Origin of the sequence: Staphylococcus equorum (genome assembly GCF_029531845.1) — a bacterium.
Lineage (GTDB): Bacteria > Bacillota > Bacilli > Staphylococcales > Staphylococcaceae > Staphylococcus > Staphylococcus equorum_C.
This window is the reverse complement of record NZ_JAMBPV010000009.1, coordinates 1-57,671: the sequence shown is the minus strand read 5'-3', so window position 1 is coordinate 57,671 and position 57,671 is coordinate 1. Positions and strand designations below refer to the sequence as shown.

Genomic DNA, 57,671 nt, shown 5'->3' with positions numbered 1-57,671 from the left:
TCAGAAAAATCTAAAGCGGAAACTTTTTTGAAGAAGCTTAATATTGATTACAGCAATGTAAAGAAAATTGATATAGACCGTTTTGTAACTTACGAAATGGATAACTTATTTGAAGAAGGCGAAGAAGTACTTATTGATCCTACTGGTAGTTCAGATGGAGAATTGATTAATATCGTAGACATTACAAATGAATTAATGTCTGATTTAGACAATATTCGTTTGAAAGAATTTGTAAAAGATGTTTCTAAAGAGGATGCAGTATTTGGCTTATCTAATCAAAACGAAAAACATTTCATTTTGATTAGTGATGATGAACATCAAAGACCACACATCATGCCTGTTTGGAGTATTAAAAGTAGGGCTAAAAAAGTAAGAGACGAAGACTTTGAAGAATGTGAAATTATAGAAATCGAAGGTGAAGTATTCGCTGAATGGTTAGATAATTTACGAGATGATGATAAAGCTGTAGCAATAGACTTGAAATCTGGTGTCGTAGGCACAGTTGTATCTGCTCAAAAAGTGATTGATCAACTTACATTTTAATTATTTCTAAATGCGTTTCAATGCGCTAGTATTTTGTTTTTTATATTATTTGAATAATGGTTAATTATGATGCGTTGTTTTGAAAGTATGGATAGGGATTGAAAACATAAATATTTTAACTTACTAGTAAAAAGCAGTTTTCTACTGAAAAACGTAGAAAACTGCTTTTTTCATGTTTATCTTTATAAATGAATTGCACCTAATGCACCAGAGAATGCACCATGTTCAATATAATAAGGTTTAAACCCACGAAGTACTGTGTAATCTGTAACAACTTTTTTCAAGAGGTCGTTGTTGTGAAAAGATGAGCCAATATAAGCCACATTTTCAGTATTATTTTCTCTAGCAACAGTTATAGACATTGTGGTAATCACTTCCCCGACAACACCTATAACTGAGGCTAATTTATCAGCATCTGTAAAATCAGCGTCCAAATTATGTAGGACATGGCCAAAATTCGCTGCTGTAAGGTCACCTGAGATGGGTGGTTCACTATCTTTATAAATGTGTTTAACTTTCAAGTCAATAATCTCTCTATTTCCATTTTGAGCTGTATCAGTTAATTGTTTATAATCTTTAATGCCAGTTAATAAATATCCAAGACCTTGAATCATTCCGCCACCGGCGCCAACGCCGCCTACACGTTGTTGATGATTACCGTCTGAAAAGTGTAATGAAGTGCCAGTACCGACGTTAGTGAAGATGTAATCATCTAAGAAATGCTCTTGTTCTACTAAAAGTATTTCTAAACCTTTTGCAGCCGCATCAAATTCAACAAAAATACGCGAAGAACAGGTCAAGTGTTCTTGTATTACTGCAGCTTGTCCGCCGGTTAAACTAATGCTTTCACAATCTTGCTGATTTAACCATGAGATAACATCATCAATTTCAGTGGTTGATTTTGTTTTGTATACACGTTCCCCGTTATTGTCTTGAACTATCTTAATTAGAGTTCCACCAGCATCAATGCCAATCTTCATTTCTATTTCCCCCCAAATAAATTTACATTATAACTAATATTATAATAAAATAGGGGAAAATCAAATATGAAATTAAAAGGAGGGCTCTTTTACGTTGCAATTAAGTCCGTTTATTAAAGTAGAAGACATTGATGAAGCTGTAAATTTTTATGAAAATGCATTTGGCGGAGAAGAAAAAATATTAAACGAAACGAATGGTCGACGACTGCATGTAGAATTGCACGTAAACAAAACGGTGATTTTACACATATCTAGTACTTACGGAAAAGCATGGCGTAATGATAATACTAATATTATTTTGACATTTGATGATTTAAAAGCACAACAACAAGTGTATGAAGCTTTGAGTAAATCAGGTGACCCACATATGCCGCTTGAAAAAACATTTTTCAATGCTATGCACGGTCAAGTTAAAGACCAATTTGGTGTGAATTGGCTCATGAATTGCTTTTTAAACTAAACTGTTTAATATAGGTTATAATTAGTTAGAAAGTGGTATTAATAAATAATTACTAAGTTTTAAATAGGGGATTAGATATGTTTATTAAAAAACAATTTGAAGGAATTACAGTTCAAGTGTATGAAGATAAATATAAAGATGCACTTTATAATTTTAAATTGAATGAGCGCCAACAAATTTATTCATCTTTGCCAAGTGATGTATTAGAAGATGCATTGCATGATAAAGACCGAATTGCAAACATTGCCTTGAATAAAGAAGGGGAAGTTGTAGGCTTTTTCGTTTTACATCAATATTATCAACATGAAGGTTATGACACACCAAAGCAAGTGATTTATGTTAGATCCTTATCTGTTAACCAAAATTTTCAAGGTTATGGTTATGGCACTAAAATGATGATGTATCTGCCGCAATACGTACAATCTTTATTTCCAGATTTCAACCACTTGTATTTAGTAGTTGATGCAGAAAATGAGAGTGCTTGGAATGTTTATGAACGTGCTGGTTTCATGCATACTGCAACTAAAGAAGAAGGACCACTAGGTAAAGAAAGATTATATTATTTAGATTTAGATTCAAACCATGTATCGTCATTGAAGTTAAAGCCAAATACAGAAGATGTGCCTTTCAACATTCATATTATTGATTTATACAAAGATGGCAACAAAGTAGGGTTTATAGCAGTGGAAAAACATGAGCAACGTATGAATATTTCTTCAGTAGAAGTTAATAAATCAGAAAGACATCATGGCATTGCAGAAAGTGCTTTGAGACAACTTTCAACATACATTAGAAAATATTTTGAAGATGTCAGTCTATTGACAATTACGTTATATGGTGAGAATAATGAATTAAAGCCGTTATGTATCAATAGTAATTTTGTTGAAATTGAGTCTGCGGATGATTTTAAAGTATTTGAAAAACATATAAATTATTAATAGAGATTGCGAAATCACGAATTGTCATTTATAATTTACATTTGTTATTATTACTTAAGATGAACTTAGTACGGATTTGGATAAATGCCTTTGAAAGGAAGAATAAATAATGAGAATTCAAGATTATACAAAAGAAATGGTTGATGAGAAATCATTTATCGATATGGCCTATACGCTATTGAATGAAAAAAATAGTACTATGAATTTATACGATATCATCGATGAATTTAAAGCACTTGGACATTATGAAGACCATGAAGTAGAAAATAGAATTGTACAATTCTATACAGACTTAAATACTGATGGTCGTTTTTTAAACGTTGGAGAAAATATTTGGGGATTACGTGATTGGTATTCAGTAGACGATATTGAAGAAAAAATTGCGCCAACGATTCAGAAATTCGATATTTTGGATGATGATGCAGAAGAAGATAAAAATTTGAAATTACTTGGTGAAGATGAAGCAGATGACGATGATGACATCCCAGCTGTAACTGATGATCAAGAAACTTTGAATGATCCTGAAGATCCAAAAGAAGACGAAGTTGAAGAAGAAGGCATTGTTATTGATGAAGAAGATGAAGACTTCGATGAAGAAGATGATGAAGAAGACACCGAAGAAGAAACTAAAAAATAATTATTAGAGATTTAATTGACTTTTCTCGTGAAAATGATAAAATTTTATTCGGGCTCCTTTAATTAGGACGACGTGTATAAATATTATACGCTCCCCCTTACAACGATGTGAGAGGGAGCGATTTTTTTATTTAAATGACTATAATAATTTTTATAAATTCTTTGAAATTTGGTAGTTGCATAGAGCAACAATTTATACATATGAAAATAATAAATGATAATTATAATATGTAAAACACGCTATTACACAAAAAAATTAAGTATTTGAGTTTAAAAATTCGATGTCAATATCGGTATTGATTGAAAAAAACTGTTTTAATAACTAGGAGGCAGAACATGACAAAATTTATTTTTGTAACTGGTGGAGTTGTTTCTTCATTAGGAAAAGGTATCACAGCAGCATCTTTAGGAAGACTATTAAAAGATAGAGGCTTAAAAGTAACAATCCAAAAATTCGATCCATATTTAAACGTAGATCCTGGTACGATGAGTCCATACCAACATGGTGAAGTTTTTGTTACTGATGATGGTGCAGAGACAGACTTGGACTTAGGACACTATGAACGATTTATTGATATTAACTTGAATAAATATTCTAATGTTACAGCTGGTAAAGTATATTCTCATGTATTGAAGAAAGAACGTCGTGGTGATTATTTAGGAGGAACAGTACAAGTTATCCCTCATATCACAAATGAAATTAAAGAACGTTTACTTTTAGCAGGAGAAAGCACAAATGCTGATGTCGTTATCACTGAAATTGGTGGAACAACAGGTGATATAGAATCATTACCATTTATCGAAGCAATTAGACAAATTCGCAGTGACTTAGGTCGCGAAAATGTAATGTATGTACACTGTACATTATTACCTTATATTAAAGCTGCAGGGGAAATGAAAACTAAACCTACTCAACATAGTGTAAAAGAATTACGCGGTTTAGGTATTCAGCCTGATTTGATTGTGGTTCGTACAGAATATGAATTAACACAAGATTTAAAAGATAAAATCGCTTTATTCTGCGATATCGACAAAGCAAGTGTAATAGAGTGTCGCGATGCAGAATCACTATATGAAATTCCTTTACAGTTAAGTAAACAAGATATGGAAAACATCGTGATTGATCGTCTAGAACTTAATCCTAAATACGAAACACAGCTAGATGAATGGCAATATTTACTAAATACAGTAAATAATTTAGATGGTAAAGTGACAATCGGCTTAGTGGGTAAATATGTAAGTCTTCAAGATGCTTATTTATCAGTCGTTGAATCATTAAAACATGCAGGTTATCCATTTAAAAAAGATATTGAAGTAAGATGGATTGATTCTAGTGAAGTTACAGACGATAATGTATCAGAAATATTATCAGATGTGGATGGCATTTTAGTACCAGGTGGATTTGGTTTCCGTGCAAGTGAAGGAAAAATTTCTGCAATCAAATATGCACGTGAAAATAACGTGCCGTACTTTGGTATCTGTCTAGGTATGCAATTAGCGACAGTTGAATTTGCTAGAAATGTACTTGGCCTTGAAGGTGCACACTCAGCAGAGTTAGATCCAAACACGCCTTATCCAATCATTGATTTACTACCTGAACAAAAAGATATTGAAGATTTGGGTGGGACGTTACGTTTAGGACTTTATCCTTGTCATATTAAAGAGGGCACATTAGCGCATACAATTTACAATGAAACCGATATTGAAGAGAGACACCGTCATCGTTATGAATTTAACAATGAATATAGAGAACAATTAGAAGCAAACGGTATGGTATTCTCAGGTACAAGCCCTGATGGCCGTTTAATTGAAATGGTAGAAATTCCTGAAAACGAGTTTTTCGTAGCTTGCCAATTCCATCCTGAATTTTTATCAAGACCTAACCGTCCACAACCAATTTTCAAAGCATTTATTGAAGCTGCTTTAAAAAATAAACAAGCTAAATAAAAAATAAAAATGACGCATGTTAGCTAAGTAATTAAAGGTTATAGCTAGCAATGCGTCTTTTCTATATTATTTAAGTGTTAAATAGCATTGTGCACTATTAATAATTGAAGCTTTTATAAATGTTTCAAAATGAAAATTGATAGATAGTCTATGTTATTTATTTTAAACGATTTCAGAATTATATTTTTATAATTACTGTAAAAAAAGGTTTATACTATAACAAATTTACAATAATCAGGAGAAAAACAGCTATTTTAAAGATTTTAAAAAGAAAAAAACAATTAAAAGCGCTTACAATTGTTTAGAAGAATGCAAAAGGTTTCTAATTTTGATATAATTAGATTGTAAAAATATGTGCTTAAAGCACCAAGGAGGAACTTTCATGCCTTTAGTTTCAATGAAAGAAATGTTAATAGACGCAAAAGAAAATGGTTACGCAGTTGGTCAATACAACTTAAATAACTTAGAATTTACACAAGCTATCTTAGAAGCTTCACAAGAAGAGAATGCTCCAGTTATTTTAGGTGTATCTGAAGGTGCTGCTCGCTATATGGGTGGTTTCTACACTGTAGTTAAAATGGTTGAAGGGTTAATGCACGACAAAGAAATCACTGTCCCTGTAGCAATCCACTTAGACCACGGTTCAAGCTTTGAAAAATGTAAAGAAGCGATTGATGCTGGATTTACATCAGTAATGATCGATGCTTCTCATGGTTCATTTGAAGACAACGTTGAAATCACTTCAAAAGTGGTTGAATATGCACATGAACATGGCGTATCAGTTGAAGCTGAATTAGGTACTGTAGGCGGACAAGAAGACGATATTATCGCTGAAGGTGTTATCTATGCAGATCCTAAAGAGTGTCAAGAACTTGTTGAAAGAACAGGCATTGATACATTAGCACCAGCATTAGGTTCAGTACACGGACCATATAAAGGTGAACCTAAATTAGGATTTAAAGAAATGGAAGAAATTGGTGCTTCTACAGGATTACCATTAGTATTACATGGCGGTACTGGTATCCCAACTAAAGATATCCAAAAAGCTATTCCTTTCGGCACAGCAAAAATTAACGTTAACACAGAAAACCAAATAACTTCTGCTAAAGCAGTTCGTGACGCATTAGACAAAGATCAAGAAGTGTATGATCCTCGTAAATATTTAGGACCAGCACGTGAAGCAATCAAAGCAACAGTTATTGGTAAAATTAAAGAGTTTGGTACATCTAACCGAGCAAAATAATTTAAACTAAATTATGAAAAGTCAGCGGGACTGAAATCTAATTTTTTTATGAGATTTCGTTGTTTCGTTGACTTACTTTGGCGAAGATGACTAGCGTTGAAATAGGCTTAATATAAGCGCATTTTTAATTCAGTCAGCTATTGCTAATTTAACAAATGAGGCTGAGACATGTATTTATGTCCTAGCTTCATTTTTTTATGTTATAATTGCTATCGTTTGGTAAAGAGGTTATTGTTAAATCCAAACTTTTTACATAAATCTCAAACAAAATATATATAATTATGATTTAAAACATAAAATAATGGGAATTAAAAACTATAGTAAATAATTTATATGTAACATGCATCACTTAATTTTAATTAAAAAAAGTTTTAGTAGACCGATGTACTTTGCAAACTGGAAAAAAGTAATTTATAATGCAAATAATATAATGTAACGGAAATAATGATTGTAAGGCAAAGGAGAACAAGCGAATGGCTCAAGAAGTGATAAAAATTAGAGGTGGACAAACACTTAAAGGTGAAGTGGATATCCACGGTGCTAAAAACAGTGCAGTAGCAATTATACCTGCAGCAATCTTAGCTGAAGATAAAGTAACAATTGAAGGTCTTCCAGAAATTTCTGATGTAGAAACGTTGGTTAGTTTATTAGGGGATTTAAATATTAAAACAGAATTAGATGGTATGACATTAAAGATAGATCCTACTGACATTGAAAATGCACCATTACCTAATAATAAAGTCGAGTCTTTACGTGCCTCTTATTATATGATGGGTGCAATGTTAGGTAGATTTAAAAAATGTGTCATTGGTTTGCCTGGAGGTTGTCCATTAGGACCAAGACCAATTGATCAACATATCAAAGGTTTTAAAGCTTTAGGTGCGAAGATTGACGAATCTAGCGAGACTTCTATGAAAATTGAAGCTGACAAATTAACTGGGGCAAATATATTTTTAGATATTGTGAGTGTTGGTGCTACAATTAATATTATGCTTGCAGCTGTTCGAGCTGAAGGCCATACTGTCATTGAAAACGCAGCTAAAGAACCAGAAGTTGTAGACGTAGCAACATATTTAATTGGTCTAGGAGCTGATATTAAAGGCGCAGGTACAAGCACCATTAAGATTAATGGTGTAGACCATCTTCACGGTTCCCATCATCAGGTTATTCCAGATAGAATAGAAGCGGGTACATATATGTGTATAGCTGCAGCCTGTGGCGAAGAAATTCAAATTAATAATATTATTCCTACACATGTTGAACCATTAACTGTAAAGTTAAAAGAATTAGGTGTTGATATTCAAGTAGGCGATGATAGCGCTAAAATTAAACGTAGTACGCCTTATTCAAGCGTTGACATTAAGACTTTAGTTTATCCTGGATTTGCTACAGACTTACAACAGCCTATTACGCCGCTATTATTTATGGCAGATGGTGTATCATTTGTGACTGAAACAATATATCCAGCGCGTTTTAGACACGTTGATGAATTAAAAAATATGGGTGCCAATATCAATGCAGATGATGGTACAGCAACTATTAAACCATCTAAATTAACAGGAGCAGAAGTGTATGCAAGTGACTTGCGTGCAGGCGCATGTCTTATTGTTGCTGGTTTATTAGCAGAAGGTGTTACTACTATTTACAACGTGAAACATATTTATCGTGGCTACACAAACATTGTGAATACTTTAGAATCATTAGGTGCAGATATTTGGACTGAAGAAATTTAGAAAATGTGGTATACTTAATATACTAGGTACTTGAAATATATTTTAGTAACTCAGATTATAGAATAAAAACGATATGAGGTGATGACCATGGAGGTTTGCCCTTATCTTGAAGAGACCTTTAAAATAGTAGGTAGAAGTTGGAATGGCCTTATTATTAATTATTTGTCTAGGTGTCCAGAAAAATCTGCTCATTTTTCGGATATGAAACGTGATTTGAAAACAATCACACCACGTGCACTTAGTATAAAATTAACAGACTTAAGTGAATGGGGTCTTGTAGAGAAAAAAATAGTATCTACGAGCCCGATGAACATATTATACCAACTTACAGATAAAGGTGATGCACTAGCGGCAGCATTAGTACCAATGGAAAAGTGGGCGCAAGATTTTATTGAACTTGAAAATCAATAATATCAAAGTCTATGCACGAAGATTTAAAATATTATAATTAAGCAAAATAAAAGAAGAAGTCTATGACATGTCATAGACTTCTTCTTTTTTAGCTCCTAGAAATTTTGAACATCGATTATGCAGCTGCTAAATTGTGAAGTACAAGTATTTTTCAAGTCTAATCATTAATACAAAATGATTAGAAAACGCTTAATAACAACGTTTGTCGTCATATAGTGTGAGCATTAATGTTTAAAAATATAGAATCTCGGTTAAAATATAATTATCAACACAAATTAGGGAGTGAATTATTGATGAGAAATTTCACTAAACAATATATTAACGGAGAATGGATTGAAAGCACTAGTGGAGAAACATTAGAAGTTATTAATCCAGCAACAGAAGAAGTAGCAGGTACAATTGCGAAAGGTAATAAAGAAGATGTTGATAAAGCAGTAGACGCTGCAGAAAATGTGTATCTTGAATTTAGACACAGCTCAATAGAAGAAAGAAGAACATTATTAGATAAAATAGTACAAGAATATAAAAATAGAAAAGATGACCTTGTAGAGGCAATTACAGACGAATTAGGTGCGCCTTTATCAGTATCAGAAAAAGTACATTATCAAATGGGACTAGATCACTTTGAAGCAGCACGTGATGCATTGGATAATTTTGAATTTGAAGAACGTCGTGGCGATGATTTAGTTGTAAAAGAAGCAATCGGTGTTTCTGGCTTAATCACACCATGGAACTTCCCAACGAACCAAACTTCATTGAAATTATCTGCCGCTTTTGCAGCAGGTAGCCCAGTCGTATTAAAACCATCAGAAGAGACACCATTCGCAGCAATTATTTTGGCAGAGATTTTTGATAAAGTAGGCGTGCCAAAAGGTGTGTTTAACTTAGTAAATGGTGATGGACAAGGTGTAGGTAATCCATTGAGTGAACATCCAAAAGTAAGAATGATGTCATTCACTGGCTCTGGTCCAACTGGTTCAAGCATTATGAAAAAAGCAGCTGAAGACTTCAAAAAAGTATCGCTTGAATTAGGTGGTAAATCACCATATATTATTTTAGATGATTCAGATATCGATGGCGCAGCAAGTGCAGCAACTGGCAAAGTTGTTAGCAACACTGGTCAAGTTTGTACAGCAGGTACAAGAACATTAGTACCAGCAAGTATAAAAGAAGAATTCTTAACAGCTGTAAAAGAAAAATTCAGCCAAGTTAAAGTCGGCGACCCACGTGAAGAGGGCACTCAAGTTGGCCCAATCATAAGTAAAAAACAATTTGACCAAGTACAATCTTATATCGATAAAGGTATTGAAGAAGGCGCAGAATTATTCTATGGTGGACCTGGTAAACCTGAAGGCGTAGAAAAAGGTTACTTTGCACGTCCAACAATATTTAATAATGTTGATAATAGTATGACAATTGCGCAAGAAGAAATTTTTGGTCCGGTAATGTCAATTATCACTTACAATGACTTAGACGAAGCAATTAAAATTGCCAACGATACTAAATATGGTTTAGCTGGCTATGTATATGGTAATGATAAAGACACATTGCACAAGGTAGCACGTTCAATTGAAGCTGGTACAGTGGAAATAAATGAAGCTGGTCGCAAATCAGACTTACCATTCGGTGGTTATAAACAATCTGGTATTGGACGCGAATGGGGCGATTATGGTATCGAAGAATTCCTAGAAGTTAAGTCTATTGCTGGCTATTATAAATAATAAAATTTAGCAGTAATTAAATATTTTAAAGGAAGCAAGGCAGTTTAACTGTCTTGCTTTTATAATTTATAAAAACTGAAATACATTTTGTAATTAAATAAGAAATTTGCTATAGTTATAAAAGTAAGTAGCGTAGTACACTGCGTTATTTAAAAACTTATTTATGAAATGGGTGCAAGATAATGCCTGATAAAGTACGAACATCACCTCAGTATGAATCGTTCCACGAATTATACAAAAATTACACTACAAAAGATCTCACTCAAAAAGCAAAATCTCTTAAACTAACAAATTATAGTAAACTTAATAAAAAAGAACTTGTTCTTGCAATTATGGAAGCGCAAATGGAAAAAGATGGTAACTATTATATGGAGGGTGTGTTAGACGACATCCAACAAGATGGTTATGGCTTCCTTAGAACAGTCAATTATTCTAAAGGTGAAAAAGATATTTATATCTCTGCCAGTCAAATACGTCGATTTGAAATTAAGCGCGGCGATAAAGTTACTGGTAAAGTAAGAAAACCAAAGGATAACGAAAAATATTATGGTTTGCTACAAGTTGATTTTGTAAATGATGAGAATGCAGAAGAAGTCAAAAAAAGACCTCACTTTCAAGCGTTAACACCATTATATCCTGAAGAGCGAATCGTATTAGAAACAACGAAACAAAACATTTCGACTCGAATTATGGATTTAATTACGCCAATTGGTTTGGGCCAACGTGGACTTATTGTTGCACCGCCAAAAGCCGGTAAAACGTCTTTATTAAAAGAGATTGCTAACGCTATCGCTATCAACAAACCAGATGCAGAATTATTTGTATTATTAGTCGGAGAGCGCCCAGAAGAAGTAACAGATATTGAACGCTCTGTTGAATCTGCTGAAGTTGTGCATTCTACATTTGATGAGCCACCACAACACCATGTTAAAGTTGCAGAGCTTTTATTGGAACGTGCCAAAAGACTTGTTGAAGTTGGTAAAGATGTCATTATATTAATGGATTCAATTACAAGATTAGCCCGTGCATACAACCTTGTTGTTCCACCAAGTGGACGCACATTGTCTGGTGGTTTAGATCCAGCGTCATTACACAAACCAAAAGCATTTTTCGGGGCCGCTAGAAATATTGAAGCAGGTGGAAGCATGACGATATTAGCTACAGCGTTAGTTGATACTGGGTCACGTATGGATGATATGATCTATGAAGAATTTAAAGGTACAGGTAACATGGAATTACATCTGGACCGTAAATTAGCAGAACGTCGCGTATTTCCAGCTATTGATATTGGTCGCAGTTCAACGCGTAAAGAGGAATTACTTATTTCTCCAAAAGATTTAGAATCATTATGGCAATTACGTAATATGTTTACTGATTCAATTGATTTTACAGAAAGATTTGTACGTAAATTAAAACGTACAGAAAATAATAAAGAATTTTTTGAACAATTACAAAAGGCTGCTAAAGAAAGCACTAAAACAGGTAAACCAATTATTTAAGATAAAATTCGCGAGATGATATCACGGTAATATATGATTTAGGGTTGCGTTTTGGTTTTAAAGCAATTATAATTATCAAGTATTGGGTAAAAACTCACAAACAACTCTGTTCCAGATGGTTCAGGGCAAAGGAGCTGAAAATAATGAGAAAAAATATTCATCCTGAATACCACAATGTAATCTTTTTAGATACATCAACGGATTTTAAATTCTTAAGTGGTTCAACAAAATCTTCAAAAGAGACTATGGAATGGGAAGATGGCAACGAATACCCAGTTATTCGTTTAGAAGTTTCATCTGATTCACATCCATTCTACACAGGACGCCAAAAATTCGCTGCTGCGGATGGCCGTGTGGAACGTTTCAACAAAAAATTCGGAATCAAATCAAGCGACGAGTAATCGTTGTTATAAGGCATTCTCATTATATGAGAATGCTTTTTTGTTTTAGTTAGCGTTTTATAAATATAAGTCTCTGATTGAGAGCATTACAATTTTAATAATTTTTATACATAAAATAACTCAATATCTTGAAGAAATAACATATTTCAATTAAAAAAATATGCTATAATGAATCGATTATGTTTTGAAAAAGGTGGAACGCATAATGTATGAAACTTATCATTCCGGGTGGATTGAATGTATTACTGGAAGCATGTTTAGTGGTAAATCTGAAGAGTTAATTCGTCGATTAAGACGAGGGCTTTATGCTAAGCAAAAAGTAGTTGTATTTAAACCGGCTATAGATGACCGCTATCATAAAGATAAGATTGTTTCTCATAATGGCAATGCTATTGAAGCAATTAATATTTCAACAGCGGCTGAGATACTTAAGCACGATTTGTCAGACACAGATGTTATAGGCATCGATGAAGTGCAGTTTTTTGAAGAAGGTGTAGTTAATATTGTTGAACAATTAGCTAAAAAAGGCCATAGAGTCATTACAGCGGGATTAGATATGGATTTCCGAGGAGAACCGTTTGAACCTATTCCACACCTACTGGCAGTAAGTGAAGAAGTGACTAAACTACAAGCTGTTTGTGCTGTTTGTGGCGCATCTTCAAGCCGCACACAAAGGTTGATTGATGGTAATCCAGCAAAAATAGATGATCCAGTTATATTAGTTGGTGCAAATGAAAGTTACGAACCAAGATGCAGAGCGCATCATATTGTTGCACCAAGTAATGATATGAAGGAGGAAATGTAGTGTTTGATCAATTAGATATTGTAGAAGAAAGATATGAACAATTAAATGAATTATTAAGTGATCCAGATGTAGTAAGTGATCCAGATAACTTAAGAAAATATTCAAAAGAACAATCAGATCTACAAAAAACTGTAGACGTATATCGCAATTATAAACAAGTTAAAGAAGACATTGTTGAAATAGAAGAAATGTTGAAAGAAACAAAAGATAGTGATGAAATTGAGATGTTAAAAGAAGAACACCAATCACTTAACAATCAAGTTCCGAAACTAGAAGAGAACCTAAAATTTCTACTTATTCCTAAAGATCCTAACGACGAGAAAGACGTTATCGTGGAAATACGTGCTGCTGCTGGCGGAGATGAAGCTGCAATTTTTGCTGGTAATTTATTTAGAATGTACTCTAAATATGCTGAAGCACAACGCTATAAAACAGAAATCGTAGAAACGGCTGAAAGTGATCATGGTGGTTATAAAGAAATCAGTTTTTCAATTTCAGGATCAGGCGCCTACAGTAAGTTGAAATATGAAAATGGCGCCCATCGTGTACAACGTGTACCTGAGACCGAATCTGGTGGACGTATCCACACATCAACTGCTACTGTTGCAGTATTACCAGAAGTTGAAGATGTAGAAATTGAAGTGCGTAATGAAGATATTAAAGTAGATACTTACCGCTCAAGTGGCGCAGGTGGACAACATGTTAATACTACGGATTCAGCTGTACGTATTACCCATGTTCCGACTGGAATCATTGCAACGTCTTCAGAAAAATCGCAAATTCAAAACCGTGAAAAAGCAATGAAAGTTTTGAAAGCACGTTTATTTGATATGAAATTACAAGAAGAGCAACAAAAATATGCTGCGCAACGTAAATCAGCAGTAGGTTCTGGTGACCGTTCAGAACGTATTAGAACGTATAATTATCCTCAAAGTCGAGTGACTGACCACCGCATTGGTTTAACGATTCAGAAGTTAGATCAAGTAATGGAAGGGAAATTAGACGAAGTGATAGATGCATTAACATTAGCTGAACAAACTGATAAATTGAAAGAACTTAACAATGGTGAATTATAAATCACGACTGACTAATGCAAAAACGAAATGTATTGAACTAAACATTGAAACTACTCGAGCAGAATGGTTAATGTTAGATTTATTGCAATGGAGTAAAGCAGATTACTTGATGCATAAGGATGAAGCAATGTCGGATATACATTTGAAATTGTATGACGACGCTGAAGCGAGAATGTTAAAAGGTGAACCGATTCAGTATATTGTTGGAAGCCAATCATTTTATGGTGAGACATTCAAGGTGACTGAAGATTGTTTAATACCTAGACCTGAAACTGAGGAAGTCATGTTACACTTTTATAACGAGATTCATTCTGATGATACAATTGTTGATATTGGCACAGGTAGTGGCAATATTCCAATTACACTCAAAAAAATGAACAGTTCATTAACTGTCTATGCTACTGATTTATATGATACCGTATTAGCGGTAGCGCAAGAAAATGCGTGTAACCATCAAGTTGACATCAACTTTTTGCAAGGCGATGCATTAGAACCTTTAATAGAACAGGGAATAAAAGTGAATGGTTTAATTTCTAATCCGCCTTACATTGATGATAGTGAAGCTGAACTGATGAATGATACAGTATTGAAATATGAACCACATTCTGCATTATTTGCAGAAGATAATGGGTATAGGGTTTATGATGCAATATTAAATCAATTACCAAAAGTACTTCTTCCGAATGCAAAGGTCGTTTTTGAAATTGGTTACAAACAAGGTCAAACATTGAAACAAAAAATACAATCTAAATATCCCTCATTAGATGTTCAAATTATAAAAGATATTAATAATAACGATAGAATTATTTCTTTCGAGTGGTAATAAGAAGTTATGTACTGAACATGGTAAATCATGAGAGTGCATAACTTTTTATTTTATTCTAAAATGAATCATGAGAAGAAAGGGCGGGGCTAAATGGAAACGAAGATTTGGGATTTACGACAGTATAAAAATGAAAACAGTCAATTTCCGTATATAAATGAAATCAAGCGCATCTTCGAACAAGGTGGCTTGATCGCAATACCAACAGAAACAGTATATGGTCTTGCTGGAGACGCGAGAAATGATCAAGCAATCAAAAAGATATATGAAGCGAAGGGTAGACCTTCAGATAATCCGTTGATTGTACACATACATGACTTAAAACAAATGCAGCATTTTACACAAGGTATAACAGACGAAATTAAACTATTGATGAACCATTTTTGGCCTGGGCCAATCTCTTTTATATTACCGCTTAAAAAAGGATATTTATGTGAAAGTGTAAGTGGAGGTTTATCATCAATTGCTGTTAGAATGCCAAGTCATTCAATCGGCAGACTAATTTTACAAGTCGTAGACATACCATTAGCAGCACCGAGCGCAAATTTAAGTGGCAGACCTTCACCTACAACTTTTGAACATGTTTATTCAGATTTAAATGGCCGGATCAATGGCATGGTAAATGGTGATCAAAGTGAAGAAGGGTTAGAAAGCACTGTATTAGATTGCACACAGTTTCCATTTAGAATTGCTAGACCTGGTTCAATAACGAAACCGATGATTGAAGCGGTCTTACCTTTTAGTGTATCTACAGCAAACACCTTGGACAACGATAAACCAATCGCACCAGGAATGAAGTATAAGCATTATTCGCCAGATACCCCGTTACAAATTGTTCAAGCATTTAATGAAAAACCCTCAGAAGAAAAAGATTGGAGCCAAACAGCATTTATCGTTCCAAATGATAAGCGGGCGTTTGTGCCTGAGCAGTCTATTTTTATAGAATTATGTAAAAATGAAAATGATATTAAAGGTGCGAACCATAACCTATATAAAATATTGCATCATATTGACCAAGATGAACAAATTAAAATAGCATTTATTTATGGCTTTGAGATCACTGATCATACCATAGCGATTATGAATAGAATGATGAAAGCTGCAAGCCAAACTATTGTTAAAGGAGATCAACTATGCGAATAATTTTTGTTTGTACTGGTAATACGTGTAGGAGTCCGATGGCTGAAAGTATTGCCAAAGCAAAAATGCCTGATTACACCATTGAATCACGAGGTGTTTTTGCTCTAGATGGTCAACCTACGTCTCAAAATACAATGAGCATTATAAATGAACATCGTTTACCATTGCCGCATAATGCTAAACGTTTTACAGTAGAGGATTTAAATGCAGATTTAATATTAACAATGTCACAATCTCACAAAGAAACAATACAACAATTATATGGAGAATCAGGGAAGGTATTTACAATCACTGAATATGTTCAACGAGAAGGAGAAATTACTGATCCTTATGGCGGAACGGTATATGATTATAATAAAATATATAATGAATTAAATTTGTTGATAGATACTTTAAAAAATAAAATATTAAAGTAATAATTTTGTTAAATTAGTATGAGTGAGTAGCTAAATACGTTATAATAAAATACGTATAGCAAAATTGCTATCGTCTAATCTTGTATGTCTCATAGCATCAAGGTGTTTAAATACTTTTTTTAAATCATTATTTTAAAAGGGGTGGGAGAATGGAAGATCTAAAGCTATTGTTAAATGAGTTAAAGTCTAAAAATTTCTTTGAAGCAGATGAATTATGTGTGATTGGTTGTTCTACATCTGAAGTAATTGGTGAGCGTATAGGTAGTGTAGGCTCTATGGATGTAGCACAAGAAATATTTGAAGCATTAAAGGAAATTGAGAATGACACAAATGTTGCTTTTGTATTTCAAGGCTGTGAACATATTAATAGGGCAATAACGATTGAAAGGTCTAAGTTCGATCCCCTTACGATGGAAGAAGTGTCTGTTATACCAGATGTTCATGCAGGTGGTAGCTTAGCAACTTACGCTTACCAACATATGCAAGATCCAATGGTTGTTGAACACATAACAGTACCAAAAGGTATTGATATTGGTCAAACATTAATTGGCATGCATATTACGCATGTAGCCATTCCAGAACGTACAAGTGTTAAACAGATTGATGAGGCAGTTGTTACAATCGCTTCTTCAAGACCTAAGAAAATTGGTGGCGAAAGAGCAAAATATAACTAATACAGAACGAGGGGGATTTACCTATGTCATTTATTCAAGAGCAAGATAAAGAAATATATGAAGTGATTCAAAATGAATTTAACCGTCAAAATAACAATATCGAGCTGATTGCTTCAGAGAACTTTGTTTCAGAAGCAGTTATGGAAGCGCAAGGTTCAGTATTAACAAACAAATATGCTGAAGGCTATCCAAACAGAAGATACTATGGTGGATGTGAATACGTAGATGTGTCTGAAACATTAGCTATCGAACGTGCCAAACAACTTTTTGGTGCTGAACACGTTAACGTACAGCCGCACTCTGGGTCACAAGCAAATATGGCTGTTTATCTAGTAGCATTAGAACACGGTGATACTGTATTAGGCATGAATTTAAGCCATGGTGGTCACTTAACACATGGTTCGCCTGTTAACTTTAGTGGACAATTTTATAACTTTGTTGAGTATGGTGTAGACAAAGCAAATGAACAAATTGATTACGATGAAGTATTAAGAGTAGCTAAAGAAAATAAACCAAAATTAATCGTCGCAGGCGCATCTGCCTATTCTCGTACTATTGATTTCAAACGATTCAAAGAGATTGCAGATGAAGTAGGGGCAAAATTAATGGTAGATATGGCGCATATTGCAGGTTTAGTTGCAGTTGGTTTACATCAAAACCCTGTTGAATATGCTGATTTTGTAACTACTACAACACATAAAACATTGCGCGGCCCTCGTGGTGGAATGATCTTATGTAAAGAAGAGTACAAAAAGCAAATTGACAAAAAAATCTTCCCTGGTATTCAAGGTGGACCATTAGAACACGTTATCGCTGGGAAAGCAGTTGCTTTTGGTGAAGCGCTACAAGATGACTTCAAAACATATCAGCAACAGGTAGTTAATAACGCTAAAACATTAGCAGATACATTGACTAAAGAAGGTTATAGAGTCGTTTCAGGCGGCACAGATAATCATTTAGTATCTGTAGATGTTAAAGGTTCAGTAGGTATAACAGGTAAAGTAGCTGAAGAAACATTAGATGCTGTAGGTATCACATGTAACAAAAATACAATTCCGTTTGATCAAGAAAAACCATTTGTAACAAGTGGTGTTCGTTTAGGTACACCTGCTGCAACAACACGTGGATTTGACGAAGCTGCTTTTGAAGAAGTTGCAAAAATTATCAGTTTAGTTTTAAGAAATCCAGAAGATGAAAAAGCATTAGAAGAAGGAAAAGAAAGAGTTAAAGCATTAACTACAAAACATCCTTTATACAATTAAAATTGGAGGAAGTAAATTATGGGCAAAGTACATGTTTTTGATCACCCACTTATTCAACACAAATTAAGTTACATTCGAGACGTACATACAGGGACTAAAGAATTTAGAGAGCTAGTAGATGAAGTAGGTATGTTAATGGCATACGAAGTAACAAGAGATTTAGAGTTACAAGATGTAGAAATAGACACACCGGTAACTAAAATGGTAGCTAAAAGATTAACGGGTAAAAAATTAGCATTTGTACCAATTTTAAGAGCTGGCTTAGGTATGACACAAGGTATTTTAAATTTAGTACCAGCAGCGAGAATAGGTCATGTGGGTCTATATAGAGATCCTGAAACACTTGATGCAGTTGAATATTTTGTGAAGTTACCACAAGATATCGAAGAAAGAGAAATTGTAGTCGTAGACCCAATGTTAGCGACAGGTGCTTCAGCAATTGAAGCAATCAATTCTCTTAAAAAACGCGGTGCGAAAAACATTCGTTTTATGTGTTTAGTTGCTGCGCCTGAAGGTGTAGAAAAATTACAAGAAGCACATGAGGATGTAGATATTTTCATAGCTGCGTTAGATGAAAAATTAGATGACCATGCATATATCACACCTGGTTTAGGTGATGCTGGAGACCGTTTATTCGGAACAAAATAGTTTTACCCAGGAGTGGAGTAGAATGAAGAAGATAATGACTGTATTCGGGACACGTCCTGAAGCAGTGAAAATGGCGCCGCTCGTATTAGCATTACGAGATGATGCTGAGTTGGAACCTATAGTAGTAGTTACTGCACAGCATAGAGAAATGTTAGATTCTGTACTGGAAAGCTTTCATATCACACCAGATTACGATTTGGATATTATGAAGCAAGGCCAATCATTATCTGAAATTACTTCTCGTATTTTGACTAGACTAGAGGACGTTATTAAGGAAGAACAACCAGATATGATACTTGTGCATGGCGACACCATGACAACTTTCGCTGGAAGTTTGGCAGCATTATATAATCAAATTCCTATTGGCCATGTGGAAGCAGGCTTAAGAACTTGGGATAAATATGCTCCATTTCCTGAAGAAATGAATAGACAAATGGTAGGGGTAATGGCAGATTTGAACTTTGCCCCTACCAATAATGCTGCAGAAAATCTTATTGCGGAAAATAAACCGTCAGATACTGTAGTAGTAACCGGAAATACAGCAATTGATGCTATGAAGACTACCATACATGAACATTATCAATCTGATATTATAGACAGACATAAAGATAAACGCATTATTTTACTAACTGCTCATAGACGTGAAAATATTGGTGAGCCAATGGAGCATATTTTTAAAGCAGTAAGAGACATTGTCGATAAATATGAAGATGTAGTAGTCGTTTATCCTGTACATAAGAATCCAAAAGTAAGACAAATTGCAGATTTATACTTATCTAATCATGATCGAATTGAATTAGTCGAACCATTAGAAGTAGTTGATTTTCATAATTTTGCACATCAGTCTTATTTAATATTAACGGATTCAGGTGGCGTTCAAGAAGAAGCACCATCTTTAGGTAAGCCGGTATTAGTTTTAAGAGAAGCAACTGAAAGACCAGAAGGTGTAGAAGCAGGCACATTGAAAATTGTTGGTACAAATGCACAAATGATTTTTGATGCTACACAAGCATTATTGGAAGATAAGCAATTGTACAAATCAATGAGTGAAGCGCGCAACCCTTATGGTGATGGGAAAGCATCAAATAGAATTTGTGAAAATATAAAGTATTATTTTCGCCTAATTCCCCAAAAACCTAGTTTTTTTAAATATTAATAGCGGTGAATGTGTCTTTTTTGTGACAAGTGTGCAAAAAAATAAACTACATTTTGAATAGAATTGACACCTTTACCGCCCTATATTATTATTAAAACTGTATGATTGAAATGGTTTTCATCATTGAATGAAAAAATGAAGTGAGGCACAGTAATGAAACGTTTCAACATCATTTTTAAACAGTACATTCAATTTTATTTGTATGGTATAATTGTACTGTTATTTGTGTTTATTTTCACAAGTTCGCCATTTATTTTAGGACTTATCATAGGCATGATTGGATCACTTATTAATACTTTTACTTTCGAGTTTTATTTAGAGAAAGCGAAACAAAAAGATAACATACATATTTCAACGGGCAACGTTTGGAGATATTTGATTGTGATTCTTGCATGTTGTACTTGGTATTTTTATAAGGACTATATAAATATTATTGGTGTGGTTGTTGGTTTAATGATTTCTTATGTTTTGATGGTTTTAAAACCGTTTTTACACAAGGAATAAAATCTTAATATGAAAGAGGTGAGAAAGCATGGATCATAAAGACCCTCTAGTCAGTTGGAATGTGTTCGGTCTAAACATCGTGTTTAATCTATCATCAATTATGATGTTGGTTATTACAGCGCTTATTGTTTTTGTCATAGCTATTATTTGTACACGCAACCTCAAGAAACGTCCATCTGGTAAGCAAAACTTTATAGAGTGGGTTTTTGACTTTGTAAGAGGCGTTATCGAAAGTAATATGGCATGGTCTAAAGGTGGTCAATTCCATTTCCTTGCCGTTACATTAATATTCTTCATATTTGTCAGTAATATGATTGGATTACCTTTTCAATTAATTTCAGGTCATACACTGTGGTGGAAATCACCAACAGCTGATGCAACTGTTACTTTGACATTGTCAACTTTAGTTATCCTTTTAACACACTATTATGGTGTTAAAATGAAGGGTCCAAAAGGATACTTCCAGAACTATACTAAGCCAATATTCTTATTACCAATTAATATCTTTGAAGAATTTACTTCTACCTTAACATTAGGTCTACGACTATACGGTAATATCTTTGCAGGTGAATTACTGCTTGGTTTATTAGCAGGTTTAGTATTTAGTTTCCCAGCATGGGGATGGTTGATTGGTATCCCAGGTTTAATTGTTTGGCAAGGGTTCTCAATATTTATTGGTACAATTCAGGCTTATATTTTTGTAATGCTTTCAATGGTATACATGTCCCATAAAGTTCAGGACAGTCATTAATTTAAAAATTTTAAAAAGAAAAATTAGGAGGATTTATAAATGAATTTAATCGCAGCAGCAATCGCAATCGGTTTATCAGCACTAGGTGCAGGTATTGGTAATGGTCTTATCGTTTCAAGAACAGTAGAAGGTGTAGCACGTCAACCAGAAGCACGTGGTCAATTAATGGGTATTATGTTCATTGGTGTCGGCTTAGTTGAAGCACTACCAATCATCGGTGTAGTTATTGCTTTCATGTCACTATAATTAAACCAGTTTTATGGCGAAGTCTTGTAGGCTTTCGCCGTTCGTTTTTATCAATATGTCTTATAATTATAATGAATGAAAGGAGTGTCTATGTAAGTGACTGCTACGACAAACATGTTCGTACTTGGTGCGGCTGACACTAGTGGTGTTCAGTGGGGAACAATCCTTGTTACCCTTGTAACTTTTCTTATATTAGTAGCTTTATTGAAAAAATTCGCTTGGGGTCCATTAAAAGGTGTAATGGATCAACGTGAACATGATATTAATAAAGATATAGATGATGCTGAACAAGCTAAATTAAATGCACAGAAGTTAGAAGAACAAAACAAACAAACGCTAAAAGAAACACAAGATGAGGTTCAAAAGATTTTAGAAGATTCTAAAGTCCAAGCCCGCAAACAACATGAAGAAATTATTCATGAAGCAAACATTAGAGCAAATGGCATGATTGAAACAGCACAGAATGAAATCAACAGTGAAAAAGAACGTGCAATTGCTGATATTAATAATCAAGTTTCTGAGCTTTCAGTATTGATTGCATCAAAAGTACTTCAAAAAGAAATCTCAGGCAAAGATCAAAAAGAATTAGTTGAAAAGTACATTAAAGAGGCAGGCGATAAATAATGGCTATCTTAGCAAAAAAATATGCCAAGGCTTTATTTGATACTGCTAAAGACACAAACAATCTTGAAATGATGTACGAGGAATTTTCAACAATCAACGAAGCAGTACAACCCGAAACAAAAAAATTACAAGCGTTGGATGCAGATCCACAAAAAGATGTACAACAGCGTCGTAGTTTTGCAAAAGTAGTGTTTGGTCATGCCAATCAATACTTACAAAACATGTTAACGATTCTTGCAAGTAACCGTCATCTTTCTTACATTCATGAAATATATATAGAATTTGAAGCTTTATTTAATCAACATCACAATCAAGAATATGCTGTAGTTGAATCAGTATATGAATTGTCAGATGAAGATTTAGAACGTATTGATACGATAATTAAATCACGTACAAATTACTCTAAAATCATGATTACAAATAAAATCAATCCAGACCTTATCGGTGGTGTCCGAGTTAAAGTTGGAACGAAAGTCATGGACGCAAGTATTAAAAATGATCTTGCACAATTAGAGAAACAATTTATTAGAGTGAAATAAAAATTTAAGGAGTGACATAGATGGCCATTAAAGCTGAAGAAATCAGTGCATTACTTCGCTCACAAATAGAAAATTATGAGTCAGAAATGGCTGTTACTGATGTAGGTACAGTACTACAAATAGGTGATGGTATAGCATTGATCCACGGATTAAATGATGTTATGGCTGGTGAGCTAGTAGAATTTAATAGCGGCGTTCTAGGTTTAGCACAAAACTTAGAAGAGTCAAATGTAGGTGTCGTAATTTTAGGCCCTTACGGCAACATTAAAGAAGGGGACGAAGTAAAACGTACTGGACGTATTATGGAAGTTCCTGTTGGTGAAGAATTACTTGGCCGTGTTGTTAATCCATTAGGACAACCAATAGATGGACAAGGACCTGCTAACACAACAAAGACACGCCCAGTTGAGAAAAAAGCAACTGGTGTAATGGATCGTAAATCAGTTGATGAACCATTACAAACAGGTATTAAAGCGATTGACGCATTAGTACCAATTGGCCGTGGTCAACGTGAATTAATTATAGGTGACCGTCAAACTGGTAAAACGACAGTTGCAATTGATACGATTTTAAACCAAAAAAATCAAGATACGATTTGTATTTATGTTGCAATCGGTCAAAAAGATTCAACTGTACGTACGAACGTTGAGAAATTACGTCAAGAAGGCGCGTTGGATTATACAATTATTGTTTCTGCTTCTGCAGCTGATCCAGCACCGATGCTTTATATCGCACCATATTCTGGTGTAGCTATGGCTGAAGAATTCATGTTCGATGGTAAGGATGTATTAATAGTTTATGATGATTTAACAAAACAAGCTGCGGCTTATCGTGAATTATCATTACTATTACGTAGACCTCCAGGCCGTGAAGCTTACCCTGGTGACGTGTTCTACTTACATAGTAGATTGTTAGAAAGAGCAGCAAAATTAAACGATGAATTAGGTGGCGGTTCAATTACTGCATTACCAATTATCGAAACACAAGCTGGCGATATCGCAGCATATGTACCTACAAACGTTATTTCAATCACTGATGGACAAATTTTCTTACAATCAGATCTATTCTTCTCTGGTGTAAGACCTGCAATCAATGCTGGTCAGTCAGTATCACGTGTTGGTGGTTCTGCACAGATTAAAGCAATGAAAAAAGTTGCCGGTACTTTACGTTTAGACTTAGCGTCGTTCCGTGAATTAGAATCATTTGCTCAATTTGGTTCTGATTTAGATGAATTTACTGCACAAAAATTAGAACGTGGTAAACGTACTGTAGAAATTTTAAAACAAGATAAAAACCAACCACTACCTGTAGAGAATCAAGTATTAATTATTTATGCTCTAACTAAAGGTTATTTAGATGATATTCCAGTTGAAGACATCACTCGTTTTGAATCAGAATTAAATCAATGGGCGAAATCAAATGCCTCTGAATTATTAGACGAAATCAAAACTTCTGGTGCTTTACCTAACGAAGATGCATTTGAATCAGCTATTACTGAATTCAAAAAAAGTTTCAGTAAAACAGAAGCATAGTAGTTATAGTAAATAAAAGGTGGTGAGATAATGGGATCTCTTAAAGAGATTGATACACGTATAAAATCAACTAAAAAAATGAAACAAATTACGAAAGCAATGAACATGGTTTCAAGTTCAAAATTGCGTCGTGCTGAAAGAAATACAAATCAATTCAGACCTTATATGGAAAAAATGCAAGATGCAATTACTGCGGTTGCTGGTGCAGATAAAAATTCAAATCACCCAATGTTACAACAACGTGAAGTGAAGAAAAGTGGCTATATTGTCATCACAAGTGATCAAGGATTGGCAGGCGCGTATAATGCGAATGTATTGAAACATTTAGTTAACGATATTGAGAATAAGCATGCTAGTAAAGATGAATATTCAATTTTAGTCTTAGGACAAACTGGTGTGGATTTCCTTAAAAATAAAGGTTATGAAGTTCATGATTCACTTGTTGAAGTACCTGATCAACCTTCATTTAAAGAAATACAAGCTATCGCTAAAAAAGCGGTAGATTTATATAGCGATGAAGCAGTAGATGAGGTTAAAATCTACTATAGTCATTTCGTCAGTGTATTAGAAAATACACCTTCCATGAAAACTGTACTTCCATTGTCTCCAGAAGATTCAAGTTTAGGACATGGTCAAATGTCTTCATATGAATTTGAGCCAGACAAAGAAGCAATCTTAAGCGTTATTCTACCACAATATGTAGAGAGTTTAATATATGGAACGATTTTAGATGCGAAAGCAAGTGAGCATGCGACTCGTATGACTGCTATGAAAAATGCATCTGATAATGCGACAGAGATTATTGATGATTTATCAATTGAATATAACAGAGCTAGACAAGCAGAAATCACTCAACAAATTACTGAAATTGTTGGTGGTTCAGTTGCGCTTGAATAATTATTAAAGGAGGCAAAAAAGCATGGGATTAGGCCGTGTAACGCAAATTATGGGTCCAGTAATTGATGTTCGTTTTGAGCACAATGAAGTTCCAGAAATTAACAATGCTTTAACAGTCGACGTTGAAAGAGATGAAGGTACTGTCACGCTTACATTAGAAGTTGCATTACAACTTGGCGATAATGTAGTACGTACGATTGCAATGGATTCAACAGATGGTGTTAAACGTGGTACAGAAGTTCGAAATAGTGGCGAAAGTATCAGCGTACCAGTTGGAGATATTACGCTAGGTCGAGTATTCAATGTACTTGGCGATACGATTGATTTAGATGAAAAAATAGAAGATTCAGTTCGACGTGATCCAATTCATAGAGAAGCACCTGCTTTCGATGAATTATCTACAAAAGTTGAAATTTTAGAAACAGGTATTAAAGTAATCGACTTATTAGCACCATACATCAAAGGTGGTAAAATCGGTTTATTCGGTGGCGCCGGTGTTGGTAAAACTGTATTAATCCAAGAATTAATTAATAACATTGCTCAAGAACATGGCGGTATTTCAGTATTTGCCGGTGTTGGTGAACGTACACGTGAAGGTAATGACTTATACTTCGAAATGAGCGAGAGTGGTGTTATTAAGAAAACTGCAATGGTATTCGGTCAAATGAATGAGCCACCTGGTGCACGTATGCGTGTAGCATTATCCGGTTTAACTATGGCAGAATATTTCCGTGACGAACAAGGACAAGATGTATTACTATTCGTTGATAACATTTTCAGATTTACACAAGCTGGTTCAGAAGTATCAGCATTGTTAGGTCGTATGCCTTCAGCTGTTGGGTACCAACCAACATTAGGTACAGAAATGGGACAATTACAAGAACGTATTACATCAACAAATAAAGGTTCGGTTACTTCAATCCAAGCGGTATTCGTACCTGCCGATGACTATACTGACCCTGCGCCAGCAGCAGTATTTGCTCACTTAGATGCAACTACAAACTTAGAACGTAAATTAACTGAAATGGGTATTTATCCAGCGGTTGATCCGTTAGCATCTACTTCAAGAGCGCTTGACCCAACAATTGTTGGTCAAGATCATTATGAAATAGCACGTAACGTACAATCTACATTACAAAAATATAGAGAGTTACAAGATATCATTGCTATTTTAGGTATGGATGAATTATCGGAAGAAGATAAACAAACTGTAGAACGTGCACGTCGTATTCAGTTCTTCTTATCACAAAACTTCCACGTAGCAGAACAATTCACTGGTCAAAAAGGTTCTTACGTTCCAGTTCAAAAAACTGTAGAAGGTTTCAAAGCAATTTTAGATGGTGATTACGACCATATTCCAGAAGATGCATTCCGTCTTGTTGGTAGTATGGAAGAAGTAATTGCTAAAGCTAAAGACATGGGTGTTGAAGTTTAAAAATTAGGAGGTATGGATAATGAACACATTAAGCCTAAATATTGTCACTCCTAATGGTTCTGTTAACAACCGAGAAGATGTTAATCTTGCAGTGTTTCAAACAACTGCAGGTGAGATCGGTGTCATGTATGGACATATTCCAACAGTTGCAGCACTTGAAATTGGCTATGTCAAAATTAACTTTGATAATGGTTCAGAATATATTGCAGTGAGTGAAGGTTTTGTTGAGGTTAGACAAGATAAATTATCGGTTATTGTACAAACTGCAGAACCTGCTAACGAAATAGATGTAGCTAGAGCAGAATTAGCTAAATCTAGAGCAGAATCTCATATAAATAATGAAGAAGATAACAGTGATGTTAATAGGGCTAAGCGTGCGTTAGAACGCGCTAATAACCGTATTCGGGTCGCTAACTTACAATAAATATTATTTGAAAATGAAGTTCCTAATAAAAGGGGCTTCATTTTTTTGATTATAAAAAAGTTTGGAATTTTTACATTTTGTAATTTTATTGAAAGGGTGTCCTATAAATAAATCGCTTTAATTACTATACTAAAAAATTTATTACAATATATGCATAAAATATTTTTAACTTTATCTTTATATTTAATATGAATATCTTTTATGGTATTAGGGAATAGCAAAATATAACATTTAGTTGTATTAGGGGATTGATCGTTGTTCTTAAGTATCTTTTAGAGCCAATTTCGTGTAAAATAGTTGAATAGTATAAAGTGAGGAGCATGGCTTATGGAGTATTTAGGACAATTCTCAGTTGTACATCTTATCTTACATGTGCTTTGTATTTGTGTTGCTTATTGGGCTCTTAACTCAATAAGATTAGAACAATTTTTTAAAAAAGGATATCCAGTTCAAGTTCAAATATGTATGATATTTTTAGCAATATTGTTAGGAACAGCGGTAAGTAATTTTATTGTAGATTTACTACAATTTTCAACTCAAATAAAATATTTAGCACAATAATTCAAATACCTGTATATTTGTTTGAATTATAGATATAATAATTTAAGAGTACATAAAAAAGATGAATTTTAATGAAATATAAAAGTAGTTAAGTGGAGGATTTAAGATGGATATGATAGAGATTAATGGTGGAAATAGATTAACTGGTGAAGTGAAAGTATCAGGTGCAAAAAATGCTGTATTACCAGTATTAACTGCTTCACTATTAGCATCAAAAGGTGTTAGTAAACTTATGAATGTACCAGCACTAAGTGATGTAGAGACGATTAATAATGTGATTTCAACATTAAATGCAGAAGTTTCATACAATAAAGAAGAAGAGTCTGTTACTGTTGATGCTACAAAAGAATTAAATGAAGAAGCACCATATGAGTATGTGAGTAAAATGAGAGCAAGTATACTTGTGATGGGTCCATTATTAGCTCGTCTAGGTCATGCAAAAGTTGCATTGCCAGGTGGTTGTGCAATTGGTTCAAGACCTATCGAACAACATATCAAAGGTTTTGAAGAGTTGGGTGCCGATATCCATATGGATGGTGGTTTTATTTATGCCAGCACTGCAAACGGATTGAAAGGTACAACAATTCACTTAGATTTTCCAAGTGTAGGTGCGACTCAGAATATCATTATGGCTGCATCATTAGCTGAAGGTAAAACAGTATTAGAAAACGTAGCACGTGAACCAGAAATTGTTGATTTAGCAAACTATATCAATGAAATGGGCGGTAATGTAATAGGCGCAGGTACAGATACGATAACTATTCATGGCGTAGAAGCATTACATGGCGTGAAACATTCGATTATACCAGATAGAATTGAAGCAGGAACATTACTTATCGCAGGTGCAATTACACGTGGTGATATAATTGTAAACGGAGCTATCAAAGAACACATGACAAGTTTGGTTTATAAATTAGAGGAAATGGGTGTAAACTTAGATTATCAAGGTGACACGATACGTGTTACAGCAGATGGCCCATTAAATCCTGTAGATATTAAAACGCTGCCTCATCCAGGTTTTCCAACAGATATGCAATCACAAATGATGGCACTGTTACTTACAGCAGACGGTCATAAAGTAGTGACTGAAACAGTTTTTGAAAATAGATTTATGCATGTAGGAGAATTCAAACGCATGAATGCTAAGATAACGGTTGAAGGTAGAAGCGCAAAAATTGAAGGCAAAAGTGAACTTCAAGGTGCTCAAGTAAAAGCAACAGATTTACGTGCAGCAGCAGCACTTATTTTAGCAGGACTTGTAGCTGACGGAACAACTCAAGTTACTGAGTTAATACATTTAGATAGAGGCTATGTAGATTTACATGGTAAATTAAAATCTTTAGGTGCCGATATCAAACGTACACAAAATTAATACTTCAATGTATTAATATAGAATTCGCAACGAATGAAGATTTGGAGGAAGCAAACTATGGAGACAATTTTCGATTATAATCAAATTAAAGACATTATTCCACACAGACAGCCATTTTTATTAATTGATCGTGTGGTTGAATATGAAGAGGGCAAGCGTTGTGTTGCCATTAAACAAGTTTCTGGAAATGAGCCGTTTTTCCAAGGGCATTTTCCTGAATTTGCAGTTATGCCAGGCGTATTAATTACAGAAGCTTTAGCACAAACAGGTGCGGTAGCTATTTTAAATAGTGATGCAAATAAAGGCAAACTTGCATTATTTGCGGGTATCGATAAATGTCGTTTTAAGAAACAAGTCACACCAGGTGACACTTTACAGTTAGAAGTTGAAATAACGAAGATGCGTGGACCAATTGGAAAAGGGACTGCGAAAGCAACTGTTGATGGTCAACTTGCATGCAGTTGTGAATTAACATTTGCAATACAAGATAACGCATAAATAAAAATCGCCTTAAGGATTTGTGAATTTCACTAAATTCTTAAGGCGATTTTTTGTTCATTATTTACTTTTCGAATCTTTCATCTTTAAGTCTAGGTTTAGATTGCATCATTCGATTAAATGATTTTTTCAATTCTTCACCAGTTAAGCCTTCATCAATTAACTGTTCTAGTAAGCTTTCTGCATAAACTTGTCTCAAAGTATAGATGTGACACTCAAAAACTACAGAAATAGTGCCATCTAATTGGCTGATGTTTTTAATCGTTGCGTCAAATAACGCAGGGTCATTAGCCGGACGTGTAATGACAACACGAATATCCAAGAGATCTTCATCGTCCATATACTGTTTCATAGTTTCATAATGGAAGTCTGAAATGACGATTTCAAGCAACCAGCCAGTACCACTATTTTCTTTATTTATAATGACTCCATCTTCTAATTCATATTCAGTAACTCCGCCATTTTCTGATACGATTTGAAATCGAACGGCTTTAAATGTTTTCATCGTCCTCACATCCAATTGATTAATTTAAAATCTACTATATTTACATTTATATAGTCATTATAACGTAATTTTAAAAGAGAAAGGTGAAATTAGTAGAAATTAGTAGTAATTTACTTTTTGGTTTATGAAAAAATGACTTTTGACTCAATTTACAAATTTAATTATGATTTAAATACAAAGGAGGTGACCTATGATTAATAACATCGTCATTGTAGGACGATTAACAAAAGATCCCAAAATTTATGAAAAGGAGGGGAAGAAGTTAGCTACCTTTTGTGTAGCTGTTAATAGAAATTATAAAGATAAAGAGCAAAATACGATCTGTGATTATTTATACTGTAAAGCATTTGGTAAAATTGCTGACAATATTGAAAAGTATATCAATCAAGGATCACTTGTAGGTATTACAGGACAAATGCAATCACGTAAATTTGAAAAAGAAGGACAGACGCATTTTGTATCAGAACTTTATATCGAAACGATTAAATTTATGTCTCCACGAACTAAAAATGAAACTAACGAACTTTTTGAGTCATTCCCATTAGAGCAAGATTATGAATCATTCAACGAAATTAATATTCAAGAAAATGATATATACGAAATTGTATAAGACTCCCACTTAAAAATTATCCCACATTAAACTATTCCAATTAATATACATTAAATCCTACTATCAATTATACTTCTTTCAGGCTATTCCTCTTAATAACGCCCATTCTAGAGGAATAGCTTTACATATTATATCCATACATGTATACGGCTAAAAAATTAATGAATGTAAAACTACTGTAAATTTCGATTCTCAAAACATCTTGAAAACGCGGTTTATAGCATTTATATAATACAGAATAATCAGATTAATTTCATTTATATTACAGCGATATAGAGTTGATAATGGTGCAAAAGGTTATCATGGTAGTGTTTATATGCTTAAATATACAGAAAAATGAGTATCATCGATGTAATTAGGTTGTAAAAAAAAGACTGTTTTTTTTATTTCACTGTAACCTACAAAGATTTTTTGAATGGTATAGTTGTACTTGCAAATTAATCATAAAATAATTTAATCACCTTATAGGAGGACTTTTTAACAATGAAAAAAACAGTAATCGCATCAACTTTAGCACTAGGATTAGGCGTAACAGGAGCAGCAAATTCAGCTGACGCTTCAGAACAAGGCGTAGACAAAGCAGAATTAGCTCAATTAGCTCAATCAAACTCAGAACAATTAAATGAAGCACCTGTACAAGAAGGCGCTTATGACATAAATTTCAATTATAATGGTACAGACTATAGCTTTGAATCAGATGGTACAAACTTTAGCTGGAGCTTTGGTGGAGGATCAGCAGAAGCACCAGCACAACAAGAAGCACCAGCAGAACAAGCAGCTGAGCCAGCACAACAATCAGCACCAGCAGAACAAGCTGCAGAACCAGCTCAACAAGAAGCACCAAAAACTGAAACAACTCAACAACCACAACAAGAATCTACTTCAAAAGAATCAAGTGAAGCTTCAAGTGGTTCATCAGTAAATGTTAATTCTCATTTACAAGCAATCGCTCAACGTGAATCAGGCGGCGACCTTAAAGCTGTTAATCCATCATCAGGTGCAGCAGGTAAATATCAATTCTTACAAAGCACTTGGGATTCAGTAGTTCCAGAAGCTTACCAAGGTGTATCTCCAACAGAAGCACCTGAATCAGTACAAGATGCTGCAGCAGTTAAACTTTACAATGAAGTTGGCGCTTCACAATGGGTTACTGCATAATTTAGTCAGTAATTAAATATAAATACTATAGACACATGCCAACAAAGTCACCGACTTTGTTGGTATTTTTTTGTCCACGATTTCCACTCATACAACCACAGTTTGTGGTTACTGTGTAATCTCTATAATATTTACAACATAAACGCTTTATTTGAAGTACGTTCTTTTGCAATGGCACACTACATTTGTTATGTTTAATTAAATAATAATATATGAAAATCTACTAGGGGAGCCTTTATGGCTGAGATGATTAAGTTCAGACCCTTACGACCTGATTTGGTTAATGCCAACGTAGGAAAGTAGTTTAATTTATAATTGAATTGCTTAGCCTTTCTATTAATTAACTACATTCTTACTTGGAATGTAGTTTTTTATATTTAGGAGGACTTAACGTGTTATTTTCAGAAGAATTAAAAGTAGATGCTAAACCAATTATTGATGACATATATAATGATCCGTTTATACAAGGTATGTTACAAGGACATTTATCAAAGCATGCGACTAAATTTTATTTAAGAGCGGATGCATCTTATTTGAAAGAGTTTGCTAATATTTACGCATTACTTATTCCTAAAATGGAGCAAATGGAAGATGTGAAATTTTTAGTTGAACAGATACAATTTATTGTTGATGGAGAAGTAAAGGCACACGAAATATTGGCTGAATTTGTAAATGAACCGTACAATGAAATAGTACAAGAAAAAGTTTGGCCACCAAGTGGTGATCATTATATTAAGCATATGTATTTTAATGCTTTTGCTAAAGAAAATGCAGCATATACAATTGCTGCCATGGCGCCTTGTCCATACGTGTATCAAGTTATTGCACAACAAGCGTTACAAGACCGTACTTTGAATACCAATTCTATTTTGGCAAAATGGTTTGAATTTTACAGCACCGAAATGGATGAACTTGTGCACATTTTTGATAATTTAATGGATAAATTGACACAAAATTGTACGAAACAAGAGAAAGCAGATATAAAAGATTGTTTCTTACAAAGTACAGTTCATGAGCGTAAATTTTTTAATATGTCATTCACTGAAGAAGAATGGCCATATGGAGGGGTTAACAATGAATAAACCTAAAATTGCTTTAACTATTGCAGGTACAGATCCAACTGGCGGCGCAGGTGTCATGGCAGATTTAAAATCATTTCATGCTTGTGGCGTATATGGTATGGCTGCGATTACGAGTATCGTAGCGCAAAACACAAAAGGGGTACAACATATTCACAACTTAGAAACAAGTTGGTTGTCTGAACAATTAGAAAGTATCTTTGATGATGAGTTGCCTCATGCGTTGAAAACCGGCATGATTGCTTCAAAAGAAATGATGGAATTAATACGATATTATTTAAGGAAATATCCGGATATTCCTTATGTGATAGATCCTGTAATGTTAGCTAAAAGTGGTGACTCATTGATGGACGAAGATGCTAAAGCTGACTTACAAAACATTTTGTTACCTTATGCTACTGTTGCAACACCAAATTTGCCTGAAGCAGAAGAAATAACTGGTTTAGCGATACAAGATGAATCATCTATTTATAAAGCAGGTAACATTTTCATCAATGAGATTGGCAGTAAAGGCGTTGTAATCAAAGGTGGACATTCTGAGGATTTAGACTTCGCTAAAGATTATTTATTCACTAAAGAAAATGTATATACTTTTGAAGAACCTCGATTTGATACAAAACATACGCATGGTACAGGATGTACTTTTTCTGCAGTGATCGCTGCAGAATTAGCAAAAGGTAAAACAATATATGAAGCAGTCAAAAAAGCAAAACAGTTCATTTCTTTAAGCATTAAACACACGCCTGAAATTGGCCAAGGTAGAGGGCCGGTTAATCATTTTGCATATATGAAAGAGGTAGGATTAGATGATGAATAATTTAGAAGCACTCAGAAATAATAACCCTTTAGTTATTTGTTATACAAATGATGTTGTTAAAAATTTTACAGCAAATGGTTTATTAAGTTTAGGTGCGAGTCCTGCAATGAGTGAGGCACCAGAGGAAGCGTCGGATATGTTAACTCACGCAAATGCTTTACTTATCAATATTGGGACGCTGACTAAAGATAAAGAAGCAGACATTTTAAAAATTGCTATGACGGCGAATCAAATTGGAACACCAATCGTCTTTGACCCTGTTGCTGTAGGTGCATCACAATACCGCAAAGATTTTTGTAAGACATTTTTAAAAGAAGTGAAGGTAGCAGTTATCAAAGGTAATGCATCAGAAATTTTAGCGCTGATTGATAATGACACACAGATGAAAGGTACAGATAGCGTTATGAATCTGGATGCTGTGAATATTGCTGAAAAGGCCCGTAAACAATTTGAGACAGCCATTGTTATTACAGGTAAAGAAGATATTGTAGTACATGAAGATAATATTTTGAAACTTGCCAATGGCTCGCCTATGCTAGCAAAAGTGACAGGTGCAGGCTGTTTATTAGGTGCTGTGATAGCGAGCTTTTTAGAATCCAAGCAGCAACCACAATTAAATCAATTGGTAGAAGCAGTTTCTATATATAATATTGCTGCTGAACAAGCAGAAAAACTTTCGAATAACCGAGGACCAGGCGCATTTATGGTTGAATTAATGAATGCTTTATATCAAGTCACATATCGTGATTATTTGAATTTAAAACACAGTCAAGAGGTGCAATAATGTTTGATAAACGAACTCTAAAACTTTATTTTATTTGTGGCACACAAGATGTTCCAGAAGGCGAATCAATTATCGAGGTTGTAACTAAAGCTTTAGAAGCAGGTATAACCTTATTTCAGTTTAGAGAAAAAGGGGAGACCGCGTTAACTGGCGATGATAAAGTGAAGCTAGCAAAACAATTACTTTCGTTGTGTCATCAATACGGTGTAGCTTTTATAGTAAATGATGATGTGAGTTTAGCTAAAGATATTGATGCAGATGGAATTCATGTAGGTCAAAATGATTTAGAAGTAAATAAATTTGCACAAGAATTTAAAAATAAAATCATTGGACTGAGCGTTGGTAATGTAGAGGAGTTCCAAAATTCAGATTTGAAATATGTTGATTATATAGGCGTTGGACCAATGTTTGCTACAATATCAAAAGACGACGCGAGTTTGCCTGTTGGCCCAGAAATGATTACAAAATTAAGAAATTACGTTAATGATTTCCCAATTGTTGCGATTGGCGGTATTAATTTAGATAATGCACCATCGATAATTCATGCTGGGGCAGATGGTATATCAATTATTTCTGCTATTGCTAAAAGTAAAAATATAAGTGAATCAGTAAGACAATTTTTACAAACTGTTGAATAATGTATAAATATTTCTTTTTTTGTTTTCTACTTCCCTTTGAGTATGATAAAATAAATTCTATGTGAATAAATCATTAGAGGTGGAAAAATGAAGAAGAAAGCGCTACTCCCTTTATTATTAGGTGTAATGGTCTTTTTAGCAGGTTGTGACTATTCTAAACCTGAAAATAGAGATGGGTTTTTCTATAATACGTTCGTAAATCCAATGGACAGTCTGATACATTGGTTAGGAACTAGTTTTAATAACGACTATGGACTAGCAATTATTGTCATTGTATTAGCGATGCGTATCATATTATTACCATTCATGTTATCAAATTATAAAAACAGTCACATGATGCGTGAAAAAATGAAAGTTGCTAAACCGGATATTGATGCAATTCAAGAAAAGGTTAAGCGTTCACGTACGCAAGAAGAAAAAATGGCAGCGAACCAAGAAATGATGGAAGTTTACAAGAAATATGATATGAATCCGATGAAGAGCATGTTAGGTTGTTTACCAATCTTACTTCAAATGCCGATCATCATGGGTCTTTTCTTCGTATTGAAATATCCTTCAAGTGGTGGTTTCACTGAACACCCTGATTTCTTATGGTTTAATTTAGCTCAACCAGATATTTGGATTACGATTATTGCAGGTGTCTTATACTTCTTACAAGCTTATGTTTCAAGTAAGAGTATGCCAAACGAACAGCGTCAAATGGGTTATATGATGATGATTATTTCACCAATTATGATTGTGTGGATTTCATTAAGTTCTGCATCAGCATTAGGTCTATATTGGTCAGTCAGTGCCGCATTCTTGATTGTACAAACACAAGTAGCGAATATGCATTATTCTAAACTTGCTAAAAAAGAAGTTGCACCAATGATTGAAGCGATGGAGAAAAATAAAGCTGAAACAGCGAGCAAAGGCAAAAATACACAAGTCGTTTCTAAGAAAAATAAGAAAAAATAAATATTTTAAATTCTAAACAAATGTGTAATGAAAAGTCGTCGTAGTTATAAAATATGACGAACATAGACAAACTAGATGCTATAAAGGCATTTAGTTTGTTTTTTTATTGTATGTTTTCTTAACCCAATCTTCGTTCAGTATTTAAATCCTCTTTGAAATGAAAGAAATCTTTTTCGTTAATTGAATTATATATTTTTTATTTGTGTTTATCTTTATATAAAGTGAACCTATAAATTAGAACGACTGATTTATTTAATTATTATTTAAAATGGCAGTGATTTGGGTCGACTTCTGACTAGTTAATAAAGTACCAGCTGAAGACTACAAGATGAGGTGATGCCCGTGGAAAGCGTGCAAAAAATGCCGACAAAGTCGGAGACTTTGTCGACACTCTGAGTCGTCGTAATTATAAACTAGGCCGCTTTTTTGTATTATTTGAAATACCATTCATTAAAAAATTGAGTTACAAATAGTTCCATATATTCGTGCCTTTGTTGTGCAAGTTGTTTAGCGGTTGGTGTATGCATCAACGCTTTAAGTTTAAACAGTTTTTCATGAAAATGTTTAATAGCTGAAGCTGGGAAAGCATTGCTATCAATAGCTTCATTAGCTAAAGTACTGGTGTTTTCACCTTCTGCCCACATGGGTTCTCCAAAATGGCCAGCAAATTGGAAAGTACGAGCAATGCCAATTGCACCGATGGCATCGAGGCGATCAGCATCACGTACAATTTGCCCTTCTATTGATAATGCAATATCATTATTTTCTCCATTTTTATAACTCATATGTTCAATAATATGCAAAACAGCTTCTTGTTGTTGTACTGGTAGCAGAAGTTGAGTCAAAAATTGTTTTAATTTATGCTTTGCTTCGGCAGCATCGGTAAGTTTTGCGTCAACCGTATCATGGAATAAACTAGCAAGTTGAATGATTAATAAATCCCCAACTTGCTCTTGTTGAGCAATGAACTTTGCCATTTTGACGACACGCATTACATGAGCGATATCGTGACCAGTTGCATCGTCTTTATGAAATACTTCCATATATGTCTGCGCAGAATTGACTATATCTTGCGGATTCATCGAAACGCCTCTTTTCATAGAAATAAAGCTGTACAAGTTAGTGAGTTAATACCACAGCCTATTTTATAATAAAGAAGGTCCAAAGTAATATTAATGTTAATAGATTACTTTAGACCGAGTTTAATAATTATAAAATAGGTGATAAGAGTCTTGCAATACCTTCTTTAAATTTAACCCACAAACTTCTCTTTCCATATAGCTCTTTTGTTAATCGATAGGATACGGCTAAATCATTTTCAAAAGTGGCTTTAAGTTCTTTCGTTATGAACGTGTCATAAATAAAAGCATTAATTTCAAAGTTTAAAGTAAAACTACGGTGATCCATGTTTGTAGTACCCACACTTGCAACTTCATCATCGATAAGCAGCATTTTTGAATGTAAAAAGCCATTGTCATAATGGAAAATATTTACACCTGCATCTAAAAGTGATGCTACGTTATTATAAGTAGCCCAATATACAAACGGATGGTCAGGTTTATTAGGAATCATGATATTGACATCCACGCCCCCTAAAGCTGCAATTTTTACTGCGTCTAAGAATGATTGATCTGGGATAAAATAAGGAGATTGAATATGAATAGATTGTTTAGCAGAAGTAATCATTTTCAAGTAACCATATTTTATTTGTTCCCATTCTTCGTCGGGTCCGCTTGATGCGATTTGGATACCAATTGTACCTCCAGAATCTACATCAGGAAAATAACGTTCAGCATATTTCAAATTATCACGTGTAGATTGAACGTTCCAATCAAGCATAAAACGTAATTGAAGTGCATTGACAGCATCGCCAACGATTCGTAAATGTGTATCTCTCCAGTAACCAAATTTTTTCTTTAACCCTAAATATTCGTCACCAACGTTAAAACCGCCGATGTAACCAATATGTCCATCGATAATCACTAACTTTCGGTGATTACGATTGTTCACTCTTAAATTGATTAATGGCAATTTAGAAGGGAAAAAGGCTTCAACTTTGCCACCTTTTTTTCGAAATGACTTAAAATCTTTAAGTGATAGGCTACGTGAGCCCATGTCATCATAAAGCATTTTCACTTCTAATCCTTGTTCAAGCTTTTGCTCGAGCGCTGTTAAAATGCGTTTACCTAAGTCGTCATTTCTAAAGATATAGTATTGGATATGAATATAATCCTTTGCCTCGTTTATATCTTTAATAAGTGCATCAAACTTTTCTTTACCATCTGTAAAGATATCAATATCATTGTCTGTTGTTAAAAAGGCAGCATTATTGTATAACAACATTTGAACCATATCTTTAAACTTAACAATTTGATGATTACCTTTGGAAAATTCATCGTTTTTTAAGGCTTCTAATTGTTCATTAACAATCATTTCAATGCCGATTTTATCTTCTTCATCTAAGGTAAAGATACGGTTACGCTGAATTTGTCGCCCAAACAGTAGATAGATGATAAAGCCTAATATGGGGATGAAAACTAAGACTAACAGCCATGCCCACACGGCGCCAGCCGAACGTCGTTCCATAAAAATAATTGTGAAGCCAAAGACAAGGTTTAATATAAATGCGCCAAGAAAAATGATGTTAAGAATAACGTTTGTATTGTTAAACGTTAAAGAAAATATATCTATCATATTAAACCTCCAAAATGCATTTCAGTTATTTAAAATACTATAAAAGTCCTAATTATTGTAACATGATTATAAGGTTTTATCATTTGACTAATACCGCGTAGGGGTATATCATATAATTTAAATTACTAGGAGGCGTGTAATATATGGCTGAAATGCAAAAAGCGCATCACTCAGAACAAATTAAATCTAATTTAAAATCCAGATTAAATCGTATAGAAGGACAAGTTAGAGCGATTAATCGCATGATAGATGAAGATGTTTATTGTGATGATGTACTCACACAAATTAGAGCTACTCGATCTGCTTTAAATGGTGTTGCTACTAAATTACTAGACCATCATATGAAAAGTTGTATTATGGATAAAGTAGAAAAGGGACAACAAGAGGAAGCTATGGAAGAACTATTGGTTACGTTTCAAAAATTGATGAAAGATTAGGCAAGGTGAACGTAGTGGAAACAAAAGTCATTTATATTTCCGGTATAGAAAATGAAATACAACAAAAACATATGGAACAACGACTTATGCAATTACACGGTGTGCATCAAGTAAACATAGATATAGAAAGTAATAATGGCAAAATTTTCATTGATTTTGAAACCCCTGCAAGTTTAAATAATTTAGAAAAAGAAGTTTATGATTTAGGGTATGAAATTTTATATTAAAGTGAAACGTTAAAAACAGGACGTATTTTTACTTTTTAGTGACATTTGTTATTTTTAAAAACTTATTTTACAAAGAAAAACTATTTTTACGATGTAATTATACAATAAAATAGACTAAATATTTGATTATAATAAAAAATTTTGAATATAATGTAGTATTTTGTAATTAGATAGGGTAAGATATAGTAGAAGCAAGTAATTTAGGGGTGATGATATGAGTAAAGATAACGAAAAGATTCAAAATGTAGTTAAACTATTATCATCATTAGGGGTAAACATAAAGAAAACCAAATCAAGATTAGAAGTTATGCAGACTTTACCGACAACTGTGAAAGCCGCTAACGAATTGAAATAGTAAAGTAACCCAACTAAACGATTGGAGCAGTGTGCTCTAGTCGTTTTTTGTTATATAGAGGATTTATTTTATTAAATAATGGTATTGAAAAAGAACTGTTACAATCATTTCATTGATTGTAACAGTTCTTTTTGTTAGAAGTAGAAATTAAAACGACTTCGTACTTGATCTTGTTTTTTGAAGGTCAGGTGAATATTGCTTTGGTTGATGATAATAGATGGATAATAATACACCAATACCACACATTAAACTCCATAAGGAACTACCGCCGTAGCTTATAAATGGTAATGGAATACCAGTAATAGGTAATAATTGTATAGTCATACCGATATTTTGTAATACGTGGAATAGAATAAGTGCCGTGTAACCTATGATAAATAATTTACTAAATGGCGATTCTATTTTAGTTGCAAGTCTAACTAAGTGGAACATTAATCCTAAGAACACTAGAATTAAAACGACTGAGCCAATGAACCCAAACTCTTCTCCGATAACAGAGAAAATAAAATCAGTATGGTTTTCAGGTATATATACTTCACCTTGATTGAATCCTTTACCAAATAGTTGACCAGATCCAATAGCTTTAAGTGATTCTGTTAAATGATAGCCATCACCACTACTATAAGTATAAGGATCTAACCATGAACTAATACGACCGAGTTGGTAGGTTTTAATGCCTAAACTATTCTCTATAAGTGATGGCTTGAAAATAATAGATAAGATGATACTCGATGCTAAGACAAATGCTGCAATAAACAATGGTGCAATTATCTTCCATGTGATACCACTCACTATAATTACACCGACAATAATGGCACAAATAACGAGCGTTGTACCTAAGTCATTTTGCAATAAGATAAGCCCCATAGGAATAAGGGAAAGACCAAAAATTTTCATTAGTAATTTAAAATCTGTTTCCAATGATTTATTGAAAGTGAACTGGTTATGCTTTGAAATTAGTTTAGCTAGCGCCAATATCAGCACTATTTTCATGAATTCTGAAGGCTGTACGCTAATTGGGCCTAGTTTATACCAACTCTTTGCACCATTTATAATAGGTGTGAACGGTGTTTCTGGAATAATGATTAATACAAATAAAGCTGCACAAAGAAGAAAGTACAGTAAATATGTATATTTCATTAGTTTCTTAGGTGAAACTAACATGATTAAAAATGCTATGAATCCACCCAAGACATAATAAAGGACTTGTCTAATGCCAAAGTTGGCGCTATATTGGCCGCCACCCATAGCTGAATTGATTATCGTTACACTAATAATTGCTAACAATACAAGGAAGCCTACTAAAGTCCAGTCGACTCGCCGTATCCAATGGTTATTTTTTAATTGACGTGAAGTACTCATTTCTTACTCCTTTGAAAAGCTTAGTTTTCTGTAAATTTGTAATATATATAGATTTTACCGAACTTTAATACATATTGCTAGAAGTAGGTGCCAAATTGAAAAATTATAATAAGATAACCATATATTGATGAGTTAAAGTTATTACTTTTAATCCATTATAAAGTGCCATATACTAAATTGAAAAATAAAAAATTTTTATACTACTTAACAAATGCAAAAAAATATTAAATCGTGATATGATGTAGTTTAAGAATTGTATATGGAGGCTAAAGTATGGCTAAAGAAAATGTATGTATCGTATACGGAGGAAAAAGTGCGGAACACGATGTTTCAATATTAACAGCACAAAATGTCTTGAACGCAATCGATAAAAATCAATATCAAATAGACATCATTTACATAACAAATGAAGGTGACTGGAAAAAGAAAGAAAATATCGTAGACACTATAAATGACATAGACACTTTACGTTTAACAGATGTTGCTGCAGGTGAAATCTCTCAACTACTTAGTATTGGTAGTACAGGGAACGCCTATAGTGCAGTTTTCCCAGTATTACATGGACCGAATGGTGAAGATGGTACAATTCAAGGTTTATTTGAAGTATTAGATATACCATATGTAGGAAACGGTGTTTTAGCTGCCTCAAGCTCGATGGATAAACTTGTTATGAAGCAATTATTCGCGCATAGAGGATTACCTCAACTACCTTATGTGAGCTTTTTAAGAAGTGAATATCATAAATATGAAAGTAACATTTTGAAACTTGTACATGACAAGTTAGAATATCCAGTATTTGTAAAACCAGCAAACTTAGGTTCTAGTGTTGGTATTAGTAAATGTAATGATGAAGAAGAATTGAAAATAGGTATTGAAGAAGCTTTCCAATTTGACCGTAAATTAGTAATTGAACAAGGTATTAATGCAAGAGAAATAGAAGTAGCTGTGCTTGGCAATGACTATCCTGAAACCACAACGCCAGGTGAAGTGATTAAAGATGTAGCATTCTATGATTACAAAGCTAAGTATAAAGATGGAAAAATAAAGTTAGATATTCCTGCCGATTTAGATGAAGCAGTACAAACTACGTTAAGAAATATGGCTGTCGAAGCATTCAAAGCGACAGATTGCTCTGGCTTGCTACGAGCGGATTTCTTTGTAACAGAAGACAATCAAATTTTTATTAATGAAACAAATGCGATGCCAGGCTTTACTGCTTATAGTATGTACCCAAGACTTTGGGAAAATATGGGCGTAACATATGCAGAATTAATTGAACAATTAATTGAATTAGCGAAAGAAAAGTATGAAGATAAGAAACAAAATAAATACAAAATTGACTGAGGCGAATAAATAATGATTGAAGTAACTTTAGAACAAATCAAAGAATGGATTCCATGTGACATTGATAATGAATATTTAGATCATACGATTAAAGGTGTTTCTATTGATTCACGTGTAATTAACAATCAAAATTTATTCATCCCGTTTAAAGGTGAAAATGTAGATGGACATAAATACGTCGCACAAGCATTGAAAGATGGCGCAGGTGCAGTATTTTATCAAAGAGGTGTAACTTTAGATGAAAACATAGATGGTCCAGTTATATGGGTTGATGATACACTCAAAGCATTACAACAATTATCTAAAGCTTATTTAGAATTTGTTGGGCCCCAAGTCATTGCAGTAACCGGATCAAATGGTAAGACGACTACCAAAGACATGATTGAAAGTGTTTTAAAACCACAATTTAAAGTTAAAAAAACACAAGGCAATTATAATAACGAAATCGGACTACCATTAACGATATTAGAATTAGATCAAGATACCGAGGTTTCAATTCTAGAAATGGGAATGTCAGGATTCAATGAAATTGAGTTATTGTCAAAATTGGCTGAACCTAGTATAGCGGTAATTACTAATATTGGTGAATCACATATGCAAGATTTAGGTTCTAGAGAGGGCATTGCCGAAGCTAAAGCTGAAATTACCATAGGGTTAAGATCAAATGGCGTATTTATTTATGATGGTGATGAACCATTATTAGAACCTCACGTTACGAAAATAGAAGATGCAGAATTAGTAAGTATTGGTAAAGACAAAGACAACACACTCGTTTGTCAGATAGAAGATATTGAAAACTCAGGTATCGCATTTAATATTAACGGAGCAGAAAGATTCGAATTACCTATTTTAGGTGAACATAATATGAAGAATGCGACAATTGCTATCGCTGTTGGTAAAAGATTAGGCTTAAGCTATGACACAATATTTAATAACCTACGTAAAGTAGAACTTACAGGTATGAGAATGGAACAACATCTTACTAATGACAAAAAACTAGTGATTAATGATGCATATAACGCGAGCCCTACTAGTATGAAAGCAGCGATTGATACACTTTCAATTATGAAAGGTAGAAAAATTATTGTACTTGGAGATGTTTTAGAGTTAGGGCCAGATAGCAAGATTATGCATGAAAATGTAGGTCGATACTTAGAAGGTAAAAATATCGATGCATTATTTACTTTTGGTCAAGCTTCAAAATATATTAGTTACACCGGCAAAGCTTATGTAACACAAGCAGAACATTATGATGACAAGTCAGCTTTGATAACAACTTTACAAGATTATGTTCAATCTGATGATAAAATTTTAGTCAAAGGTTCTAGAGGAATGAAATTAGAAGAGGTTGTAGAAGCTTTAATTTAAACATTATTAAAATAGCAACTTGGTTATAATTTATGTGTAGTCTCATAATAGGTGAATCACGTAACTGGCTGTTAGATTTCTATGTAGAAATCTAACAGCCAGTTTTTTATTATTCAAAACGGGAAAACTTATATAAGACAGCAAGTATTTATGAATTTGGCACACTTAAACGTAACTGACGTAATCATAGTTTAAATGTTTCGACTGTTTCATAGATGAGACAGTTAGTTGAGTATAATGATGGGACCCATGCATTGTTAAGATTAAATAATAACTTAAATTTAAGTTAAATAAGGAGTGAATAAACTATATCTTGCAAGTAAAATATTCTGACAATTAACAGAATAAATAAATTAATAAATTTTTTTCAAAGGGTATAAAGTAAGTTTTTGAAATTAAATTAAACGCTTACAACCTATATTTTTCGGTGTTTTTGGCAATTGGAAAGATTTTAAAATAAATGAATTTAGCTTATTTAATCAAATTTGGTTTATTGCGATTATATACTTGAGGTGGTACTATTAAGAAGTTGAAGAAACTTAAGTGAACATATATGTATAGAAATACAGATAAATAAAGGAGAATTATATTGCAAAAATTTAAAGAATTAGGGCTCTCAGATAAGATGGCAGAAACCCTAGCATCAATGGGGTTCGATGACGCCACTCCTATACAAAAAGAGAGTATCCCTCTTGCCTTAGAAGGCAAAGACGTTCTTGGTCAAGCGCAAACAGGTACAGGTAAAACCGGTGCGTTTGGTATTCCACTAGTTGAAAAAGTGGCAGGCCAAGAAGGAGTACAATCATTAATCCTTGCACCAACAAGAGAATTAGCTATGCAAGTAGCTGAATCAATCAGAGAATTTGCTAAAGGTCAAAACGTACAAGTTGTTACTGTATTTGGTGGTATGCCGATCGATCGTCAAATCAAATCGCTTAAAAAAGGACCGCAAATCGTTGTAGGTACGCCAGGTCGTGTGATTGATCACCTTAACCGTCGTACATTAAAAACAAATGATATTCATACGCTTATATTAGATGAAGCGGATGAAATGATGAACATGGGCTTCATCGATGATATGAAATTCATCATGGATAAAATTCCAGCTTCACAACGTCAAACAATGCTGTTTTCAGCTACAATGCCAAAAGCTATTCAAACATTAGTTCAACAATTCATGAAAACACCAGTAATTGTTAAAACTATGAATAACGAAATGTCTAATCCACAAATCGAAGAATACTATACAATCGTAAAAGAATTAGAAAAATTCGACACATTTACGAACCTATTAGATGTACATCAACCAGAATTAGCTATTGTATTCGGACGTACAAAACGTCGTGTAGATGAATTAACAAGTGCGTTAATCTCTAAAGGTTACAAAGCTGAAGGTTTACATGGTGATATTACTCAAGCGAAACGTTTGGAAGTATTGAAAAAATTCAAAAATGATCAATTAGATATCTTAGTTGCAACAGATGTTGCAGCACGAGGACTTGATATTTCAAACGTAAGCCATGTTTATAACTTTGATATTCCTCAAGATACTGAAAGTTATACACACAGAATCGGCCGTACTGGTCGTGCTGGTAAAAAAGGTGTAGCAATCACATTTGTAAACCCAATTGAAATGGATTACATCCGTCAAATTGAACAAGCAAATAAGAGACAAATGACTGCAATGAGACCACCTCATCGTAAAGAAGTGCTTAAAGCACGTGAGAACGATATTAAAGGTAAAGTTGAAAAGTGGATGTCTAGAGAAAATGAACCAAGATTACAACGTATTGCTTCAGAATTAATTGAAGAATATAGTGATGTTGATTTAGTTGCTTCATTATTACAAGAATTGGTTGAATCAAATGACGAAGTTGATGTTCAATTAACATTTGAAAAACCATTATCTCGTGGTAAAGGTGGTCGTCAAGGTCGCGGACCAAAACGTGGCGGTCAAGGCAACAATAAACGTGGTAATAAATTTGATAACAAAAATCGTCGTTCAAAAGGCGGATTCAACAATAATAATAAGAAGAACGAAAAATCTTCTGACAGAAACAATAGCAATAAGAAATCAATGAAAGGTCGCACGTTCGCCGACCACCAAAAATAAAAAATAATTTATCATATATGAAATTTAGGTTTAATCATTCCATTCACGTGGAATGATTTTTTTTTGCATTTTTTAAGCAAAATATCATAAAAACTAAGATAAACAATAAATGTTAAGCGCAATCTATTTAAACTGTAAATAGATATGTATACGTTTTAAATGAACAATGAAATGACTATAAAAGCTATGTTATAATAAATTGAAATCTCAATTAAGGAGTGTATATATGACTAACGACCAACTATTTAACAGAAGTCCCAGACAAGCTATGAAGTACTACTACGTAATTGAGGGACTGGAATTTATTGTTAGTTTGATCGTTTCGGTTATTTTAATATTTTTATGGAGTCACTTTAATTGGTGGCATTTCATTATATATTTAATCGTTGCTTTTATAGTGTTTGATTTTGTGTATGTATTGATTAAACCTTGGGTTAAATATAAATACACATATTTTAGAATTAAGGGAAATTATATAGAGGTAAAATACGATTTTTTCTTTAAATCTAAAAAAATAGTAAAATTAGAACGCACACAGTTTATTGAAAGACAGAACAACCCAATTCTAAAAAAAATGGGACTGTCTAAAACTACATTAATTACTGCTGGTCACAAGGTTAGTTTTCCGTTGATGTTTACAGATGACGCAACGTCGTTCGAATTGCTAACACTCAACTACTTGAGAGGAGCTGATTTTGATGTATAGTCCTCAAAAGTTACATCCTATTTCTTATTTAACTGGAATTATTGAAGCGATTAAGCAAAATATCTTTTTGATTATTATTTTCCTAGTATTTAATATTCAGGATTTTGATTTTACAAGTATAACTTCATACATATTTCCAGCTATCGTTTTTGCTTTCTTTTTATTCTCCTTTGTAGCACAAGTATTAAAAGTTTATAACACGACATATTGGATTGAAAATGATCATTTTGTTTTGGCAACTGGCATCTTTACTAAAGAAAGAAAAGAACTTAATATCCGTCGTATACAAACATTAGATACATCACAAGGGATTATAAATCAAATCGTAGGGGGTGTGAAATTACAAATTAAAACACCGAGTGACGGTATTGATTTGGATACTGTTTCCAAAAAACAAAGTGAATTAATACAACGTACGATTAAAGAAAAACAGCAAGAATTAACTAGTCAAAATGAAGAACGAGATTTAACTAGAACACCTTCGCAAGAGGATAAAGAAGACATTCAAGAACAAGTATCACAACCTGTGCGCTTATATAAACTTAATTTTAAAGAATTATTGTTTATGGCGTTAACGAGTGGAGCAATAGGCGTGGCGTTTGCAGCAATTTCACCTATAATTGGTGCTTTTTCAGAAGTGATACCATGGGAATGGCTCACTGGTGAATTTGCTCGAATTTCTCAAGCGATTTTTGTGATTATGTTAATAATGATTGCGGCTATCGTTATCGCAAGTTATATACTGGGTACATTGATTGTAATTATAAAAAACTATAATTACACAGTGACACAAAATGAGAATCAATTGAATATCCGATATGGTTTATTTAATGTTAAAAGTATCACGGTGCCAACTGATAGAGTTCAAGCTGTTGTCGAAAAACAATCTTTCTTGAGAAAACTATTTGGTTTTACGTCTATACATTTTGTGATTACGAGTGATATGAATGGTAATGATAAAGACGATATTTCATTAGATGGAAATGTTATGATTTTACCTTTTATTAAACGCAAAAAAGCGTTCGAAATCATTAAATCACTTATTCCTAGTATGACGTTTGAAGATGCTGAACAAGGAATGCCATGGAGAGGTTTTCATAGGCACTTTTGGCGAGAAACGGTCGTACTATTAGTGATTGCAACTATCGTTACTTATTTCTGGACACCTTGGTCATTTCTTATCGCAACTGTTATGATTTTACTACTTATTATCCATAGTTATATAGTTATTAAATCATCTGGATTAAAAGTACAAAATGATGAACTTGTAGTACGTAATGTAACAACATTTGGGTTTAAAAATACGTATTTCAAGCACGATAAAATATTAGGTATGGAAATTAAACGAAATCCATTTTTAATTAATAGTGATTTAGGTAATTTTAATTTTATTATTGCAAAAGCTGCGGGTAGTGAAGCAGTTGGCCTGAAATTTAATAACTATAAAGAAGTTGAAACACTTCAAAATTGGTATTTGAGGAGTGAGCATCATGAATGAATATAATTATATGAATAAATCTGGAAAAACAGTCATGCGCCTCTCGGCATATATCGTAACTGCGATATTTGCGTTAATTCTAGCAGCTATATTTATCGTTAATACATTGTGGTTAGAATGGCTTAATTCTAATACAATGGTGTGGGTCTTGGTTGTTGGTGTAATTATAATCATAATTCAATTGCTCTTAGGTGCTATTTTAATTCCTGTGTACCGATATCAAATTTTTAGATATAAACTAGATAAAAATGAAATCACTGTAAGAAATGGGTTGTGGTTTATTTCAGTAATCAAAATTCCGTTGTTCAGAATTCAAAATGTTGATACACACGAAGGTATTTTAATGCGTAAATATAAATTAGCAAGTTTAACGTTATCGACAGCAGGGGGAAATACTGAACTTAAACTTATCGACAAAGATATTGCTGCTACATTAAAGTACAAAATAAAGAACGTTAATAAAACAATTGAACAAACAGAAAATGAAGTTTCAGATATTGAATATCCTAAAGATGATATAGATTAAAAATAAAATGTAAGTTTTATATGATTGTGGGGAGACTTATGATATATGGTATAGGTGTAGATTTAATAGAGATAACAAGAATAAAAGATCTTTATAGCAGACAAGATAAATTGTTAGAACGTATATTAACTATCAATGAACAACAAAAGTTTAATCGTTTCAATAATGAACAACGTAAAATGGAATTTCTTGCGGGTAGATTTGCTTGTAAAGAAGCTTTTAGTAAAGCATTAGGTACAGGCCTAGGTAAAACAATAGCATTTAATGATATCGATTGCTTTAATGATAAGAATGGTAAGCCTTGTATTGATTATGAAGGTTTTAAAGTACACGTAAGTATTACCCATACAGAACATTACGCTATGAGCCAAGTTATTTTAGAAGTTTAATATATTGAAATTTATATATTCCAGTATGTTTGATTTGGTTATCCTATCATCATTGTTATAAAATTGAGTTATTGTAGAAATTAGTGAAAGCTATTTATGGAAATAGGAGGTACATGCTTAATGTCTGATAAGTATTATAGATCGACGTACTTGAATGTAGATTTAAATGCTATTGTTTCAAACTTTCAAGTATTTCAATCATTACACCCAAATAAAACAGTTATTCCGGTAGTTAAGGCGAATGGTTATGGTCTTGGTAGTATTAAAATTGCACGTCAATTAATGGAAAATGGAGCTGAGTTTTTCGCAGTTGCAACATTAGATGAAGCAATTGAACTTCGTATGCATGGAATTAATGCAAAAATACTCGTACTTGGAGTTATTCCAACATATAACATAAACAAAGCAATACAACATCGTGTAGCAATTACGGTGCCATCTAAAGTGTGGCTTACTGAAGCTATCAAAGAAATTTCAACTGATAATGAAAAAGATTTATGGCTTCACGCTAAATTAGATACTGGCATGGGTAGGTTAGGAATAAAAAATGTAGATGAGTATAAAGAAGTTATTGATTTGATTAAATCACATAACCATCTAGTTTTTGAAGGCGCGTTTACACATTTCGCATGTGCTGATGAGCCAGGTGATTCGATGAATAAACAACAAGCATATTTTGAAGAAATTGTTGAGCAAGTAGAAAAGCCCAACTACATACATTCTCAAAATTCTGCAGGTGCGTTAATGAAAGACAGTCAGTTTTGTAATACGGTTAGAATAGGAATTTCATTATATGGTTACTATCCTTCGGAGTACGTTAAATCAAAAGTGAAGGTGCATTTAAAACCAAGTGCGCAATGGATTAGTGAAGTCGTTCAAACTAAAGTATTACAAACTGGAGAATCTGTGAGTTATGGAAGTATATACACAGCAAAAGAACCTACAAAAATTGGAATCATTCCAGTAGGATACGCAGATGGCTATCCAAGAATGATGACAGGATTTAGTGTGAACGTAAATGGACATCAATGTGAAGTAATTGGAAAAGTGTGTATGGATCAAACAATAATTAAAATTCCTGAAGAAGTTAATGCAGGTGATAAAGTCATCTTAATGGACCACCATAATGACAGTCCACAATCAGCAGAAGCTCTGGGACGACAGCAACAGACTATTAATTATGAAGTGTTATGTAAACTAAATAGAAGGCTGCCTCGAATTTATCATGGGACGCAAGACCTAGAAATTCGCAATGAATTACTAAAATAGTATAGTCACTTAATGTAAAATTTGTTATTATGAGTCTAACAACGAATCTCAATATATTCTATTTTAGTAACATGGAGGTCTTTATTCATGGCAAGTTTTAATCAAAGCAGAAACCATAGTATTGAACAACTATTAAAAGAAGGCTATTCTCAAATGGCCGATTTAAATCTCTCCCTTGCAGCAGAAGCATTTCCATTTGAATGTGAAGCTTGTGATTGCAACGAAGTTTACCTCAGCTCTAAGAATAACAATGAATGATGAGAAGAGGAGACGTTTATTTAGCTGATTTATCACCAGTTCAAGGGTCTGAACAAGGGGGAATAAGACCTGTCGTTATCATACAGAATGATACTGGAAATAAATATAGTCCTACCGTAATTGTAGCCGCAATTACTGGTAGGATTAATAAAGCTAAAATACCTACACATGTAGAAATAGAAAAAAGTAAATATAAGCTTGATAAAGATTCTGTAATACTGCTTGAGCAGATTAGAACTTTAGATAAAAATAGGCTGAAAGAAAAATTAACATACCTTTCGGATAGTAAAATGAAAGAAGTTAATGTTGCCATAGATATAAGCTTAGGGTTACATAATGTTAGAAATAGTAAATCCTGATTTTCAAAGGTTTAAGAAACAGTTAATAAAATAGTGAATTATATACGTTGATTCCCTATAACATGTAATTACCACTTAATTATCAATATAATTGTGATTGGAAAATTAAGGAATTTAGTTTTGTGGTTTAATACCTTTGAGTGGGATGTTTTAAGTTGAAAAGCTTTAGGTTATCCTAAAGCTTTTTTAGGTATTTGGAGCGAATTTATCATTATATAGTAAGTAACAAATACAAAAACCTATAAAGTTTGAATAGGCTCGTTCATTATAAAAAACATTTTTACTTACATACATAGAACGTTTAAACATGTTATAACCGATGTATGCGGTTTATATTTGTATTTTTAGGAGGAATTACTAAATGGAAGAATTCAAAAATCAATATAAAGCGCTAATTGACGAAAGTTTACACACTGTAGATACTACGGATTTAATGAAAAAGTGTGAAAGTTTTACCGATGAAGTGATAAAAAGAGATTTACTACCAGAAGATATAGTTGAAATTCATAGAGATTATGTCAGAGTCTTAGATCTAAATGAAACTCAGATTTTAGAAACTTTTAATGTGCTTAAAGAAGTAGTAAGAGGGTTTGGATATAGTTATAGAGATTATCAACAATTAGTAAATCGACTACAATATCACGATAAAGAGATTGATTTAGCCTCTCGTTTACAGCAAACAATGCTTAAAACGGATATTCCTCAATTTGATAGCATACAAATCGGTGTCATATCAGTAGCGGCACAAAAAGTAAGCGGTGATTATTTTAATTTAATAGATCATAAAGATGGCACAATGAGCTTTGCAGTGGCAGACGTTATAGGTAAAGGTATACCAGCTGCGCTTGCAATGAGCATGATAAAATTTGGCATGGATTCTTATGGTCATTCTCAACTTCCAAGTGATGGTTTAAAGCGTCTCAACCGAGTAGTAGAAAAAAACGTCAATCAGAATATGTTTGTAACGATGTTTTACGGTCTATATGAAGAGTTAAATCATTTATTATATTGTAGCTCTGCTGGACATGAGCCAGGATATGTATATAGAGCAGAAACAGAAGAATTTGAAGAAATCAGCGTCAGAGGTAGAGTACTAGGTGTTAGTGAACAAACTAGGTATAAACAACAAGAAATACCTGTATATTTAGACGACTTAGTTATTATATTTACGGATGGTGTTACAGAAGTAAGAAATGAAGCAGGAGATTTCTTAGACAAAAACCATCTTTTAACAATGATCCACAAGTATAAGCACATGCATCCACAAGATATCGTTCAACTTTTATATGAAGCGATTTTAAAAATACAAAACCCTGATAAGAGAGATGATTTAACAATTCTAATTATAAAAAGAGTTAATTAGTTTTAACGTAGTTAAGGTTAAGTTATTTAATTTAAGGGTATGGAAGTTATTATGAGACTATAATTAGGAGTGTAATGTTATGAATCTTAATATCGAAACGGTAACACATGATACTCATTATGAGGTTAAAGTTGGCGGAGAACTAGATGTTTATACTGTCCCAGAACTAGAAGAAGTTTTAGTGCCTATGAGACAAGAAGGAACTCATGATTTACATGTAAATTTAGAAAACGTGAGTTACATGGATTCAACGGGATTAGGTGTATTTGTAGGTACATTAAAAGCGCTAAACCAACATGGCAAAGAATTATATATATTAGGTGTTTCAGATCGAATAAGTCGACTATTTGATATAACAGGATTAAAAGATTTGATGCATGTTAATGAAGGAACGGAGGTCGAATAACATGCAACTTAAACAGGACTATATAGAAATGCGTTTACCAGCATCAGCAGAGTATGTGAGTTTAATACGCTTAACACTGTCAGGCGTTTTTTCACGTGCAGGTGCTTCATATGACGATATAGAAGACGCGAAGATTGCAGTGAGTGAAGCGGTAACGAATGCAGTAAAACATGCATATAAAGATGACCCAGAAGATGTGGGAATGATTAATCTATGTTTTGAAATTTTCGATGATAAAATTAAAATTGTAATCTCAGACCAAGGTGAAAGTTTCGATTACGAAGAGACAAAAGCACAATTAGGGCCATATAAAGAAAACGAAAACATAGATTTCCTAAGAGAAGGCGGTCTTGGTCTGTTTTTAATTGAATCTTTAATGGATGAAGTTACAGTCGATAAACAATCAGGCGTAACAATCAGTATGATAAAGTATATTAAAAAAGAGCAGGTGCGAAATAATGGCGAAAGAGTCGAAATCAGTTAATGATGTATCACCTGAACAAATTAACCAATGGATAACGCAGCATCAAAATGACGAAAACAAAGATGCTCAAGATAAACTCGTAAGGCATTATAGAAAGTTAATCGAATCATTGGCATATAAATATTCAAAAGGTCAATCTCATCATGAAGACCTCGTTCAGGTTGGTATGGTTGGTTTGATTGGTGCAATAAACCGATTTGACTTATCCTTTGATAGAAAGTTTGAAGCCTTTTTAGTACCAACGGTCATTGGTGAGATTAAGCGTTATTTACGTGATAAAACATGGAGTGTCCATGTGCCAAGAAGAATCAAAGAGATTGGACCTCGTATCAAAAAAGTAACTGATGAATTAACGAATGAGTTAGAACGTTCTCCTTCTATTGCAGAAATAGCGGATCGGCTTGAAGTAAACGAAGAAGATGTGCTAGAAGCAATGGAGATGGGCCAAAGTTATAACGCATTAAGTGTTGACCATTCGATTGAAGCAGACAAAGATGGTTCAACAGTTACTTTACTAGATATTATGGGTCAACAAGATGATAACTATGATTTAACCGAAAAACGTATGATATTGGAAAGAATTTTACCAATATTAAACGAAAGAGAAAGACAAATTATTCAGTGTACATTTATAGAAGGCTTAAGCCAAAAAGAAACAGGAGAAAGAATTGGTTTAAGTCAAATGCATGTTTCAAGATTACAGAGAACAGCAATCAAGAAATTACAAGAAGCCGCTAATCAATGATTGAATAAAATAAGGCAGCATCCCTATATTAGGGAGCTGCCTTATTTTAATTTTACAGCAGTGACCTATCGCTTTAATTAAAGCATGACATTTTGAATAGTGGTTAACAGTAAATATGTTAAAATGTTAAAGAGAGTAAAAATAAAAGAGAAATAAATGAGCGGAGGATTCTATGGATAGTAATCTAATACAATCTATAAGAGAGAAATACAATTTCACAACAAAACAAATTAATTCAGTGTTATCACTACTAGAGGATAAAAACACGGTACCTTTTATAGCTCGCTATAGAAAAGAGCAAACAGGTGGATTAGACGAAGTAGAAATTAAACAAATAGATGATGAATACCAATATATGGTTAATCTTCAAAAAAGAAAAGAAGAAGTTATACATAATATAGAAGAACAAGGTTTATTAACAGCAGACTTAAAAAGTGATATTTTAAAACAAACAAAACTTCAACGTGTTGAAGATTTATATAGACCATTTAAACAAAAAAAGAAAACTAGAGCTACAGAAGCTAAGAGAAAGGGCTTAGAACCATTCGCAAAATGGCTGAAATTACCTAACTTAGACACAACAATCGAAAATAAAGCACAACAATTTTTAAATGAAGAAGTAGAGACTATTGAAGCTGCTATAAAAGGTGCGCAAGATATTATTGCAGAATTAGTTTCGGATGCGCCTAAATATAGAACTAAAATCCTTAAAGATACTTTTCAACATGGCAATATCATTGCACAAAAGAAAAAGAATGCTGAAGACGAAAAAGAAACATTTTCAATGTATTATGATTACAGCGAACCAGTGAAAAAAATTGCTAATCACAGAGTCTTGGCTATGAACCGTGGAGAAAAAGAGAAAGTATTATCAGTAAAACTAGAAATGGATACACAAGGCATTGAAAACTTCATTCGCAAAAATGAAATAACAACAAATCACGAAGGTAATTATATAATTGAAGATGCTATTAAAGACAGCTTGAAAAGATTAATCATGCCTTCTATTGAAAGAGAAATAAGAGGGGATTTAACAGAAAAAGCTGAAAACCACGCTATTGATGTCTTTAGTGAAAATTTAAGAAATTTATTGTTACAACCACCAATGAAAGGTAAACAAATACTTGGTGTGGATCCAGCATTTAGAACAGGGTGTAAACTCGCAGTTATTAATCCATTTGGTACCTTCGTTGCAAAAGGCGTGATGTATCCACATCCTCCTATTAATAAAAAAGTAGATGCAGAAAAAATATTTGTCAAATTTGTTAAAGATTATGATGTGGAACTAATCGCAATTGGTAATGGGACAGCTAGTCGTGAAACTGAGAAATTTGTAGCAACTATGATTCAAGAATATCATTTGAAGGCACAATTTATTATTGTGAATGAAGCGGGCGCATCAGTATATTCTGCATCAGAAGTCGCTAGAACAGAATTTCCAGATTTTCAAGTTGAAGAACGTAGTGCAGTTTCAATTGGTAGAAGAGTGCAAGACCCACTGAGTGAACTTGTTAAAATTGATCCTAAATCAATTGGTGTAGGTCAATATCAGCATGATGTTAATCAAAAAGCGCTAGAAGGGGCTTTAACATTTGTGGTGGAAACAGCAGTGAACCAAGTAGGTGTGGATGTTAATACAGCTTCACGTTCACTACTCCAATATGTTTCTGGTCTATCTCCAACGATTGCACAAAATATAATCAACTATCGCGAAGAAAACGGAGCAATCAAACATAATAAAGATATTGCAAAAGTTAAGCGTTTAGGTGCTAAAACATTTGAGCAAAGTATTGGTTTTTTAAGAATTGTCGATGGTAGTGAACCATTAGACAATACTTCAATTCACCCTGAAAGTTATGGAGCAACGTATCAATTATTAAATGAAATCAATATGAAAGCTGAAGATCTTGGCACTGAAAATTTAAAATCAGCATTAAATCATTTAAACACTGAGGAAATGGCTGTGAAATTAAATATAGGTCAACCTACATTAGAAGACGTTATAAAATCATTGATTGCTCCAAATCGAGATCCACGTGATGAATTTGAAACGCCTATTCTAAAATCAGATGTTTTATCAATCGAAGACTTATCTAAAAATATGAAGCTAAGCGGTACAGTTAGAAATGTTGTGGATTTTGGTGCGTTTGTAGACATCGGAGTCAAACAAGATGGGCTTGTACATGTTTCTAAACTATCTAAGAAGTTTGTGAAAAATCCAATGGATATTGTTAGTGTTGGAGATATTGTAGATGTATGGATAATAGATATTGATGATAAAAAAGGTAAAGTGTCATTAACTATGATCGATCCACATGGATAATGAGCTGCTTCAAAGATTAACAGAGACTATATCTGAAACGTACTTTGAGCGTCCATTTAAGCATAAAGCTTATTTTAATAAGCGCTTAAAAACAACAGGTGGTCGCTACTTATTACAATCACATAATATCGAAATTAATGATAAGCAATTCATTAAATTTGGTGAAAAAGCAGTTGAAGATATTATTAAACATGAATTGTGTCATTATCATTTGCATATACAAGGAAAGGGATACCAACACAAAGACAAGGAATTTAAAGCGCTGAGTAAGTTAACAGGTGCTCCAAGGTTCTGTTCGGCTACAGAAAAATATGAAGACCGAGCAAAGTATATTTATAAATGTAATAAATGTGGTGCCCAATTTCCGAGAATACGAAAAGTGAACACGAAAAAAATGGTGTGTGGGAATTGTAAAGGGAAATTGGTTCAACATGATATTGTGCAATAAAATTAGTAGTTAATATAAAAAGAGAGGCTAAAACGATTGATGTTAGCCTCTCTTTTTATATTTTAAAGTAAAGTAAAGTAGGATTTTAAGTAAGAAATACCTATTTATGTGATTTTTAATGTGTATTTTAACATCAATTGTTAAATCCAACTTATAAGTAGTTCATTTTACTCATTTTTGTTTGTTTTTTCTGTTGACGATGACACGAATATATTATAAGATAATAAACGTTGCGAAATTAATAAGCAAATGAGTTAAGTAAGTATTAACTTTATTAAAATAACTTTAAAAACATGTTGACAAGATATTAAAAATATATTACAATGTTAAATGTTAACTTAATAAGTAAACCGTTTTGCGAGCGGCCGTGGCGGAACGGCAGACGCGCTAGGTTGAGGGCCTAGTGGGAGAAATCCCGTGGAGGTTCAAATCCTCTTGGCCGCATCAAAAATATTACATATATTAATATGCGGGTGTAGTTTAATGGTAAAACCTCAGCCTTCCAAGCTGATGTTGTGGGTTCGATTCCCATCACCCGCTCCAATAGAAACATT

63 protein-coding genes, 2 tRNA genes and 1 riboswitch (1 of these 66 running past the window's edge) are annotated in these 57,671 nt (G+C 33.4%); of the genes, 60 read left to right on the top strand and 5 right to left on the bottom strand.

Annotated elements, in window-relative coordinates:
- A protein-coding gene (locus tag M4L39_RS10985; RefSeq protein WP_277582065.1) for a DUF2750 domain-containing protein crosses the window boundary here: on the top strand, positions 1–543 show its 3' portion. 123 nt of this gene lie to the left of the window's left edge; 543 of the gene's 666 nt are visible here — the last part of the coding sequence; its start codon lies off the left edge, out of view; its stop codon occupies positions 541–543.
- Positions 544–725: 182 nt separating this feature from the next.
- On the opposite strand, the gene coaW is transcribed toward M4L39_RS10985, so the two are convergent.
- The gene (coaW, locus tag M4L39_RS10980; RefSeq protein ID WP_277582064.1) at positions 726–1,523 is read right to left on the bottom strand and encodes a type II pantothenate kinase; all 798 of its coding nucleotides are present in this window, start codon (positions 1,521–1,523) and stop codon (positions 726–728) included.
- A 94-nt stretch (positions 1,524–1,617) separates the two neighbouring features.
- Here coaW and M4L39_RS10975 point away from each other — a divergent pair, with 94 nt between their 5' ends.
- The 31 genes from M4L39_RS10975 (at position 1,618) to fabZ (ending at position 29,895) form a co-directional block, all read left to right on the top strand.
- On the top strand, positions 1,618–1,983 hold the full coding sequence (locus tag M4L39_RS10975; protein ID WP_277582063.1) for a VOC family protein: 366 nt from the start codon (positions 1,618–1,620) through the stop codon (positions 1,981–1,983).
- Positions 1,984–2,060: 77 nt separating this feature from the next.
- The gene (locus M4L39_RS10970; protein WP_277582062.1) at positions 2,061–2,921 is read left to right on the top strand and encodes a GNAT family N-acetyltransferase; all 861 of its coding nucleotides are present in this window, start codon (positions 2,061–2,063) and stop codon (positions 2,919–2,921) included.
- A gap of 109 nt (positions 2,922–3,030) precedes the next feature.
- Complete coding sequence (rpoE, locus tag M4L39_RS10965; RefSeq protein ID WP_277582061.1) at positions 3,031–3,558, top strand: DNA-directed RNA polymerase subunit delta; 528 nt, start codon at positions 3,031–3,033, stop codon at positions 3,556–3,558.
- Between the two features lie 335 nt (positions 3,559–3,893).
- Positions 3,894–5,504 carry a CTP synthase gene (locus M4L39_RS10960; protein ID WP_277582060.1) on the top strand — a complete coding sequence of 537 codons (1,611 nt, stop codon included), beginning with the start codon at positions 3,894–3,896 and terminating at the stop codon, positions 5,502–5,504.
- Between the two features lie 382 nt (positions 5,505–5,886).
- Positions 5,887–6,747, top strand: coding sequence for a class IIb fructose-bisphosphate aldolase FdaB (gene fdaB, locus M4L39_RS10955; protein ID WP_277582059.1), 861 nt, complete (start codon positions 5,887–5,889; stop codon positions 6,745–6,747).
- Positions 6,748–7,220: 473 nt separating this feature from the next.
- The gene (locus tag M4L39_RS10950) at positions 7,221–8,480 is read left to right on the top strand and encodes a UDP-N-acetylglucosamine 1-carboxyvinyltransferase (RefSeq protein ID WP_277582058.1); all 1,260 of its coding nucleotides are present in this window, start codon (positions 7,221–7,223) and stop codon (positions 8,478–8,480) included.
- An 87-nt stretch (positions 8,481–8,567) separates the two neighbouring features.
- The gene (locus tag M4L39_RS10945; RefSeq protein WP_002511426.1) at positions 8,568–8,891 is read left to right on the top strand and encodes a winged helix-turn-helix transcriptional regulator; all 324 of its coding nucleotides are present in this window, start codon (positions 8,568–8,570) and stop codon (positions 8,889–8,891) included.
- Between the two features lie 293 nt (positions 8,892–9,184).
- Entirely contained in the window at positions 9,185–10,612 is a 1,428-nt protein-coding gene (locus M4L39_RS10940) for an aldehyde dehydrogenase family protein (protein ID WP_277582057.1), read from the top strand.
- 182 nt (positions 10,613–10,794) lie between these two features.
- The gene (gene rho, locus M4L39_RS10935) at positions 10,795–12,111 is read left to right on the top strand and encodes a transcription termination factor Rho (protein ID WP_277582056.1); all 1,317 of its coding nucleotides are present in this window, start codon (positions 10,795–10,797) and stop codon (positions 12,109–12,111) included.
- A gap of 143 nt (positions 12,112–12,254) precedes the next feature.
- Positions 12,255–12,512: a type B 50S ribosomal protein L31 gene (locus M4L39_RS10930; RefSeq protein ID WP_277582055.1), complete on the top strand. Its 258-nt coding sequence runs from the start codon at positions 12,255–12,257 to the stop codon at positions 12,510–12,512.
- Positions 12,513–12,717: 205 nt separating this feature from the next.
- Positions 12,718–13,317, top strand: coding sequence for a thymidine kinase (locus M4L39_RS10925; protein WP_277582054.1), 600 nt, complete (start codon positions 12,718–12,720; stop codon positions 13,315–13,317).
- Positions 13,317–14,393: a peptide chain release factor 1 gene (prfA, locus tag M4L39_RS10920; RefSeq protein ID WP_277582053.1), complete on the top strand. Its 1,077-nt coding sequence runs from the start codon at positions 13,317–13,319 to the stop codon at positions 14,391–14,393. The genes M4L39_RS10925 and prfA overlap by 1 nt, the downstream gene beginning before the upstream one ends.
- Positions 14,380–15,216: a peptide chain release factor N(5)-glutamine methyltransferase gene (gene prmC / locus M4L39_RS10915; protein ID WP_277582052.1), complete on the top strand. Its 837-nt coding sequence runs from the start codon at positions 14,380–14,382 to the stop codon at positions 15,214–15,216. The genes prfA and prmC overlap by 14 nt, the downstream gene beginning before the upstream one ends.
- A gap of 93 nt (positions 15,217–15,309) precedes the next feature.
- Positions 15,310–16,359, top strand: a complete 1,050-nt coding sequence (locus tag M4L39_RS10910) for an L-threonylcarbamoyladenylate synthase (RefSeq protein ID WP_277582051.1) — start codon at positions 15,310–15,312, stop codon at positions 16,357–16,359.
- Positions 16,350–16,772: a low molecular weight protein arginine phosphatase gene (locus M4L39_RS10905; protein ID WP_277582050.1), complete on the top strand. Its 423-nt coding sequence runs from the start codon at positions 16,350–16,352 to the stop codon at positions 16,770–16,772. Before M4L39_RS10910 ends, M4L39_RS10905 begins: the two co-directional genes overlap by 10 nt.
- Before the next feature lie 149 nt (positions 16,773–16,921).
- A complete protein-coding gene (locus M4L39_RS10900) occupies positions 16,922–17,446 on the top strand; it encodes a TIGR01440 family protein (protein WP_277582049.1) in 525 nt (174 codons plus the stop codon).
- 23 nt (positions 17,447–17,469) lie between these two features.
- On the top strand, positions 17,470–18,708 hold the full coding sequence (gene glyA, locus M4L39_RS10895) for a serine hydroxymethyltransferase (RefSeq protein WP_277582048.1): 1,239 nt from the start codon (positions 17,470–17,472) through the stop codon (positions 18,706–18,708).
- A gap of 18 nt (positions 18,709–18,726) precedes the next feature.
- On the top strand, positions 18,727–19,356 hold the full coding sequence (gene upp / locus M4L39_RS10890; RefSeq protein WP_002507072.1) for a uracil phosphoribosyltransferase: 630 nt from the start codon (positions 18,727–18,729) through the stop codon (positions 19,354–19,356).
- A gap of 22 nt (positions 19,357–19,378) precedes the next feature.
- Positions 19,379–20,512, top strand: coding sequence for a non-hydrolyzing UDP-N-acetylglucosamine 2-epimerase (gene wecB, locus M4L39_RS10885; protein ID WP_277582047.1), 1,134 nt, complete (start codon positions 19,379–19,381; stop codon positions 20,510–20,512).
- Positions 20,513–20,665: 153 nt separating this feature from the next.
- Entirely contained in the window at positions 20,666–21,016 is a 351-nt protein-coding gene (locus M4L39_RS10880; RefSeq protein ID WP_277582046.1) for an ATP synthase subunit I, read from the top strand.
- A 28-nt stretch (positions 21,017–21,044) separates the two neighbouring features.
- Positions 21,045–21,767 carry a F0F1 ATP synthase subunit A gene (gene atpB, locus M4L39_RS10875; RefSeq protein ID WP_277582045.1) on the top strand — a complete coding sequence of 241 codons (723 nt, stop codon included), beginning with the start codon at positions 21,045–21,047 and terminating at the stop codon, positions 21,765–21,767.
- Between the two features lie 39 nt (positions 21,768–21,806).
- Complete coding sequence (atpE, locus tag M4L39_RS10870) at positions 21,807–22,013, top strand: F0F1 ATP synthase subunit C (RefSeq protein ID WP_002507076.1); 207 nt, start codon at positions 21,807–21,809, stop codon at positions 22,011–22,013.
- 96 nt (positions 22,014–22,109) lie between these two features.
- Entirely contained in the window at positions 22,110–22,637 is a 528-nt protein-coding gene (locus M4L39_RS10865; protein ID WP_021339776.1) for a F0F1 ATP synthase subunit B, read from the top strand.
- Positions 22,637–23,176: a F0F1 ATP synthase subunit delta gene (locus M4L39_RS10860; protein ID WP_277582044.1), complete on the top strand. Its 540-nt coding sequence runs from the start codon at positions 22,637–22,639 to the stop codon at positions 23,174–23,176. Before M4L39_RS10865 ends, M4L39_RS10860 begins: the two co-directional genes overlap by 1 nt.
- Before the next feature lie 20 nt (positions 23,177–23,196).
- On the top strand, positions 23,197–24,708 hold the full coding sequence (gene atpA / locus M4L39_RS10855; protein ID WP_277582043.1) for a F0F1 ATP synthase subunit alpha: 1,512 nt from the start codon (positions 23,197–23,199) through the stop codon (positions 24,706–24,708).
- 30 nt (positions 24,709–24,738) lie between these two features.
- Positions 24,739–25,605: an ATP synthase F1 subunit gamma gene (gene atpG, locus M4L39_RS10850; protein ID WP_002507080.1), complete on the top strand. Its 867-nt coding sequence runs from the start codon at positions 24,739–24,741 to the stop codon at positions 25,603–25,605.
- Positions 25,606–25,627: 22 nt separating this feature from the next.
- The gene (atpD, locus tag M4L39_RS10845; RefSeq protein ID WP_277582042.1) at positions 25,628–27,040 is read left to right on the top strand and encodes a F0F1 ATP synthase subunit beta; all 1,413 of its coding nucleotides are present in this window, start codon (positions 25,628–25,630) and stop codon (positions 27,038–27,040) included.
- Positions 27,041–27,059: 19 nt separating this feature from the next.
- Positions 27,060–27,464: a F0F1 ATP synthase subunit epsilon gene (locus M4L39_RS10840; RefSeq protein ID WP_277582041.1), complete on the top strand. Its 405-nt coding sequence runs from the start codon at positions 27,060–27,062 to the stop codon at positions 27,462–27,464.
- A gap of 327 nt (positions 27,465–27,791) precedes the next feature.
- Positions 27,792–28,025, top strand: a complete 234-nt coding sequence (locus M4L39_RS10835; protein ID WP_057512614.1) for a DUF1146 family protein — start codon at positions 27,792–27,794, stop codon at positions 28,023–28,025.
- A 106-nt stretch (positions 28,026–28,131) separates the two neighbouring features.
- Positions 28,132–29,397 (top strand): UDP-N-acetylglucosamine 1-carboxyvinyltransferase, encoded by a 1,266-nt coding sequence (gene murA / locus M4L39_RS10830; protein ID WP_277582040.1) that lies wholly within the window; start codon positions 28,132–28,134, stop codon positions 29,395–29,397.
- Positions 29,398–29,454: 57 nt separating this feature from the next.
- The gene (gene fabZ, locus M4L39_RS10825) at positions 29,455–29,895 is read left to right on the top strand and encodes a 3-hydroxyacyl-ACP dehydratase FabZ (protein ID WP_277582039.1); all 441 of its coding nucleotides are present in this window, start codon (positions 29,455–29,457) and stop codon (positions 29,893–29,895) included.
- 64 nt (positions 29,896–29,959) lie between these two features.
- Here fabZ and M4L39_RS10820 read toward each other — a convergent pair whose 3' ends face one another.
- The gene (locus M4L39_RS10820) at positions 29,960–30,400 is read right to left on the bottom strand and encodes a YwpF-like family protein (protein ID WP_277582038.1); all 441 of its coding nucleotides are present in this window, start codon (positions 30,398–30,400) and stop codon (positions 29,960–29,962) included.
- 190 nt (positions 30,401–30,590) lie between these two features.
- On the opposite strand from M4L39_RS10820, the gene M4L39_RS10815 reads away from it, so the two are divergent.
- The 7 genes from M4L39_RS10815 to yidC all read left to right on the top strand — a co-directional run bounded on the left by M4L39_RS10815 (position 30,591) and on the right by yidC (position 36,443).
- Positions 30,591–31,010, top strand: coding sequence for a single-stranded DNA-binding protein (locus M4L39_RS10815; RefSeq protein WP_277582037.1), 420 nt, complete (start codon positions 30,591–30,593; stop codon positions 31,008–31,010).
- Positions 31,011–31,493: 483 nt separating this feature from the next.
- Entirely contained in the window at positions 31,494–32,168 is a 675-nt protein-coding gene (locus M4L39_RS10810) for a transglycosylase family protein (RefSeq protein WP_277582036.1), read from the top strand.
- 215 nt (positions 32,169–32,383) lie between these two features.
- A riboswitch (TPP riboswitch) is annotated at positions 32,384–32,483 on the top strand.
- Between the two features lie 77 nt (positions 32,484–32,560).
- Entirely contained in the window at positions 32,561–33,250 is a 690-nt protein-coding gene (tenA, locus tag M4L39_RS10805; protein ID WP_277582035.1) for a thiaminase II, read from the top strand.
- Positions 33,243–34,064, top strand: coding sequence for a bifunctional hydroxymethylpyrimidine kinase/phosphomethylpyrimidine kinase (gene thiD, locus M4L39_RS10800; RefSeq protein WP_277582034.1), 822 nt, complete (start codon positions 33,243–33,245; stop codon positions 34,062–34,064). Before tenA ends, thiD begins: the two co-directional genes overlap by 8 nt.
- Entirely contained in the window at positions 34,057–34,848 is a 792-nt protein-coding gene (gene thiM, locus M4L39_RS10795; protein ID WP_277582109.1) for a hydroxyethylthiazole kinase, read from the top strand. Before thiD ends, thiM begins: the two co-directional genes overlap by 8 nt.
- Positions 34,848–35,486, top strand: coding sequence for a thiamine phosphate synthase (gene thiE / locus M4L39_RS10790; protein ID WP_277582033.1), 639 nt, complete (start codon positions 34,848–34,850; stop codon positions 35,484–35,486). The genes thiM and thiE overlap by 1 nt, the downstream gene beginning before the upstream one ends.
- A gap of 87 nt (positions 35,487–35,573) precedes the next feature.
- Positions 35,574–36,443, top strand: coding sequence for a membrane protein insertase YidC (yidC, locus tag M4L39_RS10785; RefSeq protein WP_002507093.1), 870 nt, complete (start codon positions 35,574–35,576; stop codon positions 36,441–36,443).
- Between the two features lie 431 nt (positions 36,444–36,874).
- Here yidC and M4L39_RS10780 read toward each other — a convergent pair whose 3' ends face one another.
- The gene (locus M4L39_RS10780; RefSeq protein ID WP_277582032.1) at positions 36,875–37,525 is read right to left on the bottom strand and encodes an HD domain-containing protein; all 651 of its coding nucleotides are present in this window, start codon (positions 37,523–37,525) and stop codon (positions 36,875–36,877) included.
- A gap of 127 nt (positions 37,526–37,652) precedes the next feature.
- Positions 37,653–39,137, bottom strand: a complete 1,485-nt coding sequence (gene cls / locus M4L39_RS10775; RefSeq protein ID WP_277582031.1) for a cardiolipin synthase — start codon at positions 39,135–39,137, stop codon at positions 37,653–37,655.
- Between the two features lie 143 nt (positions 39,138–39,280).
- Here cls and csoR point away from each other — a divergent pair, with 143 nt between their 5' ends.
- The 3 genes from csoR (at position 39,281) to M4L39_RS10760 (ending at position 40,156) form a co-directional block, all read left to right on the top strand.
- Positions 39,281–39,574, top strand: coding sequence for a copper-sensing transcriptional repressor CsoR (gene csoR, locus M4L39_RS10770; RefSeq protein ID WP_277582030.1), 294 nt, complete (start codon positions 39,281–39,283; stop codon positions 39,572–39,574).
- Between the two features lie 14 nt (positions 39,575–39,588).
- Positions 39,589–39,801 carry a putative copper chaperone CsoZ gene (gene csoZ, locus M4L39_RS10765; protein ID WP_277582029.1) on the top strand — a complete coding sequence of 71 codons (213 nt, stop codon included), beginning with the start codon at positions 39,589–39,591 and terminating at the stop codon, positions 39,799–39,801.
- 214 nt (positions 39,802–40,015) lie between these two features.
- Entirely contained in the window at positions 40,016–40,156 is a 141-nt protein-coding gene (locus M4L39_RS10760) for an Lmo0850 family protein (protein WP_002507098.1), read from the top strand.
- 147 nt (positions 40,157–40,303) lie between these two features.
- Here M4L39_RS10760 and M4L39_RS10755 read toward each other — a convergent pair whose 3' ends face one another.
- Entirely contained in the window at positions 40,304–41,518 is a 1,215-nt protein-coding gene (locus M4L39_RS10755; RefSeq protein ID WP_277582028.1) for an FtsW/RodA/SpoVE family cell cycle protein, read from the bottom strand.
- A 273-nt stretch (positions 41,519–41,791) separates the two neighbouring features.
- Here M4L39_RS10755 and M4L39_RS10750 point away from each other — a divergent pair, with 273 nt between their 5' ends.
- From M4L39_RS10750 to M4L39_RS10665, 18 genes are all read left to right on the top strand, one after another.
- Positions 41,792–42,862 carry a D-alanine--D-alanine ligase gene (locus M4L39_RS10750; protein ID WP_277582027.1) on the top strand — a complete coding sequence of 357 codons (1,071 nt, stop codon included), beginning with the start codon at positions 41,792–41,794 and terminating at the stop codon, positions 42,860–42,862.
- A gap of 12 nt (positions 42,863–42,874) precedes the next feature.
- Positions 42,875–44,230 (top strand): UDP-N-acetylmuramoyl-tripeptide--D-alanyl-D-alanine ligase, encoded by a 1,356-nt coding sequence (locus M4L39_RS10745; RefSeq protein ID WP_277582026.1) that lies wholly within the window; start codon positions 42,875–42,877, stop codon positions 44,228–44,230.
- 589 nt (positions 44,231–44,819) lie between these two features.
- Positions 44,820–46,343, top strand: a complete 1,524-nt coding sequence (gene cshA / locus M4L39_RS10740; RefSeq protein WP_277582025.1) for a degradosome RNA helicase CshA — start codon at positions 44,820–44,822, stop codon at positions 46,341–46,343.
- Positions 46,344–46,569: 226 nt separating this feature from the next.
- Positions 46,570–47,049, top strand: coding sequence for a PH domain-containing protein (locus tag M4L39_RS10735; RefSeq protein WP_277582024.1), 480 nt, complete (start codon positions 46,570–46,572; stop codon positions 47,047–47,049).
- Positions 47,042–48,547, top strand: a complete 1,506-nt coding sequence (locus tag M4L39_RS10730) for a PH domain-containing protein (RefSeq protein ID WP_277582023.1) — start codon at positions 47,042–47,044, stop codon at positions 48,545–48,547. Before M4L39_RS10735 ends, M4L39_RS10730 begins: the two co-directional genes overlap by 8 nt.
- Entirely contained in the window at positions 48,540–49,073 is a 534-nt protein-coding gene (locus M4L39_RS10725; RefSeq protein ID WP_277582022.1) for a PH domain-containing protein, read from the top strand. Before M4L39_RS10730 ends, M4L39_RS10725 begins: the two co-directional genes overlap by 8 nt.
- 38 nt (positions 49,074–49,111) lie before the next feature.
- Positions 49,112–49,462: a holo-ACP synthase gene (gene acpS, locus M4L39_RS10720; protein ID WP_277582021.1), complete on the top strand. Its 351-nt coding sequence runs from the start codon at positions 49,112–49,114 to the stop codon at positions 49,460–49,462.
- Between the two features lie 120 nt (positions 49,463–49,582).
- On the top strand, positions 49,583–50,731 hold the full coding sequence (gene alr / locus M4L39_RS10715; RefSeq protein WP_277582020.1) for an alanine racemase: 1,149 nt from the start codon (positions 49,583–49,585) through the stop codon (positions 50,729–50,731).
- A gap of 87 nt (positions 50,732–50,818) precedes the next feature.
- Positions 50,819–50,989 carry a type II toxin-antitoxin system antitoxin MazE gene (mazE, locus tag M4L39_RS10710; protein WP_002507108.1) on the top strand — a complete coding sequence of 57 codons (171 nt, stop codon included), beginning with the start codon at positions 50,819–50,821 and terminating at the stop codon, positions 50,987–50,989.
- The gene (locus M4L39_RS10705; protein ID WP_057512636.1) at positions 50,986–51,348 is read left to right on the top strand and encodes a type II toxin-antitoxin system PemK/MazF family toxin; all 363 of its coding nucleotides are present in this window, start codon (positions 50,986–50,988) and stop codon (positions 51,346–51,348) included. The genes mazE and M4L39_RS10705 overlap by 4 nt, the downstream gene beginning before the upstream one ends.
- Positions 51,349–51,709: 361 nt before the next feature.
- A complete protein-coding gene (locus M4L39_RS10700) occupies positions 51,710–52,711 on the top strand; it encodes a SpoIIE family protein phosphatase (protein WP_277582019.1) in 1,002 nt (333 codons plus the stop codon).
- Between the two features lie 79 nt (positions 52,712–52,790).
- Positions 52,791–53,117, top strand: coding sequence for an anti-sigma factor antagonist (locus M4L39_RS10695; protein WP_277582018.1), 327 nt, complete (start codon positions 52,791–52,793; stop codon positions 53,115–53,117).
- 1 nt (position 53,118) lies between these two features.
- Positions 53,119–53,601 (top strand): anti-sigma B factor RsbW, encoded by a 483-nt coding sequence (rsbW, locus tag M4L39_RS10690; RefSeq protein ID WP_002507113.1) that lies wholly within the window; start codon positions 53,119–53,121, stop codon positions 53,599–53,601.
- Positions 53,576–54,346 carry an RNA polymerase sigma factor SigB gene (gene sigB / locus M4L39_RS10685; RefSeq protein WP_002507114.1) on the top strand — a complete coding sequence of 257 codons (771 nt, stop codon included), beginning with the start codon at positions 53,576–53,578 and terminating at the stop codon, positions 54,344–54,346. Before rsbW ends, sigB begins: the two co-directional genes overlap by 26 nt.
- Positions 54,347–54,518: 172 nt before the next feature.
- Positions 54,519–56,669, top strand: coding sequence for a Tex family protein (locus M4L39_RS10680; protein ID WP_277582017.1), 2,151 nt, complete (start codon positions 54,519–54,521; stop codon positions 56,667–56,669).
- Positions 56,662–57,117 (top strand): SprT family protein, encoded by a 456-nt coding sequence (locus M4L39_RS10675; protein ID WP_277582016.1) that lies wholly within the window; start codon positions 56,662–56,664, stop codon positions 57,115–57,117. The genes M4L39_RS10680 and M4L39_RS10675 overlap by 8 nt, the downstream gene beginning before the upstream one ends.
- A 361-nt stretch (positions 57,118–57,478) precedes the next feature.
- Positions 57,479–57,561, top strand: a tRNA-Leu gene (locus M4L39_RS10670).
- 25 nt (positions 57,562–57,586) lie between these two features.
- Positions 57,587–57,660 (top strand) — tRNA-Gly (locus M4L39_RS10665).
- Positions 57,661–57,671 lie beyond the last annotated feature (11 nt).

Bases quoted from the DNA above. Each gene is read 5' to 3' on its own strand.
- M4L39_RS10815 (WP_277582037.1), top strand. From the start codon at position 30,591: ATGATTAATAACATCGTCATTGTAGGACGATTAACAAAAGATCCCAAA.
- thiD (WP_277582034.1), top strand. From the start codon at position 33,243: ATGAATAAACCTAAAATTGCTTTAACTATTGCAGGTACAGATCCAACT.
- M4L39_RS10835 (WP_057512614.1), top strand. From the start codon at position 27,792: ATGGAGTATTTAGGACAATTCTCAGTTGTACATCTTATCTTACATGTG.
- M4L39_RS10700 (WP_277582019.1), top strand. From the start codon at position 51,710: ATGGAAGAATTCAAAAATCAATATAAAGCGCTAATTGACGAAAGTTTA.
- cls (WP_277582031.1), bottom strand. From the start codon at position 39,137: ATGATAGATATATTTTCTTTAACGTTTAACAATACAAACGTTATTCTT.
- mazE (WP_002507108.1), top strand. From the start codon at position 50,819: ATGGCAAGTTTTAATCAAAGCAGAAACCATAGTATTGAACAACTATTA.
- rpoE (WP_277582061.1), top strand. From the start codon at position 3,031: ATGAGAATTCAAGATTATACAAAAGAAATGGTTGATGAGAAATCATTT.
- M4L39_RS10905 (WP_277582050.1), top strand. From the start codon at position 16,350: ATGCGAATAATTTTTGTTTGTACTGGTAATACGTGTAGGAGTCCGATG.
- M4L39_RS10840 (WP_277582041.1), top strand. From the start codon at position 27,060: ATGAACACATTAAGCCTAAATATTGTCACTCCTAATGGTTCTGTTAAC.
- M4L39_RS10925 (WP_277582054.1), top strand. From the start codon at position 12,718: ATGTATGAAACTTATCATTCCGGGTGGATTGAATGTATTACTGGAAGC.
- M4L39_RS10750 (WP_277582027.1), top strand. From the start codon at position 41,792: ATGGCTAAAGAAAATGTATGTATCGTATACGGAGGAAAAAGTGCGGAA.
- atpG (WP_002507080.1), top strand. From the start codon at position 24,739: ATGGGATCTCTTAAAGAGATTGATACACGTATAAAATCAACTAAAAAA.
- M4L39_RS10760 (WP_002507098.1), top strand. From the start codon at position 40,016: ATGAGTAAAGATAACGAAAAGATTCAAAATGTAGTTAAACTATTATCA.
- M4L39_RS10900 (WP_277582049.1), top strand. From the start codon at position 16,922: ATGGAAGATCTAAAGCTATTGTTAAATGAGTTAAAGTCTAAAAATTTC.
- atpD (WP_277582042.1), top strand. From the start codon at position 25,628: ATGGGATTAGGCCGTGTAACGCAAATTATGGGTCCAGTAATTGATGTT.
- M4L39_RS10945 (WP_002511426.1), top strand. From the start codon at position 8,568: ATGGAGGTTTGCCCTTATCTTGAAGAGACCTTTAAAATAGTAGGTAGA.
- M4L39_RS10950 (WP_277582058.1), top strand. From the start codon at position 7,221: ATGGCTCAAGAAGTGATAAAAATTAGAGGTGGACAAACACTTAAAGGT.
- M4L39_RS10735 (WP_277582024.1), top strand. From the start codon at position 46,570: ATGACTAACGACCAACTATTTAACAGAAGTCCCAGACAAGCTATGAAG.
- atpA (WP_277582043.1), top strand. From the start codon at position 23,197: ATGGCCATTAAAGCTGAAGAAATCAGTGCATTACTTCGCTCACAAATA.
- M4L39_RS10780 (WP_277582032.1), bottom strand. From the start codon at position 37,525: ATGAATCCGCAAGATATAGTCAATTCTGCGCAGACATATATGGAAGTA.
- thiE (WP_277582033.1), top strand. From the start codon at position 34,848: ATGTTTGATAAACGAACTCTAAAACTTTATTTTATTTGTGGCACACAA.
- rho (WP_277582056.1), top strand. From the start codon at position 10,795: ATGCCTGATAAAGTACGAACATCACCTCAGTATGAATCGTTCCACGAA.
- M4L39_RS10910 (WP_277582051.1), top strand. From the start codon at position 15,310: ATGGAAACGAAGATTTGGGATTTACGACAGTATAAAAATGAAAACAGT.
- atpB (WP_277582045.1), top strand. From the start codon at position 21,045: ATGGATCATAAAGACCCTCTAGTCAGTTGGAATGTGTTCGGTCTAAAC.
- alr (WP_277582020.1), top strand. From the start codon at position 49,583: ATGTCTGATAAGTATTATAGATCGACGTACTTGAATGTAGATTTAAAT.
- rsbW (WP_002507113.1), top strand. From the start codon at position 53,119: ATGCAACTTAAACAGGACTATATAGAAATGCGTTTACCAGCATCAGCA.
- M4L39_RS10695 (WP_277582018.1), top strand. From the start codon at position 52,791: ATGAATCTTAATATCGAAACGGTAACACATGATACTCATTATGAGGTT.
- prmC (WP_277582052.1), top strand. From the start codon at position 14,380: ATGGTGAATTATAAATCACGACTGACTAATGCAAAAACGAAATGTATT.
- M4L39_RS10705 (WP_057512636.1), top strand. From the start codon at position 50,986: ATGATGAGAAGAGGAGACGTTTATTTAGCTGATTTATCACCAGTTCAA.
- thiM (WP_277582109.1), top strand. From the start codon at position 34,057: ATGAATAATTTAGAAGCACTCAGAAATAATAACCCTTTAGTTATTTGT.
- M4L39_RS10755 (WP_277582028.1), bottom strand. From the start codon at position 41,518: ATGAGTACTTCACGTCAATTAAAAAATAACCATTGGATACGGCGAGTC.
- glyA (WP_277582048.1), top strand. From the start codon at position 17,470: ATGTCATTTATTCAAGAGCAAGATAAAGAAATATATGAAGTGATTCAA.
- M4L39_RS10970 (WP_277582062.1), top strand. From the start codon at position 2,061: ATGTTTATTAAAAAACAATTTGAAGGAATTACAGTTCAAGTGTATGAA.
- csoR (WP_277582030.1), top strand. From the start codon at position 39,281: ATGGCTGAAATGCAAAAAGCGCATCACTCAGAACAAATTAAATCTAAT.
- M4L39_RS10745 (WP_277582026.1), top strand. From the start codon at position 42,875: ATGATTGAAGTAACTTTAGAACAAATCAAAGAATGGATTCCATGTGAC.
- M4L39_RS10725 (WP_277582022.1), top strand. From the start codon at position 48,540: ATGAATGAATATAATTATATGAATAAATCTGGAAAAACAGTCATGCGC.
- M4L39_RS10930 (WP_277582055.1), top strand. From the start codon at position 12,255: ATGAGAAAAAATATTCATCCTGAATACCACAATGTAATCTTTTTAGAT.
- upp (WP_002507072.1), top strand. From the start codon at position 18,727: ATGGGCAAAGTACATGTTTTTGATCACCCACTTATTCAACACAAATTA.
- yidC (WP_002507093.1), top strand. From the start codon at position 35,574: ATGAAGAAGAAAGCGCTACTCCCTTTATTATTAGGTGTAATGGTCTTT.
- fdaB (WP_277582059.1), top strand. From the start codon at position 5,887: ATGCCTTTAGTTTCAATGAAAGAAATGTTAATAGACGCAAAAGAAAAT.
- fabZ (WP_277582039.1), top strand. From the start codon at position 29,455: ATGGAGACAATTTTCGATTATAATCAAATTAAAGACATTATTCCACAC.
- M4L39_RS10860 (WP_277582044.1), top strand. From the start codon at position 22,637: ATGGCTATCTTAGCAAAAAAATATGCCAAGGCTTTATTTGATACTGCT.
- acpS (WP_277582021.1), top strand. From the start codon at position 49,112: ATGATATATGGTATAGGTGTAGATTTAATAGAGATAACAAGAATAAAA.
- M4L39_RS10810 (WP_277582036.1), top strand. From the start codon at position 31,494: ATGAAAAAAACAGTAATCGCATCAACTTTAGCACTAGGATTAGGCGTA.
- atpE (WP_002507076.1), top strand. From the start codon at position 21,807: ATGAATTTAATCGCAGCAGCAATCGCAATCGGTTTATCAGCACTAGGT.
- murA (WP_277582040.1), top strand. From the start codon at position 28,132: ATGGATATGATAGAGATTAATGGTGGAAATAGATTAACTGGTGAAGTG.
- M4L39_RS10730 (WP_277582023.1), top strand. From the start codon at position 47,042: ATGTATAGTCCTCAAAAGTTACATCCTATTTCTTATTTAACTGGAATT.
- M4L39_RS10820 (WP_277582038.1), bottom strand. From the start codon at position 30,400: ATGAAAACATTTAAAGCCGTTCGATTTCAAATCGTATCAGAAAATGGC.
- coaW (WP_277582064.1), bottom strand. From the start codon at position 1,523: ATGAAGATTGGCATTGATGCTGGTGGAACTCTAATTAAGATAGTTCAA.
- M4L39_RS10675 (WP_277582016.1), top strand. From the start codon at position 56,662: ATGGATAATGAGCTGCTTCAAAGATTAACAGAGACTATATCTGAAACG.
- sigB (WP_002507114.1), top strand. From the start codon at position 53,576: ATGGCGAAAGAGTCGAAATCAGTTAATGATGTATCACCTGAACAAATT.
- wecB (WP_277582047.1), top strand. From the start codon at position 19,379: ATGAAGAAGATAATGACTGTATTCGGGACACGTCCTGAAGCAGTGAAA.
- M4L39_RS10880 (WP_277582046.1), top strand. From the start codon at position 20,666: ATGAAACGTTTCAACATCATTTTTAAACAGTACATTCAATTTTATTTG.
- M4L39_RS10960 (WP_277582060.1), top strand. From the start codon at position 3,894: ATGACAAAATTTATTTTTGTAACTGGTGGAGTTGTTTCTTCATTAGGA.
- M4L39_RS10680 (WP_277582017.1), top strand. From the start codon at position 54,519: ATGGATAGTAATCTAATACAATCTATAAGAGAGAAATACAATTTCACA.
- M4L39_RS10940 (WP_277582057.1), top strand. From the start codon at position 9,185: ATGAGAAATTTCACTAAACAATATATTAACGGAGAATGGATTGAAAGC.